54 protein-coding genes and 1 pseudogene (2 of these 55 cut by a window edge) are annotated in these 55,105 nt (G+C 66.2%); 32 read left to right on the top strand and 23 right to left on the bottom strand.

From position 1 onward, the window contains the following. Window positions 1-148, top strand: the end of a protein-coding gene (locus EOHIBHHM_RS08875) for a hypothetical protein (RefSeq protein ID WP_497256610.1). 281 nt of this gene lie to the left of the window's left edge; the window shows 148 of its 429 coding nt (coding positions 282-429); the start codon falls outside the window, past its left edge; the stop codon is at window positions 146-148. A 49-nt stretch (window positions 149-197) separates the two neighbouring features. Here the strand turns inward: EOHIBHHM_RS08875 and EOHIBHHM_RS08870 are convergent, their stop codons facing one another. Further along, window positions 198-830: an RNA 2'-phosphotransferase gene (locus EOHIBHHM_RS08870; protein WP_497256609.1), complete on the bottom strand. Its 633-nt coding sequence runs from the start codon at window positions 828-830 to the stop codon at window positions 198-200. 204 nt (window positions 831-1,034) lie between these two features. Here EOHIBHHM_RS08870 and EOHIBHHM_RS08865 point away from each other — a divergent pair, with 204 nt between their 5' ends. The 6 genes from EOHIBHHM_RS08865 (at window position 1,035) to EOHIBHHM_RS08840 (ending at window position 6,378) form a co-directional block, all read left to right on the top strand. Next, the gene (locus EOHIBHHM_RS08865; RefSeq protein WP_497256607.1) at window positions 1,035-2,354 is read left to right on the top strand and encodes a metallophosphoesterase; all 1,320 of its coding nucleotides are present in this window, start codon (window positions 1,035-1,037) and stop codon (window positions 2,352-2,354) included. Window positions 2,355-2,452: 98 nt separating this feature from the next. Then, window positions 2,453-3,736 (top strand): TIGR00341 family protein, encoded by a 1,284-nt coding sequence (locus tag EOHIBHHM_RS08860; RefSeq protein WP_497256606.1) that lies wholly within the window; start codon window positions 2,453-2,455, stop codon window positions 3,734-3,736. 151 nt (window positions 3,737-3,887) lie between these two features. Continuing rightward, a complete protein-coding gene (locus EOHIBHHM_RS08855) occupies window positions 3,888-4,505 on the top strand; it encodes an HdeD family acid-resistance protein (protein WP_497256604.1) in 618 nt (205 codons plus the stop codon). Window positions 4,506-4,544: 39 nt separating this feature from the next. Next, window positions 4,545-5,150, top strand: coding sequence for a hypothetical protein (locus EOHIBHHM_RS08850; protein WP_497256602.1), 606 nt, complete (start codon window positions 4,545-4,547; stop codon window positions 5,148-5,150). Further along, entirely contained in the window at window positions 5,147-5,815 is a 669-nt protein-coding gene (locus EOHIBHHM_RS08845) for a DUF2238 domain-containing protein (RefSeq protein WP_497256600.1), read from the top strand. The genes EOHIBHHM_RS08850 and EOHIBHHM_RS08845 overlap by 4 nt, the downstream gene beginning before the upstream one ends. Beyond that, a complete protein-coding gene (locus EOHIBHHM_RS08840; RefSeq protein WP_497256598.1) occupies window positions 5,812-6,378 on the top strand; it encodes a DUF308 domain-containing protein in 567 nt (188 codons plus the stop codon). Before EOHIBHHM_RS08845 ends, EOHIBHHM_RS08840 begins: the two co-directional genes overlap by 4 nt. A gap of 48 nt (window positions 6,379-6,426) precedes the next feature. Here the strand turns inward: EOHIBHHM_RS08840 and EOHIBHHM_RS08835 are convergent. The 3 genes and pseudogenes from EOHIBHHM_RS08835 to EOHIBHHM_RS08825 all read right to left on the bottom strand — a co-directional run bounded on the left by EOHIBHHM_RS08835 (window position 6,427) and on the right by EOHIBHHM_RS08825 (window position 9,789). Further along, a pseudogene (locus EOHIBHHM_RS08835) lies at window positions 6,427-7,723 on the bottom strand (RNA-guided endonuclease InsQ/TnpB family protein). A gap of 152 nt (window positions 7,724-7,875) precedes the next feature. After that, window positions 7,876-8,946, bottom strand: a complete 1,071-nt coding sequence (locus tag EOHIBHHM_RS08830) for a Gfo/Idh/MocA family protein (protein ID WP_497256596.1) — start codon at window positions 8,944-8,946, stop codon at window positions 7,876-7,878. A gap of 312 nt (window positions 8,947-9,258) precedes the next feature. Then, window positions 9,259-9,789: an SHOCT domain-containing protein gene (locus EOHIBHHM_RS08825; RefSeq protein ID WP_497256594.1), complete on the bottom strand. Its 531-nt coding sequence runs from the start codon at window positions 9,787-9,789 to the stop codon at window positions 9,259-9,261. 70 nt (window positions 9,790-9,859) lie between these two features. Here EOHIBHHM_RS08825 and EOHIBHHM_RS08820 point away from each other — a divergent pair, with 70 nt between their 5' ends. Continuing rightward, window positions 9,860-10,105 (top strand): hypothetical protein, encoded by a 246-nt coding sequence (locus tag EOHIBHHM_RS08820; protein WP_497256592.1) that lies wholly within the window; start codon window positions 9,860-9,862, stop codon window positions 10,103-10,105. 64 nt (window positions 10,106-10,169) lie between these two features. On the opposite strand, the gene EOHIBHHM_RS08815 is transcribed toward EOHIBHHM_RS08820, so the two are convergent. After that, window positions 10,170-11,228 (bottom strand): halocyanin domain-containing protein, encoded by a 1,059-nt coding sequence (locus EOHIBHHM_RS08815; protein ID WP_497256591.1) that lies wholly within the window; start codon window positions 11,226-11,228, stop codon window positions 10,170-10,172. Window positions 11,229-11,249: 21 nt separating this feature from the next. After that, window positions 11,250-12,398, bottom strand: a complete 1,149-nt coding sequence (locus EOHIBHHM_RS08810) for a multicopper oxidase domain-containing protein (RefSeq protein WP_497256589.1) — start codon at window positions 12,396-12,398, stop codon at window positions 11,250-11,252. 323 nt (window positions 12,399-12,721) lie between these two features. Here EOHIBHHM_RS08810 and EOHIBHHM_RS08805 point away from each other — a divergent pair, with 323 nt between their 5' ends. Further along, window positions 12,722-13,537, top strand: a complete 816-nt coding sequence (locus EOHIBHHM_RS08805; protein WP_497256587.1) for a hypothetical protein — start codon at window positions 12,722-12,724, stop codon at window positions 13,535-13,537. 68 nt (window positions 13,538-13,605) lie between these two features. On the opposite strand, the gene EOHIBHHM_RS08800 is transcribed toward EOHIBHHM_RS08805, so the two are convergent. The 4 genes from EOHIBHHM_RS08800 to EOHIBHHM_RS08785 all read right to left on the bottom strand — a co-directional run bounded on the left by EOHIBHHM_RS08800 (window position 13,606) and on the right by EOHIBHHM_RS08785 (window position 17,755). Beyond that, window positions 13,606-13,938, bottom strand: coding sequence for a hypothetical protein (locus tag EOHIBHHM_RS08800; RefSeq protein WP_497256585.1), 333 nt, complete (start codon window positions 13,936-13,938; stop codon window positions 13,606-13,608). Between the two features lie 329 nt (window positions 13,939-14,267). Further along, complete coding sequence (locus tag EOHIBHHM_RS08795) at window positions 14,268-14,630, bottom strand: hypothetical protein (RefSeq protein WP_497256583.1); 363 nt, start codon at window positions 14,628-14,630, stop codon at window positions 14,268-14,270. Between the two features lie 139 nt (window positions 14,631-14,769). Further along, the gene (locus EOHIBHHM_RS08790) at window positions 14,770-16,173 is read right to left on the bottom strand and encodes a GntP family permease (RefSeq protein ID WP_497256959.1); all 1,404 of its coding nucleotides are present in this window, start codon (window positions 16,171-16,173) and stop codon (window positions 14,770-14,772) included. Between the two features lie 238 nt (window positions 16,174-16,411). Further along, a complete protein-coding gene (locus EOHIBHHM_RS08785; RefSeq protein ID WP_497256581.1) occupies window positions 16,412-17,755 on the bottom strand; it encodes a cytochrome P450 in 1,344 nt (447 codons plus the stop codon). Between the two features lie 155 nt (window positions 17,756-17,910). Here EOHIBHHM_RS08785 and EOHIBHHM_RS08780 point away from each other — a divergent pair, with 155 nt between their 5' ends. Together EOHIBHHM_RS08780 and EOHIBHHM_RS08775 are read left to right on the top strand one after the other, a co-directional pair. Further along, window positions 17,911-18,594 (top strand): helix-turn-helix domain-containing protein, encoded by a 684-nt coding sequence (locus EOHIBHHM_RS08780; RefSeq protein WP_497256579.1) that lies wholly within the window; start codon window positions 17,911-17,913, stop codon window positions 18,592-18,594. 335 nt (window positions 18,595-18,929) lie between these two features. After that, window positions 18,930-20,054: an MFS transporter gene (locus tag EOHIBHHM_RS08775; RefSeq protein WP_497256957.1), complete on the top strand. Its 1,125-nt coding sequence runs from the start codon at window positions 18,930-18,932 to the stop codon at window positions 20,052-20,054. 80 nt (window positions 20,055-20,134) lie between these two features. Here the strand turns inward: EOHIBHHM_RS08775 and EOHIBHHM_RS08770 are convergent, their stop codons facing one another. From EOHIBHHM_RS08770 to EOHIBHHM_RS08735, 8 genes are all read right to left on the bottom strand, one after another. After that, window positions 20,135-20,635: a 3-isopropylmalate dehydratase small subunit gene (locus tag EOHIBHHM_RS08770; protein WP_497256577.1), complete on the bottom strand. Its 501-nt coding sequence runs from the start codon at window positions 20,633-20,635 to the stop codon at window positions 20,135-20,137. Continuing rightward, a complete protein-coding gene (locus tag EOHIBHHM_RS08765; RefSeq protein ID WP_497256575.1) occupies window positions 20,632-21,945 on the bottom strand; it encodes a 3-isopropylmalate dehydratase large subunit in 1,314 nt (437 codons plus the stop codon). The genes EOHIBHHM_RS08770 and EOHIBHHM_RS08765 overlap by 4 nt, the downstream gene beginning before the upstream one ends. Continuing rightward, window positions 21,942-22,925, bottom strand: coding sequence for a hydroxymethylglutaryl-CoA lyase (locus EOHIBHHM_RS08760; RefSeq protein WP_497256573.1), 984 nt, complete (start codon window positions 22,923-22,925; stop codon window positions 21,942-21,944). Before EOHIBHHM_RS08760 ends, EOHIBHHM_RS08765 begins: the two co-directional genes overlap by 4 nt. Beyond that, the gene (locus EOHIBHHM_RS08755; protein WP_497256571.1) at window positions 22,922-24,127 is read right to left on the bottom strand and encodes a CaiB/BaiF CoA transferase family protein; all 1,206 of its coding nucleotides are present in this window, start codon (window positions 24,125-24,127) and stop codon (window positions 22,922-22,924) included. Before EOHIBHHM_RS08755 ends, EOHIBHHM_RS08760 begins: the two co-directional genes overlap by 4 nt. Before the next feature lie 95 nt (window positions 24,128-24,222). Beyond that, entirely contained in the window at window positions 24,223-25,635 is a 1,413-nt protein-coding gene (locus EOHIBHHM_RS08750) for a dihydroorotase (protein ID WP_497256569.1), read from the bottom strand. Then, on the bottom strand, window positions 25,632-26,291 hold the full coding sequence (locus EOHIBHHM_RS08745) for an isochorismatase family protein (protein WP_497256567.1): 660 nt from the start codon (window positions 26,289-26,291) through the stop codon (window positions 25,632-25,634). The genes EOHIBHHM_RS08750 and EOHIBHHM_RS08745 overlap by 4 nt, the downstream gene beginning before the upstream one ends. 115 nt (window positions 26,292-26,406) lie before the next feature. Beyond that, window positions 26,407-27,414 carry an LLM class flavin-dependent oxidoreductase gene (locus tag EOHIBHHM_RS08740; protein WP_497256565.1) on the bottom strand — a complete coding sequence of 336 codons (1,008 nt, stop codon included), beginning with the start codon at window positions 27,412-27,414 and terminating at the stop codon, window positions 26,407-26,409. Beyond that, window positions 27,411-27,776 carry a nuclear transport factor 2 family protein gene (locus EOHIBHHM_RS08735; RefSeq protein ID WP_497256563.1) on the bottom strand — a complete coding sequence of 122 codons (366 nt, stop codon included), beginning with the start codon at window positions 27,774-27,776 and terminating at the stop codon, window positions 27,411-27,413. Before EOHIBHHM_RS08735 ends, EOHIBHHM_RS08740 begins: the two co-directional genes overlap by 4 nt. A 157-nt stretch (window positions 27,777-27,933) precedes the next feature. Between EOHIBHHM_RS08735 and EOHIBHHM_RS08730 the strand changes: the two genes are divergently transcribed. The 10 genes from EOHIBHHM_RS08730 to EOHIBHHM_RS08685 all read left to right on the top strand — a co-directional run bounded on the left by EOHIBHHM_RS08730 (window position 27,934) and on the right by EOHIBHHM_RS08685 (window position 39,071). After that, window positions 27,934-29,367, top strand: coding sequence for an FAD-dependent oxidoreductase (locus tag EOHIBHHM_RS08730; protein WP_497256561.1), 1,434 nt, complete (start codon window positions 27,934-27,936; stop codon window positions 29,365-29,367). Between the two features lie 127 nt (window positions 29,368-29,494). Then, complete coding sequence (locus EOHIBHHM_RS08725) at window positions 29,495-30,805, top strand: ABC transporter substrate-binding protein (protein WP_497256559.1); 1,311 nt, start codon at window positions 29,495-29,497, stop codon at window positions 30,803-30,805. 93 nt (window positions 30,806-30,898) lie between these two features. Beyond that, entirely contained in the window at window positions 30,899-31,864 is a 966-nt protein-coding gene (locus EOHIBHHM_RS08720) for a branched-chain amino acid ABC transporter permease (RefSeq protein ID WP_497256557.1), read from the top strand. Beyond that, window positions 31,861-32,928 carry a branched-chain amino acid ABC transporter permease gene (locus EOHIBHHM_RS08715; protein ID WP_497256555.1) on the top strand — a complete coding sequence of 356 codons (1,068 nt, stop codon included), beginning with the start codon at window positions 31,861-31,863 and terminating at the stop codon, window positions 32,926-32,928. Before EOHIBHHM_RS08720 ends, EOHIBHHM_RS08715 begins: the two co-directional genes overlap by 4 nt. Further along, on the top strand, window positions 32,928-33,731 hold the full coding sequence (locus tag EOHIBHHM_RS08710) for an ABC transporter ATP-binding protein (RefSeq protein WP_497256553.1): 804 nt from the start codon (window positions 32,928-32,930) through the stop codon (window positions 33,729-33,731). Before EOHIBHHM_RS08715 ends, EOHIBHHM_RS08710 begins: the two co-directional genes overlap by 1 nt. Beyond that, a complete protein-coding gene (locus EOHIBHHM_RS08705) occupies window positions 33,724-34,428 on the top strand; it encodes an ABC transporter ATP-binding protein (protein WP_497256551.1) in 705 nt (234 codons plus the stop codon). Before EOHIBHHM_RS08710 ends, EOHIBHHM_RS08705 begins: the two co-directional genes overlap by 8 nt. A 1-nt stretch (window position 34,429) precedes the next feature. Continuing rightward, the gene (locus EOHIBHHM_RS08700) at window positions 34,430-35,758 is read left to right on the top strand and encodes an MmgE/PrpD family protein (protein WP_497256549.1); all 1,329 of its coding nucleotides are present in this window, start codon (window positions 34,430-34,432) and stop codon (window positions 35,756-35,758) included. A gap of 32 nt (window positions 35,759-35,790) precedes the next feature. After that, the gene (locus EOHIBHHM_RS08695) at window positions 35,791-37,179 is read left to right on the top strand and encodes an MmgE/PrpD family protein (RefSeq protein WP_497256547.1); all 1,389 of its coding nucleotides are present in this window, start codon (window positions 35,791-35,793) and stop codon (window positions 37,177-37,179) included. A gap of 69 nt (window positions 37,180-37,248) precedes the next feature. Beyond that, window positions 37,249-38,019, top strand: coding sequence for an IclR family transcriptional regulator (locus EOHIBHHM_RS08690; protein ID WP_497256545.1), 771 nt, complete (start codon window positions 37,249-37,251; stop codon window positions 38,017-38,019). Window positions 38,020-38,597: 578 nt separating this feature from the next. Beyond that, window positions 38,598-39,071, top strand: a complete 474-nt coding sequence (locus EOHIBHHM_RS08685; RefSeq protein ID WP_497256543.1) for an FKBP-type peptidyl-prolyl cis-trans isomerase — start codon at window positions 38,598-38,600, stop codon at window positions 39,069-39,071. 24 nt (window positions 39,072-39,095) lie between these two features. On the opposite strand, the gene EOHIBHHM_RS08680 is transcribed toward EOHIBHHM_RS08685, so the two are convergent. After that, window positions 39,096-39,245: a hypothetical protein gene (locus EOHIBHHM_RS08680; protein ID WP_497256541.1), complete on the bottom strand. Its 150-nt coding sequence runs from the start codon at window positions 39,243-39,245 to the stop codon at window positions 39,096-39,098. Window positions 39,246-39,351: 106 nt separating this feature from the next. Between EOHIBHHM_RS08680 and EOHIBHHM_RS08675 the strand changes: the two genes are divergently transcribed. Continuing rightward, window positions 39,352-40,743 carry a PQQ-dependent sugar dehydrogenase gene (locus EOHIBHHM_RS08675; RefSeq protein WP_497256540.1) on the top strand — a complete coding sequence of 464 codons (1,392 nt, stop codon included), beginning with the start codon at window positions 39,352-39,354 and terminating at the stop codon, window positions 40,741-40,743. Window positions 40,744-40,965: 222 nt separating this feature from the next. On the opposite strand, the gene EOHIBHHM_RS08670 is transcribed toward EOHIBHHM_RS08675, so the two are convergent. After that, window positions 40,966-41,340 (bottom strand): CBS domain-containing protein, encoded by a 375-nt coding sequence (locus EOHIBHHM_RS08670; protein ID WP_497256538.1) that lies wholly within the window; start codon window positions 41,338-41,340, stop codon window positions 40,966-40,968. Window positions 41,341-41,544: 204 nt separating this feature from the next. Between EOHIBHHM_RS08670 and EOHIBHHM_RS08665 the strand changes: the two genes are divergently transcribed. The 3 genes from EOHIBHHM_RS08665 (at window position 41,545) to EOHIBHHM_RS08655 (ending at window position 43,484) form a co-directional block, all read left to right on the top strand. Further along, window positions 41,545-42,792, top strand: coding sequence for a digeranylgeranylglycerophospholipid reductase (locus EOHIBHHM_RS08665; RefSeq protein WP_497256536.1), 1,248 nt, complete (start codon window positions 41,545-41,547; stop codon window positions 42,790-42,792). 46 nt (window positions 42,793-42,838) lie between these two features. Further along, the gene (locus EOHIBHHM_RS08660) at window positions 42,839-43,186 is read left to right on the top strand and encodes a DUF7964 domain-containing protein (RefSeq protein ID WP_497256534.1); all 348 of its coding nucleotides are present in this window, start codon (window positions 42,839-42,841) and stop codon (window positions 43,184-43,186) included. A gap of 154 nt (window positions 43,187-43,340) precedes the next feature. After that, the gene (locus EOHIBHHM_RS08655) at window positions 43,341-43,484 is read left to right on the top strand and encodes a hypothetical protein (RefSeq protein WP_497256532.1); all 144 of its coding nucleotides are present in this window, start codon (window positions 43,341-43,343) and stop codon (window positions 43,482-43,484) included. A gap of 219 nt (window positions 43,485-43,703) precedes the next feature. On the opposite strand, the gene EOHIBHHM_RS08650 is transcribed toward EOHIBHHM_RS08655, so the two are convergent. After that, a complete protein-coding gene (locus tag EOHIBHHM_RS08650) occupies window positions 43,704-44,285 on the bottom strand; it encodes a conditioned medium-induced protein 4 (protein ID WP_497256530.1) in 582 nt (193 codons plus the stop codon). A gap of 272 nt (window positions 44,286-44,557) precedes the next feature. On the opposite strand from EOHIBHHM_RS08650, the gene EOHIBHHM_RS08645 reads away from it, so the two are divergent. The 4 genes from EOHIBHHM_RS08645 (at window position 44,558) to EOHIBHHM_RS08630 (ending at window position 49,655) form a co-directional block, all read left to right on the top strand. Further along, window positions 44,558-48,415, top strand: coding sequence for a PAS domain S-box protein (locus EOHIBHHM_RS08645; protein WP_497256528.1), 3,858 nt, complete (start codon window positions 44,558-44,560; stop codon window positions 48,413-48,415). A gap of 205 nt (window positions 48,416-48,620) precedes the next feature. Then, entirely contained in the window at window positions 48,621-48,998 is a 378-nt protein-coding gene (locus EOHIBHHM_RS08640) for a DUF7344 domain-containing protein (protein ID WP_497256526.1), read from the top strand. Beyond that, entirely contained in the window at window positions 48,988-49,329 is a 342-nt protein-coding gene (locus EOHIBHHM_RS08635; RefSeq protein ID WP_497256524.1) for a DUF7344 domain-containing protein, read from the top strand. The genes EOHIBHHM_RS08640 and EOHIBHHM_RS08635 overlap by 11 nt, the downstream gene beginning before the upstream one ends. 98 nt (window positions 49,330-49,427) lie before the next feature. Beyond that, window positions 49,428-49,655: a DUF7563 family protein gene (locus EOHIBHHM_RS08630; protein WP_497256522.1), complete on the top strand. Its 228-nt coding sequence runs from the start codon at window positions 49,428-49,430 to the stop codon at window positions 49,653-49,655. A 20-nt stretch (window positions 49,656-49,675) separates the two neighbouring features. Here EOHIBHHM_RS08630 and EOHIBHHM_RS08625 read toward each other — a convergent pair whose 3' ends face one another. Then, entirely contained in the window at window positions 49,676-50,824 is a 1,149-nt protein-coding gene (locus tag EOHIBHHM_RS08625) for a PrnB family protein (RefSeq protein ID WP_497256520.1), read from the bottom strand. Between the two features lie 187 nt (window positions 50,825-51,011). On the opposite strand from EOHIBHHM_RS08625, the gene EOHIBHHM_RS08620 reads away from it, so the two are divergent. Further along, window positions 51,012-51,431, top strand: coding sequence for a universal stress protein (locus EOHIBHHM_RS08620; protein WP_497256518.1), 420 nt, complete (start codon window positions 51,012-51,014; stop codon window positions 51,429-51,431). Between the two features lie 30 nt (window positions 51,432-51,461). Here the strand turns inward: EOHIBHHM_RS08620 and phaC are convergent, their stop codons facing one another. Then, window positions 51,462-53,081: a class III poly(R)-hydroxyalkanoic acid synthase subunit PhaC gene (gene phaC, locus EOHIBHHM_RS08615; protein ID WP_497256516.1), complete on the bottom strand. Its 1,620-nt coding sequence runs from the start codon at window positions 53,079-53,081 to the stop codon at window positions 51,462-51,464. Between the two features lie 189 nt (window positions 53,082-53,270). Here phaC and EOHIBHHM_RS08610 point away from each other — a divergent pair, with 189 nt between their 5' ends. Together EOHIBHHM_RS08610 and EOHIBHHM_RS08605 are read left to right on the top strand one after the other, a co-directional pair. Beyond that, entirely contained in the window at window positions 53,271-55,001 is a 1,731-nt protein-coding gene (locus EOHIBHHM_RS08610) for a hypothetical protein (RefSeq protein ID WP_497256514.1), read from the top strand. 48 nt (window positions 55,002-55,049) lie between these two features. Beyond that, window positions 55,050-55,105, top strand: partial view of a polysaccharide deacetylase family protein gene (locus EOHIBHHM_RS08605; protein ID WP_497256512.1) — the 5' end (the start) only. It continues 1,243 nt past the right edge of the window; the window shows 56 of its 1,299 coding nt (coding positions 1-56); its start codon is at window positions 55,050-55,052; its stop codon lies beyond the right edge, outside the window.

Raw genomic sequence — 55,105 nt, 5'->3', positions numbered from 1 at the left:
GACGTTCCGCGCCGCGACGGAGAACGTCGACGTCGAGGCGGTCGTCGAGACGCTGGTCGAGTTGGACGAGGAGTCGCCGGGCCCGGAACTCCAGGGAGCCATCGACGACTACGTCGAACACAGCAGCGAACAGCCGACCGAATCCTGATCGAACAGCCGGGGTGACGACCGCCGAGCGGGCAACCGCGTCGCTCGACTCACCCGGAGCGGGACTCGACCGAGAGGAACTCCGGCGGAACGCGGTCGACGGTGTAGGTGTCGGTCCCTCGCTCGTCGACGTCGAATCCCTCGGCGACCATCGCGGCCGCGTCGACGGCGAGGACGATCGGATCGTCGTCGTGCCGTCTCCCCACGGTACGCGCTTCTTCCCGCGTTGTCGAGAGATGGACCTGCTGTCGGCCCATCGGCCGGAGTCCCGACTCCCGGATCGACTCGAGGTTTCGGCGCGCCGTCCCGTGGTACAGCTGCGAGGGGACCGCCGACTCGGTCGGGTCGAGCGTCACGTCGATCGAGTGACCGTAGGCCGCTCGGATGCGACCCGACCGCCGTTCGAACCGCTCCTTCGGGTCGGTGGCGACGACGGCGTCGACGTGCTCGCGCTCGGCCCACGGATACTTCCTCGTGACGGCGTCGACGAGCGCGTCGTACTCGACCCAGCCGTGGTCGTCGGGCGAGAGACCGGCGTCGTCGGGGAAGTGACGGAGCGCACCGCTGGCGAACTTCGAGAGGCGGACGCGCCGGTCGTCGTCGAGGACGTCCGCGCCCGTAGCGTCGCACTGCGGGCACGTCTCGGCGGCGAAGTAGCCGTGGTCGTCACAGACCCTGATCACACCGACGGGAAGTGGCGGGAGCGACTACTGTCTTGTGGGCCGTCTCTCTGCTGGGGATCGATGCCCGCACTGGGGCGAACCGATCGACGACCTCGAGCACAGCGAAGAGCGAGATGTAGCGTGAGTCGAGTTCACGTGCTTCCGTCGGCGTCCACCGAGTGACGACAGAGAGATGTTACTGTGTGACGATATCTCTCGTCGACGATGGCCACTCAGTACTACTTCATCAGCGACCTCCATATCGGAGGTGATGACCATCTCTGCCAGTGTGACTTCGAGGACGAACTGATCGAGTTTCTAGCTCGACTGGAACGGGAGGATGGCGATACGGAACTGATTGTCCCGGGAGACATCTTCGGACTGTGGGAACTGACCGAGGTCGACGGTCCGGAGAAACTCGCCTATCTGACCGAGCAGTTTCCGGCCCTCTTCGAGCAGTTCCACACGACCGGCGCGCGGATCCACATCACGTTCATCCCGGGCAACCACGACTACGAACTCGCCTGCTACCCCGAGTTCGTCGACTTTCTCGCCGACTACAACGTCGACCTACACCAAGAGCTCCACCTCGAACGAGCGGTCGGTGACGACACGATCTGGATCGAGCACGGGATGCAGCACGATTCGAACAATCGGATGCCCAGCTTCGGAGATCCGCACGCGAACCCGCTGGGGTACTTCGTGAACCGCCACGTCACGAGCACGGCAGGCCGACTCTCCGGACGGGGTCGATACAGTTGGCTCAAAGACATCCAGTCTGTCGCTCCGATGGAAGAGATCCCGCGCTGGATCTTTTCGAAGTACTTCTACCGCGAGATGAGTCCACTCCTCAGATACGCCATCGTCCCGTTCCTTCTCTTATTCAACTTCAGTATCCTCTACACGCTCGTGTTGGTGGCAAGGCAGTTAGGAATCTTCCAGCTTCCGGTGTTAGACGACATCCTGTTCCGATTCGGAATCATCGGGGACGTGGTCGGAACGGTCATCACCGTCAACGTGGTCATCATCGTCCTTCTCGCGATCATCTCCATCCCGCTGTATCTCTTCGCCCGAGACGGCCGTCGGGTAGCCGAACGGTTCGGGTTGTTGCAGGAGGTCGGACGGAGAGAGGCAGTCGTTCCGTACCTGAACGCGGCGACCGAAGTCTTCGCCACCGTTCCATCCGTGACTGTGTTCGTCTACGGTCACACGCACCGCGTCTCGCTGACGGAGTTAGACGGACGCTACGTAGTGAACACCGGGACGTGGCTGAAGCAACTGTCCCGTGTCGAACCGCCGTTCACGCTTCTTCCGCCGGTGTACCGCCCGTCGTATCGACTGAGCTACTTTCGGGTCTTCGCAGAGGACGGCCACACGATCATCGAGTACGACGAAGTCTCGAAGGAAGCCACTCCCGAACTCACGCTCTTAGAACGTCTCTTCACTGCCCGTCGGAAGCCTCGAGAGGAGATCCCGAGACGAACCGTCGTCGACCGCCCCGCCTCGTCGGGGTCCACCGCCGACCCGGAGTCGAAGGCGGACTAACGCTTCTGTGCCGCTTTGCCGTGTCAGCTACTGACTCCCCTGACTGTCCGGAGAAAGTCGAATCCTCGTTATCTATTCCGACAGCGAACTAGAACGACATGCGACTCGTACAGGTGCTCATACCGAACGGGAGCCGAGAGCCAGTACTCGCCGCACTCGACGGCGAGGGGATCGACTACGCAGTCTGGGAGGAGACGGGACGTGGCGATTTCGAGGCGTTAGTCTCGTTCCCCGTGCCGCCGGGTGGCGTCGAACCGATCTTAGGGAAACTGTACGAATCCGGGATCAGAGACGATGCGTACACGATCGTCATGGCAACCGAGACCGTCGTCTCGAGTCGCATCGACGAGCTCAAGGAGCGCTACTCGGACGCACGAATCTCTCGAGAGGAACTGCTCGCACGCGCCGAAGACCTCGCGCCGCGCAACTCGACCTTCTTCGCGTTCATCGTCCTCAGTACCGTCATCGCAGCGGCCGGGTTACTCCTCGACTCCGCCGCCACGATCATCGGTGCGATGGTCATCGCGCCGCTGATGGGACCGGCCATCTCGGCCAGTGTCGGGACGGTCCTCGACGAACGGCCACTCGCCAGGCGTGGTGTCGTCCTTCAGGTGACGGGGTTACTCGCAGCGATCGCTGTCGGTGCCGCCGTCGGATGGTTGTTGAAGGAGTCCGTCCTTCTCCCACCTGGACTCGACATCCGGGAGATCAGTCAGGTGGCCGAACGGATCTCGCCGAACTTCCTGTCGCTGTTTCTGGCGTTAGGCTCCGGAGTCGCCGGGGCGATCAGTCTGATTCGGAACACTGGGTCGACGCTGGTCGGCGTCGCGATCGCCGTCGCTCTCGTCCCGCCGGCAGCGACGTCGGGGCTCGGCATCGCGTGGGGGCTGCCGCTCGTCGCCATCCCGGCAGCGGTTCTCGTCTTGGTGAACCTCCTCGCGATCAACCTCTCGGCGTTGGTGATGTTCTGGCTGTCCGGCTACCGACCGTTCGACACCTCACAGACCGGCAAGGCCCGCGAGTCGGTCATCTCCCGGGTCGGTACCATCGCGGTGGGAATCGCTGCCCTCTCGATCGTCCTGATTGCCGTCACACTCGTTTCGTTCCAGACTGGCGTATTCGAGCAGCAGGTGTCCTCCGAGACCGAGCTCCTGGTCGGCGAGGTCGATGGAGAGATCACGTTCGTCTCCGCGTCGACCGACTACGACGGCGTCTCGATGCTACTGGGAGAGCCCGCAACCGTGGATGTACTGGTCAGTCGCTCGAACAGCGCGGCGACACCCCCCGATCTCGCGACGCAGATAGACGACCACCTCACCGCTGCGACCGGTCGCGACGTCGTCGTCCGAGTCGGGGTCATCGAGGCCCAACAGTCCAGTTGAGTCGATATCTCTCGTCGTTCCACACGACCTTCCCCGCCATATCACCCACCTAACCGCAGATAATCTGTAGGTTCGTACAATTGTTAGTCGAAGACATCCGACGATTTGCTAGAAATGGCTTAATCCCGAATGTGACGATACTGTAGCTGTGATGGCTTCGACTACAAACTATCCGGACTCGGCCACTGAGATCGGGTTCACCAACACCCTTCGGGACAACTGGCGGCCGCTACTGTACGCTGGACTGCTACTCGCCGCCGCTGGATTGATCGCGGCCCTCGCACCGTTCCTCACCGGGATCTCGATCACGATGCTCGTCGGAGTACTGCTCGTTGTCGGCGGGTTGTTCCACTTCGTCGGTGCGTTCAAAGGGAGGGGGTGGACGGGATTCGTCTGGCAGCTGTTACTCGGTGTGATCGGCGTCGCCGCCGGTGCGATCGTTCTCCTGAATCCGGTGTTCGGGCTGCTCACGTTGACGCTCGCCGTCATCGGATATCTCGTCGCCTCCGGCGTCGTCGAGATCGTGATGGGGCTTCGCCTCCGCGGGGAGAAGAACTGGCTCTGGAGCGTCGCGAGTGGGGTCCTCGGTGTCGCTCTCGGGGCGATGCTGTGGGCCGGGTTCCCGAGTACCGCGATCTGGGCGGTCGGGGTCCTGTTCGGGATCAACCTCCTGTTTACGGGGACGTCGATGGTCGCGCTCGCACTCGGCGGCCGTAGCCTCTCCGAGACGGAAGACGGTAGCCAAGTCACCGGAGTCGGCGGTGTCTGAACGGCCCACCGTTCGGATCGACACTGCTCGGAGGAGTCGATGACCACGACCGAGACGAACGCGTGGTTCGTGACCGACTCTCGTCTCAACGCGACCGTCGCGTGGGCGCTCGTCGCCGTCGTCGCTGCGACCGCCGTTGCGGCGTTCTTCCGAGCCAACGTCGTCGACGTCGCACTCGCGCTCACCGTCGTCGTCGTGGCCACCGTCCCCGCGGTCGTGAGCGGGTCGTGGACGCGGACGATGCCGTGGCCGATGGTGTTCGTCGCCTCGATTCCGCTGCTCGTTCGGGTGACCGACCCGACGTTCCTCTTCGAGGTCGTCGTCGGTCTCTCGGTCGCGACGCTCGCGATGCTCGTCGTCACCGCACTCCAGTTGGTGACGCCGATCCGGATGACACCAAACTTCGCGGTGGGGATGGTCGTGATGGCGACGTTGGGGCTCGTCGGGTTCTGGGCCGTCGGTTCCGCGCTGTCGAGCCGCTATCTGGGAACGGCGTTCTTCGAGACGAACCAGGCACTCATGTACGCCTTCGCTGCGGCAGCGACTGCGGGTGTCCTCGCGGGACTCTCCTTCCAATGGTACTTCACCAGATATCTCGCGACCGACCACGTGAGACAGTCGCCCGACGAGCGGGAGGCCGTATGAGACTCGACCGACGTCTTCACGTGTCGAAACGGCGAAAGCTCCGCTTCGTTCACGGACTGCAAGCGGTCATCGTCCTCATCTTCGGGCTCGGTCTCTGGTTCGGGAACGTGGGCGTCGTAGTCAACGCCGGTGTCGGACTGATTGCGACGTTCGTTCCGACGTATCTCGAACGGAACCACCGAATCGTGATGGACGCCGGCCTCGTACTGTGGATCACGGCTGCGATGTTCTTCCACGCGTTGGGAACACTGCCACTCCCTGGACTGGAGTTTCTCAGCCCGTACCAGGCGGTCTGGTGGTGGGACCATCTCACCCACACGTTCTCGGCGTCGCTGGTCGCCGGTATCGCTTACGCGACGCTTCGGGCGGTCGAGGTCCACTCCGACGAGATCACGCTCTCGCCGGCGTTCAGATTCGCGTGTCTCCTCCTGTTCACCATGGCGTTCGGGGTCGTCTGGGAGCTTCTGGAGTTCGCAATCGGCGAAGCGGCCCGACTGTTTGGTACCGCAGGAGTGCTCACTCAGTACGGGCTGGACGACACAGTGCTCGACCTGATGTACGACACCGTTGGCGGACTGCTGGTGGCGATATTCGGAACGGTCCACCTTACGGGTCTCTCTGATCAACTGGCCGCCCGGCTGGATGCGAGGTCGACGAAGCGATGAGTACGCTCACCGACGACCGACCGTCGACGTCGTCGGCCCCGGACGACCAGTCGAACGATGAAGTCGAGGCGACAGTCGGTGTCGTCGCTATCGCCGTCGGCGTCGTCGCCGTTGCGATGCCGCTTCTCGTCGGAGCGCTCGTAAGCGTTTGGCTCGGGTTGCTCCTCGTCGTCCTCGGAGTCGTCCGTCTGGAGGCGCTGAAGTCGCGCTCGTCGGTCGACGTCCACCTCCTCGCTTCCGAAGCACTTCGTGCGACGGGGTACGTGACAGTCGGAATCGTACTCGTCGTCTTCCCACTGGAACCGACTCGGCTCTCGTATCTGCTGGCGATTCCGCTGCTACTCGACGCGGTCGGTCGGCTCGTCGGTGCCGTCCGCGGGACAGTAGACACGCGTTCGGTACTCCTCGGCGTCGGCCTCGTCGGTCTCGTCGCCCTGCTCGTCGTCCCGTGGCCCGGTACTGCCGCCTGGGTGCTCGGTCTCCTGTTCGGCCTCGGATTGATCCTCGTCGGAGTGTCGGCGATCAGCCGACTCTGGTGGCGGTCTTCGGGCGCGAGAGGGTGAGAGGACGGCGGTGCGAGCAAGCGACGTCGACCACCGCGTGTGCAGATGTCAGTAACCCACGAGTGAACTCGTGGGCTTATCAGTGGACTCCCCTTCTACCTCTGTAATGGAGGAGGCGGTGTAATCGCCATTCGGGGTCAGCGTCCCTGACGTCAGCGCACACTGACAAGGTGCGCCTCCACTCGAAGACGTCTGCCCCGAGTGGAGTTTCTTCAACAGCTTACGAGCGATGTTCTTGCTCGCGTTGTAATCCGCGTTCAGTTCGTACTCGCACTTTTGACACACGAACTGGTGCTTCGACCGCCGATTCGACTCGTGGGTAAACCCACACGACGAACACCGACGAGACGTGTACGCAGGACTCACTTGCTCAACCTCGATGCCGAACATCTCGGCTTTGTATTCGACGTACTGGTAGAGGCGTCGGAATGCCCACGCATGGAATCGCTTTGCACCAGCCATCCGCTTACGAATATCGGTCAGATTCTCGAACGCCATATGTGTGCATCCGTGGTCGCGGGCTTCTTCGAGCATCTGGTTTGAAGCGCGGTGTAGTTCGTCCTGCATCCAGCGGTGTTCGCGATCATCCATCGACTGAATCGACAAGTGTGCCGACCGCGTGCCCGTCTGTTGCATCGACCCGCGAGTCTTCTCAAACTCTCGGCGTCGATGGTTCATCTCGTCGGCATTCCCGATGAACACGCCCGTCGAAGTTACAGCGAGCGAGCCGTCCACGTTCAGGTCAACACCAAGGACTGTTCTGTGCTTGGCGTCGGAAGAATCAGTGGTGGACTGTTCATCGCTTTCAGTTCGGCGCATCCGTGTGTGGAGGTAGAACGACTCTGTGGAGCGGTCGTACTGCAACGTAGACATACGGAACTCGTAGTCCTCGTTCAACAGGTACTCACCAATCGGTGTTCCCTCTGGCTCGGTGGGAATTATGTAGTCACACTCGACGCGACCGTTTACTGTCGAGAGCGAAACATGGTCACGGTGGAATGTCGCAGAGCGTTTGTCGTAGACGACGCTCCATGCATCGAAGTGCGGTTGACTCGTGTTGTCGCCCTTCTTGAGACGAGCGACACCGCTTTTCGTGGCCTCGATTGCACGTCGAATCCCTTTCTGGACGAGGTTCGCGGTCAACTTCGTCTCGTTGCGGAGTTGCTCGTAGAGGGCGTTCTCGGCTCTCTGTTTCGAGGTCACGCAGTAGTCGTTCGGATGTCTCCACGCCCACTCTGCGGTTGTGTTCGCACAGTGGAGAAACTTGGTTTTTGGTCTGATGAAGGTCGTCGCACCGCTCGTTAGGCACGTCGAGTTTGACTTTAACGGTGCGAATCACCTCCATCGATAATTCACATATTAGACTAGTTATTTATAATAATTCGGATTGGGAGTGGGGGAGTCGGTCTGCTATCGTCGTGGTTGGGGAGCGTATGGTCGGATTCCTCCCACCCGTAAACGGGTGGGCTTCCTCCTTGCATTCATGTGAAAGAACCGCTACTTCAGTCTCACGTCGTCGGGGTCGACGGCGACGAACGACCCGTCGTCGCGGGCGGACTCGTAGGCCGCCTCGGTGACGGCGGTCACGCGGAGGCCGTCGAGGGCGGTCGCGGCCGGTTCCGCGCCCGTCCGGATCGCTTCGAGGAACGCGTCGACCTTCGTCTCCCGGCCCTTGCGCGTGAGTCGCGGCCGGTACTCGCCGCTCTCCTCGTCGATCTCGGCGTACTCGCTCGGTTCCCAGTCCTTGCTGTCGAGCGTGACGGCTCCTTTCTCGTCCCACATGCGGACGTGTTCACGCATGCAGGGCGTCTCGCCGGAGAGCGAGAACGACGCGGTCGCCCCGTTGGTGAAGCGGATGGTGACGTTCGCGCGGCCGTCGACGCGTTGCTCGTCGTCGACGAAGTGCATACTCGCCGAGACCGCCTCGGGAGTCAACTGCGTGCTCCACAGCACGCCGTCGAGCAGGTGGCTCCCGGTGTCGTAGAGATAGCCGCCGCCGGAGAGATCGGGGTTCTGCCGCCAGGCGCCGTCGAACCGGTCGACCCAGTCCTGACAGACTTCGGCGGTGATCCAGCGCGGGTCGCGGTCGTCCTCGGCCCACAGCTCTCGCGCCTCGACGAACGCCGGGTAGAAGTGTCGCTGGTAGCCGACCATCAACACCTCGTCGCGCTCGCGGTCGCGGTCGACGAGATCACGCGCGTCGTCGAGGTCCGTCGTGAGCGGCTTGTCACAGAGGACGTGGAGGTCGTGCTCGAACGCCGTGAGGATCTGGTCGTAGTGGAGGGTGTGCGGCGTCCCGATGAGGACGGCGTCGAGCGTCTCGGCGTCGAGCATCGTCTCGTAGTCGGTGTACTGCGACGCCGTCTCGACGCCGAGTTCGTCGCCCGCCTCCTCGAGCACCTCCTCGTCGATGTCGACGACGGCGACGACGGTGGCGTCGTCGTGTTCGACGAACTCGCCGCCGACGGTCGTCCCGATGAAGCCACCGCCGACGACGCCGACCCGGAGGGGGTCGACCGCGTTCGTCTCGTCGGTCGTCTCTTCGTGGTCTACCGCAGTGTCGGCCATACCGATGCCGACTCTCGGGCGGTCGAAAAGCGCTGTGCTTCTGTGTAGGAGTTGCCGACGCGGACTGGAGCACTCGAGGCGAGCGTTTCGGAAGACCTGGCGTAGACGGCGACGCCACGGGACGACAGTGGGTGGGAGCGTCAGTGGGAGTGTCAGCGGGGGCGTCGGCAGCGTCCACGCCGGGGTGACGCCGGCCTCGACGACCGGGTCGACGGGCCGAGGGGTCCCCACACCGACACACCGGGGGAGCGAAGGTGAGCGTATTGGTACGAGAGACGAAAACGCCCCGGAACACGACGCTCGACCGATCACTCACCGCGAGCGCTCCTCTTCGAGCGTCGCTCGCCGCTCGCGGTCGGCACGCGCCTCGTCGAGCGAGTCGGTGGCGACGAGCCGGTCGACTTTTCGCTCGAACGCCGCTTCGGTGAGTTCGCCTTCGACGTAGCGCCGCTGGAGGTCGTCGAGCGCCCGCTCGGCCCGTTCCTCGTCAGACGGCTGGGGTGGCGCGAGGAAGTCGGCGAAGACGACCGAGTCGAGCGGCGAGTAGTTCCGTTCGACGCGGTCGACGAGTGCGTGGGCGCGCTGGCTCCGCGGGACGGAGAGTCGACGGAGGACGGCGACGGTCAGTCCGACGCCCGACAGCGTCGCGACGGTGAGCAGGACTGCGAGTGCGACGAAGAAGGGGAGCGCGAGTTCGACGAGCGGACCGACGACCGGCCCGCCGCTCGCGAGCGCGGCGTAGACGACGACACCCAGATAGCCGACGAGCGCCGTGAGCAGACCGACGGAGAGGAGCAGTCCGACCAGCGAGGTGACGAGGAGGTGGCGTTTGACCCAACCCATGACGGGAGCTAACGCGTCCGAGGGGGGTATATCTCACGCCGAGCGGGTACTGCACCGACCCGAACCTACAATGCAGTCTGACGGATATATGGGGACGATGCGGAACAGTCGGACCCCACTCAGCGCGAGTGCCGAGGAGGCGCTCGACCTGCTCCGCCCCGAGATCAAAGCTACCAGCGCAGGGCTGTCGCAGTCGGCCGCAGAGTCGCTGCTCGAGAGCGACGAGTTCACCGGCGACGACGCCGCGGCGGTCCTCACCGAACTGCTGCAGAAAGGCTATCTCTACGAGGTGGACGGACTCCTTCGGTTGCCGTGAACCGCTGTCCGCGGCGAGCGTTTCGTCGACAGCAGTGAGGAGAGAGCCCCGAACGGCGACGCGGTCAGAGGTCGGGACGGGGTCCCCGTCGCTTCGCCTTCTCGCGCGTCCCGAACCCGAACAGTGCAACGAGACCGCCGACGAGTCCGACTCCGCCGCCGAGCGTGAGCGTGGTCGCCAGTCCGTCGTCCTCGTCGGCAGACTGCGGATCGCCGACGACGACCGCTCCCTTCATCCCCATCGCCCGGTGCGGAACGCAGGCGTACTTCCGGACGCCTGTCGACTCGAGCGTCTGTTCGAACGTGTGACCCGCTGCACCGGTCAGTTCGCTCTCGAAGCTCCCGTCCTTGGCGACGACGTTGTGCGACCCTCCTTCACCGGACCACTTCCAGACGACGGTCGTCCCGGGATCGACGTGGACGGCCGGCGGGTCGAACGCGACACTTCCGTGGTTTCCATCCGCACCGACGGTGATCGTCACTTCGGTCTCGCCGGTCCTGTCTACGGTCCGCTCGTAGTTGCCGACGTCGTCGAACCAGCCGTCGTAGTCGGGACCACCGGCTGCACTCTCTCCCGCGGCGTTCTCGCCCTCTCCGACGCCAACGTCGACGTCGACGTCGCCGACGACGACCGCCCCCTTCATCCCCATCGACTTGTGGGGGACGCAGGCGTACTTCAAGACACCCGTCGACTCGACGGTGTGCTCGAACGTGTGGCCGGCTTCGCCGGTCATCTCGCTCTCGAAGCCACCGTCTTCGGCGACGACGTTGTGCGTCCCGCCCTTCCCCGACCACTCCCAGACGACAGTCGTTCCAGGATCGACGCGGACGGCGGCCGGGCCGAACCCGAAGTTGCCACCGTTGGCCGACGTGCCGACGGTGATCGTCACCTCTGCGTTACCGGTCTCGTCGACGACTCCCTCGTAGTTGTCGACGTTTCCGAACCACCCCGCGAGGTCCGACTCACCGGACGACTGTGCCGCGGTACCTCCCGCCGACCCGAGTGCGAGACAGGCCGTCGTCGCACTCACAGCACCCCGTAACACCGTCCGCCGCGTCACGTCCGGTTCACGTACCGCTGACGTCGCATCGCGTTCGCGTATCGTGGCTGAGATGGATGACATAGGTTGCGTCCTCGTGGTCGGTTAGCCCTCGTAGCCGGCGTACTGCATCAGCTGGTCGAAGATGTCGGTGTTCATCGCCTCCTTGTAGACGACACCCGAGAGCATCCCGCCGGGGTAGGAGTTCCCGTTCATCACGTGGCTGACCTTGTGACAGTGCATGAGGTAGATGCCGGGTTGGGCGTCGGCGGTGAACTCGATGGTGTGACGCTCTGCGGGGGCGACGTTGGTCACGTCCATCTCGTGGCGGGCCGCCTCGGGGATCACCCCGCCGTCCTTCTCCACGCGCTGGAAGCGGTGGTTGTGGATGTGCATCGGGTGGCTCATGTAGCCGCCGTTGACGTAGTGGACGCGGACGGTATCCCCCTGTTCGACGACGATGGGCGATCCGTCTTCGGGGTGGAGCGTCCGTGGCGCGGACTTCCCGTTGACGGTGAAGACGTCGGGGTCGCGACTCCGTGGGCTGTAGGAGGCGTCCTCACCGGCCATCATGCGGTTGAGCCGGGAGTCCCACTCCTTGACCGTCATGAAGTACTCCTTGTCGGCCTCCTCGTACCCCTTCGGGTCGACGCGGAAGATGCCGTACATCCCCATGTCGATGTGACGGTGCGTCTGGAAGTGACAGTGATAGAAGTGCGTCCCCGGGACGTTCGCCGGGACGGTGTAGGTGTGTTTCTCACCGGGTTCGACCGTGATCCCCGTCGTGGTGGGAACCCCGTCGTCCTTCCACGCCTTCTGGACGCCGTGGAAGTGGACGGTGTGCGGCCGTCTCCCGTCGGTGTTGTCGAGCGTCACCTCCATGTCGTCGCCCTCGGTGGTGCGGATGATCGGACCGGGGACGCTCGGGTCGTGGTTGTCGGCCTGAAACGCCCAGACACGAGGGAGTTTCACGGGACCGCCCATCGACTCCAGCGGGTGCGCCTCGTGAACTGCGGGTTGGGTCTTCAGCGTCAGTTTCCCGCCCTGCTCGTCAACGTCGACGACCTCGGGTGGACTGGTCGTCGGGAACGACGACTGCTGCATGCTGGCGACGGCCGACTGTCCGGCCTTCGGGTTCGTCTGACTGGTCGGTGCTTGACAGCCGGCGAGCGTCGTCACGCCCACACTGCCGGTCGCTGCGAGGAACTCGCGTCGTGAGATACCCGTTCCGGGTGCGCCGATGCGGTCACTCATAGTACAGTTGACCCTTCAGAAGCCACCCAAAAAGGTGGGGAAGCCAGTTCCAACGACGTGAGAATCGACTCCCGAACGCCGGAACGTTAATTATCTCGAACTCCAAGTTCTGTGACGCACGTCGTCGTCCGGAGAGCGAGCGACGGCCGAACGGCCGTTAGTTCGATGTCGGTGGGAGCACTCGGTCTACACACTGTCTTGAGCCACCACCGACGCCGAGAGAGACGTCCGAACGTTCTCGCCGCTACCGACGACTCAGCACCCCGCTCAGCCGGTGCGCTCCGGCACCGCGCCGTACTCACCTCCGTCGCTCACAACCGACAATGGTAGACGACAGTTCACCGACATCGTCGCGACGTGACCGAACGACACGCCGAAGACTCCTCACCGGACTGGGAGCCGCGATCACCGCCGGACTCGCAGGATGCGTCGGCGGTGGCGAGACGACCCGCTCGACCGAGCAGGTCTCTGGCCGCCTCTCGCGGCGGTACGCGGTCGACGTCGACGGCGGGAGAGCGGCGTTCCAGGTCGACATCCCCAAGTCGGCGTACGCCGCCGCCCGCGACCGCGACCGGTCGTTCGCCCGCGCGGTCGACGCCGCCCGCGACAACGACGCACTCGAACGGGTGGGGCGACAGATCGCCGACGAGTACGCGAGCGACGCCGACCGACTCCTGGCCGCGCAGGCGGTCGTCGCCGACATCGAGTACGCGACGGACCGTGCGACGACCGGTCAGCGGGAGTACATCCGGTATCCGGCCGAGACGATCGCCGAGAACACGGGCGACTGTGAGGACCTCGCGCTCGTGCTCGCCGGGGTGCTGTCGAGCGACGCGCTCGGCTTCCGCACCGGGTTCGTGATCCCGGAAGGACACTGCGCGGTACTCGTCGACCACGAAGACGTCCCCGAGTCGCTTCTCGTCTCCGACCCCCTGACGGTGACCGTCGGGGACAGAGAGTACGTCTACCTCGAATCCGTCGAAGATCGCTCCCCCGGGTCGTGGGCCCGCGACTACGGGGAACGACCGCTGCTCGTCGCCTACCGCGATCGCTGGTATCCGCTCGACGCCGGCGCGCTCGTCGACCACTCGCTCGAGACCGTCGCCGGTGGCGCCGGATCCACCTCTCAGTTCTTTTGAGAGTCTCCCGAGCGTCTCGGCGACGCGGAGACCGGATGCTCCGACGGTGTCGTCACCGCCTCTGCCACTCACCGTAGTTCGGCGTGCTCCGTCGACCGATCGCGGTTCTGCTGTGGCTCGTCGTCCGTCCGTTCGTCGTCTCCCCGCTCGCCGGTCAACTCCTTTCGGACGATGTATCTCGTGAGACGGTACAGGACGTAGCTGAAGACGCCGAACGCCACCAGTTCGATCAGGTAGAGTTCGGCCGCCTCGACGAGCGTCACCTGTTCGAGCACGACGCTCCGGGTCGCCGACAGGACGGCGTAGGCGACGAAGAGCGTCAGCGCCGGCATCGTGACGAGGAGCACGCCGACGGCGAGCAGCCACAGTCTGTCGACGTCGGGACCGGTGTCGGTCGTCATCTCATCCCTCCCGGCGGGTCGGCTGTCTCGACGGGAACCGGAGGGGGGCCCGCCGTCGACTGTCGCTCTCGGTGGGACTCCATACTCAGCCTTGCAGACGATAGCGTATAAATCGTTCTCTCAGATGACGGTACGACAAATATGACAGAGTATATTGTCGAATCGAGATGATCGGTGCGTCGCCGGTCGTCGAACGCGACCGTCGACTTGGAAAAGTCGTCGCGCACAGTCGACAGTGCGGGGGCTTTCGAGGTGTGCCCGATTCCAAAGACGGTGGTCTCGGTTCTACGGGAGACCACGAAAAATACCGAGTGAGAAAACGAGTATTACTAACTACTCTGGTCGTCAGAGTCCGAGTCGCCGACGTTGATCTTCAGACTCTCGCCGCTCTCTTGGCTCTGCTCTTGCTGTTCGCTGCCGAACAGTCGCTGTCGGAGGTTGCCGGCGAGCGACTCGACTTGATTGCGCACCGTGGCGACCTCCTCCTCGAACTCCTCGACCGAGCGTTCGACGTAGTAGACTCGCTGCAGCGGGATGCGGCGGACGATGTCCTGGCCGTCCTGTTCGTCGGTCTTGAGGATCCAGTGGTCCTGGAAGTACGCGATGTGTTCGTTGTCGACCTGCTTCTCGACGGTCTCCCCGTCGGGATCTTCGTAGACGATCGTCGCCTGGCCGAGTTCTTCGTCCGTCATAGCGACACCGTCGCCCGCGAGGTAGGTATGTGCTGTGGCCGTGTGGAGTGCGAGCAGTTGCAACAGTCGAGTCGGGCGAGAGCCGCGTCGGTCACGAACGGGCGCAGAAGGAGTGAAGGAGTTCGGATCGAGCGTGTTCCTACAGCGGGAACAGCGTCGAGAGCACGAGCACCGACACGAGGCCGGTGACCGAGATGATCGTCGTCACGACGGTCCACGTCTGGAGCGTCTCGGCCTGCGTGAGGCCGCCGATCTCCTTGACGAGCCAGAACCCCGAGTCGGGGTACCACGAGCAGATGTTGCCGCCCGCGCCGATCGCCATCACGAGGTACGCCGTGTGGACGTCCAGCTGGCCGGTCAGCGGGGCCATGATGCCGGCGGCGGTGAGCATCGCGGCCGTCGCCGACCCCTGTGCGATGCGGACGATGGCGGCGATGAGCCACGCCGTGACGAGCAGACCGATGCCGATGCCCTCGAGGCCGTTGGCGAGGTACGACCCGATCCCCGAGGCGGCCAGCAGCGCGCCGAACGCGCCACCCATCGCGGTGATGGCGGCGATGTTGCCACCGCTCTTCAGCGCCTCGGTGAGTTCACTCTCCCACTCGGAGCGTGCGAGGTCGGTCCACCGGAGGTAGATGAGCGCCGCGGCGATGGCCGCGACGGTCAGCGCGACGTTCTTGTCGCCGAGGAACGCGACGGCGGGTTCGAGGGTCGCGAGTGCGCCCGAGAGAGCAGGGAGCGCCTGCTGCAGCGGGCCGATGGCCGTCGACGCCCCGACCAGGACGACGGCGATGAGGATGGGCGCGATCGACTCCAGCACGCCGGGGAGTGCACTCGAGTCGCGCTCGGCGCGCTCTTCGAGCTCCTCGGTCGTCGTCCCCATCGTGTCCCGCAGCGGGATGTCGATGCGGTTGTTGATCCAGCGGCCGTAGACGAGTCCGCCCATCGTCGCCGAGGGAAGTGCGACGGCTGCGCCGACGAGCATCGTCGTGCCGAGGTCGGCACCGATCTCGCTGGCGACGGCCAGCGGGCCGGGCGTCGGCGGGACGAACACGTGCGTCGTCGCCGCACCCGCGCCGACGACGACGATGTAGAGCGCGTAGTTGTCGCCGATCCGGGCGCGCATCGACCGCGCCAGCGGTGCCAGGAGGTAGAAGACGCTGTCGAAGAACACCGGGATCGCGAGGACGGTCGAACTCCCCCACAGCGCCACGTCGGAGTTCTCCCGCCCGAGGAGCGACTGGAACGCGCGGACGACGCGCTGGGCCGCCCCGCTCTCGAGCATCGACTTGCCGATGATGGCGGCCATCAGGATCGGGATCCCGATGCCGGCCATCCCGTTGCCGAACGCGGTCGCCGTCTCGGTCGCCGCCTGACTGAACGCGAAGTCGGGGACGAACACGGCGTTGACGAGGCCCACAGAGAACGCCGCAACCGTCAACCCGACGAACGCCGGGAGGTCCCAGATGACGAGTAACAGTACCACCAACGCAAGTCCGACCGCGAACGTCACGAGCGGACTGTGTGCAAATTCGATTGCCATGTGTGCCGCGTTCGCATTTCTGTACTCCATTGAAAATAATTTCTAACGACAATGGGTAACATAAACGTTCGAGATATAGACTAAACGATTGTCGTATTATTTCAGCAACCATTACTGGACCGGTGGTCGGCGTTCCCGTCGACGATGGGACAGTCGGGAGCGGCGACCGGCAGTGCGTGCGGAGAGGGAGAAGGGAGTCGGCAGAACAGCTGGAGCGACGACCGGCGCCGGTGTCCAGTCAGCGACGGTGAACGGTCGTCAGCACCTCGTCTTTCGGCCGGGCGGTCACGGCCGCCGAGAGGTTCAGCTCCGTGTCCGGCGTGAGTTCGAGGTGGAACCGCTGGTAGATCGTCGCCAACAGGAGGCGCGCTTCGAGCATGGCGAAGCGGTCGCCGATACAGCGCCGCGGTCCCGCCGCGAAGGGGAAGTACGCCAGTTTCGGCAGCGACTTCTCGAACTCCGGGGTCCAGCGGGTGGGTTCGAACGCCAGCGGGTCGTCGTACCACCGCGAGTCGCGGTGGACGACCCACTGGTGCATCCGGATCGTCGCGCCCGGCGGGATCTCGTAGCCGCCGACGACGTCCGGTTTGACCGGTTCGCGGACGATGCCGGGGACGGGCGGGTAGAGACGCATCGACTCCTTGACCACCTGTTCGGTGTAGGTCAGTTCCGAGAGATCGGCCATCGTCGGCGTCTCGCCGTCGAGCACCTCGTCGAGTTCGGCGACGAGTCGTCGCTCGGCCTCGGGGTGACGGGCGAGCGCGTAGGCCGTGAACGTCAGCGAGAGGGCGGTCGTCTCGTGGCCGGCCAGCAGCAGCGTCACCACCTCGTCGCGGATCTGCTCCGTCGAGAGGCCTTCGCCCGTCTCGTCGGTCACGTTCAACAGCATCGAGATCACGTCGCGCTCGCCGGGGTCGTCGCGACGGTGCTCGATCATCTCGTAGACGACGTCGTCGAGTCGCTCGCGGGCGCGGCCGATCTGCCGCCGCGAGGGCGTGGGAACTCCCTCCGGCAGGACGTAGTTCGAGAGGTTGTCGGACGCCTGCATGAACTCTTCCAGCGCGAGCGCCACGTCGTCGACGTACCCTTCGATGTCGACGCCGAACAGTGCCCGAGCGACGATGTGGAGCGTCACCTCCATCATGTCCTCGTGGAACGGGCGCGTCTCGCCGTCGGCCCACGTCGACAGCAGGTCCTCGACACAGTCGGTCATCATCCCGGCGTACTCCTGGATGCGCTCCGGGCCGAACGCGGGTTGGATGAGGTGGCGGTTGCGACGCCAGATCGCCCCCTCGCTGTTCAGGATGCCGTTACCGGTGATGGGGGAGAGCGTCCGCTGGAACGCCTCACCCTTGATGTAGTTCTGGTTGTTCTGGACGAGGACGTGCTCGATGTGTTCGGGGTGATTCAACTGGTAGACCGGTCCGTCGATCTCGGTCCACCCGACGATGTCGCCGTACTCTCGGGCGTTCTGCGTCATGAACTCGAAGGGGCGACGCACGAACGCGAGATAGTTGCCGACGACCGGGAGACCGTCCGGGCCGGGTGGCATCTCCGCTGCGGTGGGCGTGTCGCTACTCATCGATGCTCGGTTCGGCCCCGACTTCCCTCTACCTGTTTGCGAGCATCCTAGGTGTATTCAAGTAGCATCGGCGACGACGTTCGGGACGGACCGGCCGCGAGACAGCGACGACGGGGAGGTCTGACTGTCGGCCGGTCGAACACGGGAGACTACCGATGCGCTACGCGACAGTGACACTCCGCTGGACCGACGGACAGCTCCACCCGGTCGACGACGTCTTCGCGCGGGAAGACGCGATCGCGGTCGAGGCGATCCACTACGTGAGTCCGGGTCCCGAGGGACAGTACGTCGAACTGCTCGAACTGCGCGGCGACCTCGAGCGAGCGGCGACGGTGCTCGAGGACGCGCCGGACGTGCTCACCTTCGACATCACGGGGTCGGAGGGCCGCGGCGTCGCGTACGTCCAGTGTCGGACCGCCGGACTGGTGAGCGACCTGCTCGCGACGCTCCACGACCACGAGATCGTCGTCGACTGGCCCGTCCACTACCGAGAGGACGCCACGGCGCGCGGTCTCCGACTGACGGTGCTCGGAACCGACCGAGCGATCCAACAGGCGGTGGCCGACCTCCCGCCGACGCTCGATCTCACCCTCGACCGGATCGGCGAGTACGAACCGGACACGGGACGGCTCTCGGGGCTCCTCACCGACCGCCAACTCGAGGTGCTCGACGTCGCGGTCCGGGCGGGCTACTACGAGATCCCCCGCCGGACGACCCACCGCGAACTCGCGGCGGAACTCGATCTCGCGACCGGGACGGTCAGCGAACATCTCCAACGGATCGAGTCGAAACTGGTTTCGGCGCATCTCGGTGGTCGAACGCCGACTCCACACGACTGAGATACAGAAATAGTTGGATAGCCATTCGACCATTCGTACTAGTGTGCGCTTGTTGATATAGAAAACGAGATAGTTCCTTCGGCTATTTTATTTTCGACGGTTAAAATCGCACATATCCACTATATATACTTTAATTCGCCTAATTTACTATAGAATTAACACTCAATACAAATGGGAAACGCGTTTTTTATTTACTGCTGTTCAAATAGATCTATCGATCAGTCAGGAGAGTTCTCGTCCACAATCGAAATTCACTGGTACCACCCCTGCGTACGGTGACTGTGACCAGAGCGTCGGCGGCGAGTGAGCGACTGTTCGCTGGCTATCCCGGGCGGATGTTGGCGACCCTCTCGCTGTCGTGGGGGGTGCTCCAACTGGGACGGAACCTCCTGTCGCCGTTGCTGCCGACGATCATCGCGGATCTCGGCATCACGGACGCGACCGCCGGCGTCACGCTGGCGGTGTTTCAGGGCGTCTACGCGCTCACGCAGTACCCCGGCGGTGAGTTCTCCGACCGCTGGACGCGCACGACGCTCATCGTCCCCGGTCTCGTGGTTCTCGTACTGGGGTTCGCGACGTTCGGCCTCGTGGGCGGTCTGGCGGGGTTCCTCGTCGCCGCCGCCGTCACCGGTCTCGGGAAGGGGTTGTTCGCCATCCCCTCGCGCGCGCTCCTCTCGGATCTCTACGTGGAGCGCCGCGGCCGCGCGCTGGGGTTGTACGCCGCCGGCACCGACTTCGGCGGGTTGCTCGCGTCGGGAGTCGCGATCCTCACGCTCACCTACGCGACGTGGCGCACGCCGTTCGTCCCGGTGGCGCTCGTCCTCGCCGGGCTGGCCGTCCTCTTCGCCCACTGGTCGACGGAGGGGTACGCGGTCGGTACGCCGTCGCTCAACGTGAGCGGGACCGTCGGCCGCCTCGTCGCCACCCCCGCCCAGCGGCGGACGCTCGTCGCCTTCGCGCTGTTCTACTTCATGGTCGGCGGGTTCGTCAACTTCTTCCCGACGTTCCTCATCGAGACCAAGGGGTTCTCACACCGCCTCGCCAGCGCGGCGTTCGCCATCGTCTTCGCCGTCGGCATCGCGGTCAAGCCGGTCGCAGGCGGTGTGAGCGACCGGTTCGGCCGTGAGTCGATCGCCGTCGGCGGGCTCCTCGTCGCGGCCGTCGCCCTCGGCGTCCTCGCCGTCGCCGACGCCCGACTTCTCGTCTACGGCAGCATCCTCGTCCTCGCGTTGGGCTACAAGATGGAGTTCCCGCTGGCCGATACGATCGTCCTCGACAACGCCCCCGACGGCGACATGGGCGCGGATCTCGGCGCAGCACGCGCTCTCTTCCTCGGGGCGAACGCACTGGGACCGGCGTACGTCGGCATCGTCGCCACCTACGCCGACTACGTCGTCGCGTTCGCCGGCCTCGCGGCCTGTCTTCTCGTCGCCGCCGGATTGCTCTTCTGGGAGCGATGAGTCCGTTCGGCGTCGAAAACGGAGAGCGACCGGTCGGCGAGAAGTGGGTGCCTCTGTGCTGTCGCTGCCCGCGACGACCGCTACTCCTGCAGTTTCGCCTTCGTGTAGGCTTTCAGCCCGCCGCGTTCGACGAGCGTCTGGAGGAACTCGGGGAGCGCCTCCGCGTCGTACCGTTCGCCCGTCGTGTGGTTGTAGACGACGCCCGCGTCGATGTCCATGCTCACCTCGTCGCCGTCGTCGATGGCGTCCGCGCCCGGACAGATGAGCACCGGGAGCCCGAGGTTGATGGCGTTCCGGAAGAAGATCCGCGCGAACGACTGAGCGACGACGCCCGAGACGCCCGCGCCGACCAGCGAGAGCGGCGAGTGCTCCCGCGAGGAACCGCTGCCGAAGTTCTCGCCGGCGACGACGAAATCACCCCTCTCGACGCTGCCCGCGAACGCCGGTCGGAGATCCTCGAAGGCGTGCGTCGCCAGTTCGTCGGGGTCCGAGGAGACGATGAACCGCGACGGGGTGATCTGGTCGGTGTCGACGTCGTCGCCGAACACCCACGCCCGTCCGGGGTCGCTGGGGTCGCTCACGACAGCACCTCCGCGAACACCGTGTCGTCGTAGCGGTCGGTCCGAACCCGACGCGGGTCGGTGATCTCGCCGTACAGCGCGCTCGCGCCGACCGTCGCCGGACTCGCGAGGTACACCCGCGACTGCATCGACCCCTCGCGGCCGGGGAAGTTGCGGTTCGCCGTCGCGAGACAGACGTCATCGTCGCCGAGCACGCCCTGGTGGTAGCCCGCACACGGGCCACAGCCTGCACTCTGGATGACCGCCCCGGCGTCGGTGAGCGTCTGGAACACGCCCGTCCCGAGCATGTGCTGGTAGACGGACTTCGAGGCCGGGACGACGACCATCCGGACGTTCGGCGCGAGTTCCTCGCCGGCGAGGATGTCGGCGACGAGTTTGATGTCCTCGTACCGTCCGTTGGTGCAGGTGCCCACGAACAGTTGGTCGATCTCGGTCCCCTCGACCTCGTCGACGTCGACGGCGTTCTCGGGGTTCGACGGCTTCGACACCTGCGGGGCGAGCTCTTCGGCGCGGTAGGTGTGGACCGCGTCGTACGCGGCGTCGTCGTCCGACCGGAGGCTCCCGTCGAGGTCGACGTCGGCTCCGGTCTGCCGCTCGAGGTAGTCGGCGGTCCGGTCGTCGGGGGCGACGAACCCCGCCTTCCCGCCCATCTCGATGGCCATGTTCGACAGGACGAGTCGCTCGTGGATCGGCAGCGACTCGACGGTGTTCCCAGCGTACTCGGCGGCTTTGTACGTACAGCCGTCGAAGCCGACGTCACCGATGAACCGGAGGATGAGGTCCTTCGCGTAGACGCCGTCTTGGAGGTCGCCGTCGACTTCGAACCGCAGCGTCTCGGGGACGCGGAACCACAGCTCGCCCGTCGCGAGCGCCGTCCCGAGGTCGGTCGACCCGACGCCGGTGCCGAACGCCCCGATGCCGCCGTACGTCGTCGAGTGGGAGTCCGCACCGATGACGAGGTCGCCCGGACGGACGAACCCCTCCTCCACGAGGACGGCGTGACAGATGCCGTCGCCGACGTCGAACTGGTGTGCGCCGTGTTCGGCGGCGAACTCCCGGACCGCGTTGTGGTTGTTCGCCGCCTGTACCCCGTCGGCGGGGGCGTGGTGGTCGATCGTGAAGACGGTTCTGTCGGGCGCGAACAGCGTTGCGTCCTCGCCCGTGACCTCGTCGAACGTCTGGAACGCGAGCGGTCCCGTGATGTCGTGGGCCATGGCGACGTCGATCTCCGCTTCGACGTAGTCGCCGGCGCGGGCGTCGGTGCCGGACTTCTCCGACAGCAGCTTCTCGGCCAGCGTCTTGCCGCTCATGCGCGCTCGCCTCCGCTCGCGTCACTCGCGTCGCCGTCTGCGGCGACCGTCTCCAACACGCGCTCGACGGTGCCGCCCATGAGGACGTGGCTCGTCGCGCCGAGACCCAACTGCTCAGACACGTCGTGAGCGGCGGCTTCGATCCGCTCGAAGTCGACGCCGTGGTCGACGCCCATCCGAGTGAGCATCTGGACGAGGTCCTCCGTCGGCGTGTTGCCGACGCCCGACATCCCGCCGGGGAGGACGACGCCGCCGCCGAGTCCACAGACGGAGGCGTCGAAGCGGTCGACGCCGACGGCCATCGCGGCCAGCGTGTTCGCGAGGCTCATCCCGTTCGTGTCGTGGAGATGCAGTCCCATGTCGAGGTCCGGATGTGCCTCGAAGGCGGCACTGAATCGTTGCGAGATCTCGACGGGGTTCGCCAGCCCCATCGTCGTCGCCAGCGTCACCTCGTCGACGCCGGAGTCGACGACGCTGTCGACGACGGCGAGCGTCTCCGCCGGGTCGATACGACCCTCGTAGGGGCAGTAGAAGCTCGTCCCCATCCCCGCCTCGACCTCGATGCCGTGGTCGTGCGCGAGGTCGACGACGTCGTCCATCTCCGCGAGTACCTCCTCGCGCGTGCGGTTCTGGTTCTTCTCGGTGTACGTCTCGCTCACCGTCACGAGCGCGTTCACCTTGTCCACTTCGGCTTCGACGGCGCGCTCCATCCCGACGAGGTTCGGGACGAGCGCCCGGTACGTGACGTCGTCGCGACGTTCGATCTTCTGAGCCACTTCGTCCGCGTCCCGCAGCGTCGGCACCGCCTTCGGATGTGTGAACGACGAGATCTCGATCTCGTCGACGCCCGTCGCCGAGAGCCGGTCGACGATCTCGACCTTCTCCTCGGTCGGGACGAACTCGTCGAGTCGCTGGAATCCGTCGCGGGGGAGCATCTCGACCACGTGGACCCGCTCCGGGAGGTCGTCGAGCAGGCTCATATCGCTCCCTCCGACTCGAGGTCGTCGAGCAGTTCGTCGTCGTAGCCGAGTCGCTCGCGGAAGACTTCGTCGTTGTGCTCGCCGAGCGACGGACCGAGATGGTCGACCCGTCCGGGCGTCTCCGAGAACTTCGGGAAGACGTTCTGTACCGTCGCCTCGCCGAGCTCCTCGTCGTCGACGGAGATGAACGCGTCGCGGGCGGCGTAGTGCTCGTCGTTGAGGATGTCCTCGACGTTGTACACCGGCGCGATGGTGGCGTCTGCTTCTTCGAACGCGGCGAGCACCTCCTCGCGCGTGTGCTCGTCCATCCACTCCTGGATGATGGCGTCGAGCTCCTCGACGTGCTCTAGTCGCTTCTCGTTCGTCTCGAACCGCGGGTCGTCTTTCAGCTCCGGGCGGTCGATGGCGTCGAAGGTGCGCATCGCGAGCGGTTGGGCGCTCGCGGAGATGGCGACCCAGCGGTCGTCGCCCGTCCGGTAGACGTTCCGCGGGGCCGAGGACGTCGAGCGGTTGCCCGACCGCGACTCGATCTCGCCGAGCTGGTCGTATCTGAGCGGCTGGGGACCGAGTAGGCCGAAGATGGGTTCGATGAGACTCGTGTCGATGTACTGGCCGCCGCCGCCGTTGACGTCGCGGTGATAGAGCGCGAACATCACCGCGAACGTCGAGAACAGCGCCGCGACGTTGTCGGCGAGACCCGTCGGTGGTAGCAGCGGCGGCGAGTCGGGAAAGCCGTTGAGGTAGGCGAAGCCGGACATCGCCTCGGCGAGCGTGCCGAAGCCGGGACGCTGAGAGTACGGGCCGTCCTGTCCGAAGCCGGACATCCGGAGCATCACGAGGTCGGGGTTGACGTCGGAGAGATGGTCCCAGCCGAGGCCCCAGCGTTCGAGCGTGCCCGGCCGGAAGTTCTCGACGAGGAGGTCGGCCTCGCTCACGAGATCCTCGAACACGGCCCCCCCGGAGTCGGTCGAGATGTCGAGCGTGATCGACTGTTTGTTCCGGGAGAGATACTTGTGCCAGAGGCCGACGCCCTCTTTCTGCGGGCCGAAGTTTCGGATGTGGTCGCCGAACTCCGGATGCTCGATCTTGATCACTGTCGCCCCGAAGTCGGCGAGGAACCGCCCGACCGTCGGGCCGGAGATCATCGATCCCGCTTCGAGGACGACGATACCTGCGAGTGGTCCGTCGTTGTCGTCTGTCATGTGTGTTGTCTTGGTGTCGTCTGCGTGTTCGTGTGTGCTGCGTGTTCGTGTGGTTGTGTCTCCGCCTGTTCGGCCGTCGCTTTCGGTCGGGATAGTCAGACGGGGCGGTCGACGTGCGTCCCGTGACCTCTCGTCCCGACGACGTCGCCGTCGTCGTACGCGAGTCGTCCTTTCACGACCGTCTGCGTGGGCCACCCGGTGACCTCCCGACCCTCGTACGGCGAGTACCCCGAGACGCTGTGTAAGCGTTCCGGCGTCACCGTCTCCGTCTTCTCGAGGTCGACGACGACGAGGTCGGCGTCGCTTCCGACTCTGACGGTCCCCTTCTTCGGGTAGAGGTTGAACGCCTTCGCGGCGTTGGTGCTCGTCACCTCGACGGCGCGTTCCAGCGAGAGCCGGCCCTCGTTGACCCCCTCCGAGAGGACCAGCGGGAGCATCACCGGCGTCGACGGGAAGCCGAGCAGGCTGTCGCGAATCCCCTCGCCGAACTTGTTCTCCGCGAGATTCGCGCAGTGGTCGGTGCCGACCGTCGAGATGGTGCCGTCGGCGAGACGCTCCCAGAGCGTCTCTTGGTCCGCCTTCGAGCGGACCGGCGGGTTGACCTTCATCCGCTCGTCGCACTCCTCGGTGGTGAGCGTCAGATAGTGGATGCAGGTCTCGCCCCACGTTCGGTAGCCGGCGTCGTGGAGCGCGGCGAGTTCGTCGGCAGTTTGGCCGGCGGAGATGTGGACGGCATAGAACCGGTCGTCGTAGCCGTGGACCTTTGCCAGCGACGCGCCAGCGACCATGCTCTGGGTCTCGGCGTAGCCGGGGAACTCCTCGACCATCACCTCGTAGCCCTCGTCTTCGTCGATTTCGTCGCCTGCATCGTCGGATTCGGAGGTAACGTAGACGTTGCCACCGGCGAGCGAGTTAGTGATCTCGACGTTCTCGGAGTGGTAGCCGAGCGTCGTCGGCACGTCCTGCTCGGCGAGTGTCCGGACGAACGCGTCGCCGAAGTCGTCGTGCATGTCGCAGTCGACGCCGAACTTCTCGCGGGCGGCGTTCTTGTAGTTCACGTACCACTTGAACGACGTGATGCCGAACTCCTCGACGACGGTGGGGATCTCCTCGACGTGCTCCATCGAGAGGAGTCCGAGCGAGAAGAAGTAGTCGTGGTAGTAGTTGGGTTCGGCCTGCGCGAAGTAGTCCGGCATGATGTCGGTGTACGCCCCGGCGCGACGGAAGTAGTTCCCGATCGTGGTGACGCCGCCGACGAGGTCGGACTTCGACTCCGACTCGGCGTCCGCCTCCAGGCCGCGATAGATCCCGTGGTGGGTGTGGGGGTCGATCGCGCCCGGGAGGACGTGTCTGCCCGCCGCGTCGATCTCGGTCTCGCCCGAGAGCGTCCCCGGTGCGGCGATCGCAGCGATCGTCTCGCCGTCGGCGGCGACGTCGGCTTCGAACGTCCCGTGCTCGGGCGTGACGACCGTCCCGCCGGAGACGACGAGGTCGTAGTCGCGACTCATAGCGTCTCGACCCACTCCGTCACTTCCTCGGTTTCGAGCACCTCGGCGTACTTCATCCACAGGTCCAGCAGGCCGACCTTGTGGGAGGCTTCGATGCGGTCGAAGATGCACTCCTGCGGTAACACTACGCTGAACCCGTTCTGTTTCGCGTCGACAGCAGTGGCACGAACACAGCCGCTCGTCGAGTTGCCGACGACGATCACCGAGTCGTGGCCGCCGCGGACGAGCCGCGAGAGCAGGTCAGTCCCGTAGAACGCCGACGCGTACGACTTGTCGACGACGGCGTCGCCCTCTTCGGGCGCGACGGCGTCGACGATGTCGAGGTCGGGGTGGTCCGGGTCGTCGTAACTCGACGGGACGACGCGGGTGTACGTCACCGGCAGTTCCTGCTCGCGCGCGAACTCGAGGAACGGTTCGATGTACTCGATGGCGTCCCACGCGATCTCGCCCATCGCGGTGCGATGCTCCTCGATGGCCTCGAGGATCGGGACGTCGTCGCCGACGATGAGCCGCTGCATGTCGATGACGAGCACCATCGGGTTCTCGCCCATGCCGCGTGACTCCCACGACGACGCGCCCTCCTTGTCGTAACCAGCCTTCGTGATGACCTGCCGGTCCCGTTCGGACAGCAGGTCCTCCCAAATACGCTCTGTCATACAGGTTTCGTTTGTGGTGCGGTGCCAACCAGCATAAAAGTACGGCTCTCCCGTCGGTCGTTCGTGTTGCGGTGAGAACATCTTCGCACCCCGCGGTGCGAACGTCTCCGACGCCCTACGGCGCGAACACCGCGAGCGTCCGCTCGACCCACTCGCGGTCGACGCCCGACGGCGCGCGAACGACGGGGAGGTCGACGCCCATCGCCCGGAGTTCGTCTAGTCGGCCACGAACCTCGTCGGGCGTGCCGACGAGTGCGACGAGATCGAGGAACTCGTCGGAGAGTTCGTCGACGGCGGCGTCCGTCGTCGGTGCCGCCCGTACTGCCTCGACCTCTCCTCCGAGTCCGGCGTGTTGGGCGGCTCGCCCGTAGTAACCCGGTACGTCGCGCAGGTAGTAGGCGACGTGGCGGGCGGCCTGCTCGCGCGCGACGACCGCGTCCTCGTGGACCGAGGTGAGGACGTACATCGCCACGTCGACGTCGTCGACGTCGCGGCCCGCGCGCTCGGCGCCGGTCTCGAGCCACTCCGTCGCCTCCTCGAACTGCGGGCGCGGATAGAGGTTCGGGAGCCAACCGTCGGCGACCTGTCCGGTGAGCCGGACGTTTCCGGGACCGAGCGCGCCGTTGTAGATCGGGATCTCGTCCCGGACCGGCTCGAAAGCGTCCCAGAAACTCGTCCGCTCGGGGCTGTAGAACTCCCCGTCGAAGCGCTCGGCCTCGCCGCGGAGATACCGACGGACGAGTTCGACGTACTCGTGCATGCGCGCGAGCGGGCGCTCGAACGGCGCGCCGTGGAACGTCTCGACGACGCCCGGGTGTGCGACGCCGAGACCGAGGATCGCCCGTCCCTCGGAGTGGTCGTCGAGCGTCGCCGCCGCGGCCGCGAGCGCCGCAGGAGTTCTGGAGAAGACGTTGACGATACCCGTCGCGAGGCCGATCTCCTCGGTGTGGACCGCCCAGCGTTCGAGTTTGCCGAACGCGGTCTTCCCCTGCCCCTCCGCCGCCCACGCCGACTCGTACCCCAACTCCTCGGCGCGGACGACGAGCGACGGGTCGTCTCTGAGCGCGAAGAGCACGGCAGTACGGTCGGACGACGCGTCGTTCCGCCGAGGTCGGGCGGTCATACGACCCCGTCGACCGCGAGGTCGTTCCAGACGTCGAGCCGACGGATCTTCCCGTCTTCGACCTCGTAGACGTCGACGTAGCGGACGTCGCGGAACTCGTCGCCGTCGTTGTCGACGCCGTACAGCGTGCCGATACTCACGACGGTCTCGCCCGACTCGATCCAGCGGTCGAACTCCTTGCCGGCCCACTCGTAGCGCGGTTCGAGAAACTCGAGGAACTCCGTCGCGGCGGTCGGTCCCCGGAACGTCGCACCCGGCAGCGTGACGATCGCGTCGTCGTGGAACAGTTCGGCGACAGTGTCGCGTCGGTCGTCACCCATGCGGTCGAAGAACTCCTCGACGACTGCTCGTGGCGAGTCCATACGACAGACGTGTGCCGAGACACCATAGCTCTCACTCTCCGAGGGGTCGGTGGTCGGAGTTACTTCGGCGAGCGGAACCACCCCGATGGCGGTCGCAGTTCCTCCCGACGACGACCGCGAACGGTAGCTTTACGAGAGAGAGTCCCTAGCACGAGCCATGGACGAACTAGCGCGGCGGACGCCGAGCGATAGCGCCTCCGAGATCGTGCCCGCAAGCGACGTCGAGTGGGATATCGACACCGACGTCCTCGTCGCCGGCGGCGGCGGAACAGGACTGGTCGCCGCACTCGCGGCCAGCGAGAACCCCGACCTGCGGGTGACGATTCTGGAGAAGTCCCCCGAGTGCGGTGGCAACACGTCGCTGTCGACCGGGATGGTCCCCGCTGCGGGGACGCGCCTCCAGCGTGAGGCGGGTATCCACGAGACGCCGGCGGACATGGCGCGGGACATCCTCGAGAAGAACGGCTACGAGGCCGACGAGGAGCGCGTCCAATACCTCTGTGAGGAGAGCGCGAACCTGATCCACTGGCTCGTCGACGACTGGGAGATCACGCTCCACCTCGTCGACGACTTCAAGTACCCGAAACACTCGGAGTACCGGATGCACGCCCCCGACGGACGAAACGGGGAGAACCTCGTCGCCGAACTGGTCGAGCGGGTCGAGGCGACGCCGAACGTCGAACTGCTGCGGAACGCTCCGGTGAAGAAACTGGTCGCCGAGGCGGGAACGGTTCGCGGCGTCGTCGCGGGCATCGACCGCGAGGAGGCGATCGAGGCGAAGAAGGTCGTCCTCGCGACCGACGGCTTCGCGGGCAACCGCGAGATGGTCACCGACTACTGCGAAGCGGACGTCGAGCGCGCGCTCTACTTCGGTGCCGACGGCAACACCGGCGACGGCGTCCGGTTGGGTGCGGAACTCGGCGGCGAGTTGGCGTGCATGGACGCCTATCAGGGCCACGCGACCGTCGCCAGCCAGACGGGGATGCTGTCGACGTACGCCGTCGTGATGAACGGCGGGATCCTCGTCAACGCCGAGGGCGAGCGGTTCGGCGACGAGTCGGCGGGCTACAGCGAGTTCGCCATCGACGTGCTGAAACAGCCCGGCGGAATCGGCTTCGAACTGTTCGACGAACGCATCTTCGAGACGTTACGAGGGGAGTTCGACGACTTCGACGAGGCCGCGAAACACGGAACGTACCACTCTGCGGAGACGGTCGAGGAACTGTGCGAGCAACTCGGCTGTGACGGAGAGTCGGCGGCAACTGCGGTCGCCGCGTACAACGAGGCTGCCCGTACGGGCGAACCCGACGAGGTCGGCCGCACAGACGGGACGGCCCCGCTCGAACCGCCGTTCTACGGCACGAAGGTCACCGGGTCGCTGTTCCACACGCAGGGGGGCCTCGTCGTCGACGACGACGCGCGCGTGCTCCGAACCGACGGGAGCGTCGTCGAGAACCTCTACGCCGGCGGCGGAACCGCCTGTGGCATCAGCGGTCACGGCGCGGGCGGCTACCTCTCGGGCAACGGACTGACGACGGCGCTCGGCTACGGACGACTCGCGGGCATCCACGCCCGCGAGTCGCTCTCGTAGTGTAAGCCAGCGAGTGCGACAGACACGTTTTCACCACTCGCCGTCGCGGTGAACTGTTCTCGAAACATGACACGATACATACAGTGGTATTTATTAGTGAGAGTTCCAAACCCAGAGAGTGATTGCCATGGGTAAGACTCACGAGTCCTCGGCTAGCAACAGGCGACGGTTTCTCAAAGCGACGGGCGCGAGCGTCGCGGCACTGACGCTCGCGGGCTGTGCGAGCGACGACACCGGGTCCGGCGGCGGGGGTGGCAACGGTTCCGACGGCGGCTCCGGCGGGACGCAGGGGTCGACCGCCGGGTCGAGCGACTCCTCGGTCGAAGAGGTCGTCATCGGGTCGAATCATCCGCTCTCCGGCAGTCTCGCGGCCACCGGCGTCGGGATGAGCAACGCCATCAAACTCGCCGCTTCCCGGAAGAACGAGGAGGGCGGCATCGAGTCGCTCGGCGGCGCACAGGTGACGGTCGTCGAGGGCGACAACCAGGGGAAACAGGAGCTCGGCGGACAGGTGACCGAGGAACTCATCTCGGAGGGCGCGAACGTGCTCACGGGCTGTTACTCCTCGCCGGTGACGACGGCGGCGACGCAGGTCGCCGAACGGCAGAGCGTCCCGTTCGTCATCTCCATCGCGGCGGCGGACAACATCCTCGAGGGCCGCGGGTTCGACTACATCTACCGCCCGCAGCCGCCGGCCCGGCGGATCGGCAGCGACTACTCCGAACTCGTGCCGAGCGTCATCCGCGACAACGGCGGCACCGTCGACACCGCCGGCCTATTCTACGTCAACAACAGCTACGGACAGGCGATCCGCGACAGCCTCCGGGAGACGCTCCCCCAGCAGGACGTCGAGATCGTCGAGGAGACCGCCATCGAACTCGGCGCGTCGAACGCGAACACACAGGTGTCGCGACTCCGGAGCGCCGACCCCGACACCATCATCGCGACCACCTACGTCGCCGGCGGCGTCCTCCTCGCGCAGGCGCTGCAGGACCAGAGCTACCGGCCGTCGCATCTGACGGCGTGTGCGTCGGCGACGTTCACGGACGACGACTCCGTCGCCGACATCGGCGAGTTCGCCAACGGCGTACTGGACAACAACTACGCGCTGAACCCGACCATCGACAAGACTGCGGAGGTCCGCTCGCAGTTCACCGAGAACTACGAACAGGAGTTCTCCGCGTCCGTCGGGATGGCCTACACCGCCGGCGAGGTGATCATCCAGGCGATCGAGGAGGCCGGCAGTGCCGACACCGAGGACATCAACAACGCGCTGAAGCAGCTCCAGTACAACGACCACATCTCCGCGATGGGCACGATCGAGTTCAACGACGCCGGCGAGAACGTCAACGCGCTGGCACCGGTCAACCAGGTGCAGGACCTCTCGGTCAAGGTGGTCTACCCCGAGGAGTACGCCGAGGCGTCGCCGCAGGTCTGAGCCGACCCCCGTACCGTCCCGTCAACGAAACGCACGATCCAAGCGGAACCCTTTATGCGTGATGGCAACAATCACCGAGTGTAAGCCACCCACATGCCACCGATAGACACATCGGTCGAGCCGCTCCTGTTACAGGGAGGCGGACTCGACCGGTTCACCCAGCCGTTCGTACAGTTCTTGACCGACCTCGCGGGCTTGGACGCCGTCCTGTTGCAGCTGCTCACGTTCGGCCTCCTGCTCGGCGGGGTGTACGCACTCACCGCGCTGGGGCTGACGATGATCTTCGGCGTGATGGACGTCATCAACTTCGCCCACGGCGTGTTCCTCGTCGTCGGGATGTACACCGTCTGGCTGGTCGCCGAGTCGTTCGGTATCAGCCCGTTCGTCGGGATCCCGATCGCGGCGCTCGTCCTGTTCGCCGTCGGCGTCCTCGTCCACGTGTTGACCGTCGAGCCGATCATCGAGGCCCCACAGCAGAACCAACTCATCGCGACGCTCGGCGTGCTGTTCATCGTTCAGTCGGCCATCGAGATCGTCTTCACGCCCGATCCCCAGCAGATCGACCTGTCGCTCGGGTCGCTGCAGGTGGGCGGCGTGTTCATCCCGCTCGGTCAACTGTACGCGCTCGTCATCGCGCTCGGGACGATGCTCGGCGTCCGAGCGTTCCTCAACCGGACCGACCTCGGCCGGCGGATCCGAGGGACCGCCGACAACCGTGACGGGGCGCGGTACGTCGGCATCAACGTCAAGCGCATCAACTACCTCACGTTCGGCATCGGTGCGGCGCTCGCCGGCGTCGCCGGCGCGTCGATCGCCCTGTTCCAGCGGTTCGACCCCTTCACGGGCGAGACCTACCTGATCAACGCCTTCGTCATCGTCATCCTCGGCGGCCTCGGCTCGTTCCCGGGGGCGTTCGTCGGCGGGCTCATCGTCGGCATGATACAGGTGTTCGGCGGCTACTACCTCCCCGGGACGACCGCCCAGATCGTCATCTTCCTGCTGTTCATCGCGACGTTGCTGGTCAAACCCGAGGGGCTGTTCGGAGGTGCGGAGGCGTGAGCACCATCGAGTCGGTCCGCGAGAGCTACCGCGACTTCGACGACCAGTCGTACGCGCCGCTCGTGAAGGGGGTCGCGCTGTTCGGCTTCCTCGCTGCGCTCCCGTACATCATCGAGATCGACGTCGCCGGGATGGAGCTGGCGGCGACGTTGAGTCTGAAGGTGCTCATCCTCACGCTCATCTACGCCTACACGGCACAGGCGTGGAACATCATGTCCGGCTACACCGGTCAGTTCTCCTTCGGACACGCCGCGTTCTTCGGCATCGGCGCGTACGCGACGCAGAAACTGCTGGCCGACCTCGCGCTCAACCCGTGGATCGGAATGCTCGTCGCCGGCGGCGTCGCCGCCCTCTACGGCCTGCTCATCGGCTTTCTCACCTTCCGGTTCAAGCTGAAGGGTCACTACTTCGCATTGGCGACGCTCGCGTTCGCCGAACTGCTGCGGTTCGTCGTCACCAACATGTCGGAGCTACAGGGCGCGAACGGCTACTTCAAACCGTTCCCGCAGGACTACGGCGCGGAGTACGGACTGCTCGCCTTCCAGTTCCAGAGCGATCTGCCGTACTACTTCCTCATCCTCGGGTTCCTGCTCGTCGTCACGGTCGTCTCGTGGCTCATCAAGAACTCGTGGGTGGGGCTGTACTTCTTCGCCATCCGCGAGGACGAACCCGCCGCCGCCAGCGTGGGCGTCCCCGCCTTCCGGTACAAGCTGCTCGGCGTCGCCGTGAGTGCGTTCTTCACGGCGCTCGGCGGGGCGTACTGGTCGATGTACTTCAACACCATCCGGCCGGACACCGTGTTCGCGCTGTTCAAGAACGTCGAACTCCTACTGCCCGCCGTCGTCGGCGGGCCGGGGACGCTCGTCGGCCCCATCGTCGGGTCGTTCATCGTCACGCCGGTCAGCGAGATCGCGCGGACGACGTTCACGAACATCAACGGGCTGGACCGAATCATCTACGGCGCGTTCCTCGTCGTCATCGTCATCTACTCGCCGCGCGGCGTGGTGAGTTGGCCGAGTCGAGCGCGCGCACTCTGGAACCGCATCCGAGAGGTGAGAGACTGATGTCAGACTCACAACCGACACCGACGACTGACGAGACAGAGACGACCGCACAGACCCGACCGACCGACCGCGACGGCGAGACGATCCTCTCGGTACAGGACGTCGGCAAGCGCTTCTCCGGCCTGCAGGCGCTCGACGGCGTGGACCTGGAGGTCAAACGCGGCGAGATCATCGGCCTCATCGGGCCGAACGGCGCAGGAAAGACGACGCTGTTCAACTGTATCAGCGGGACGTTCCCACCGACGTCGGGGACGGTGCTGCTCGAAGGCGAGCGGATCTCCGGTCTGCCGGCCCACAAAGTCGCCCGCCGGGGACTCGCTCGGACGTTCCAGATCACCCGCCCGCTCGAGGAGTTGACCGTCGTCGAGAACGCGATGGTCGGCGCACACATTCACACTCGCCGGCGGCACGAGGCGCGGGAAATCGCGATGGAGCAGCTGGAGTTCGTCGGCCTCGCCGACCGCGCCGGCGAGGAGGCGGGCGAACTCACGATCGGCGCACAGAAGCGACTCGAACTAGCGCGGTCGATCGCGACGAAGCCGAAGATCCTCCTGCTCGACGAGATCATGGCGGGGCTCACCCCGTCGGAGTCGGAGCAGATGCTCGGCCTGTTCCGGCGACTGCGCGAGCGGGGGACCAGCCTACTCATCATCGAACACGACATGAAAGCGATCATGAACATCTCGGACTACGTGAAGGTGCTCGACCAAGGGAGCGGAATCGGCTTCGGAACGCCTGAAGCGGTCGTCTCGAACGACCGCGTCGTCGAGGCGTACATCGGGGGGTTCGACGTCGATGCTTGAACTCAGCGGCGTCCGCGCGGGCTACGACGAGATCGAGGTGCTCCACGGCGTCGACATGACCGTCGAGGAGGGCGAGATCGTCGCGCTCATCGGATCGAACGGCGCGGGGAAGACGACGACGATGCGCACCATCTGCGGCATCCTCTCGCCGAGTCGGGGCACCATCACCTACCGCGGCGAGGAGATACAGTCGAAGCCACCGCACGGCATCGTCGAACGCGGGATCGTGCAGGTGCCCGAGAACAGGGATCTGTTCACCAACATGACCGTCGTCGACAACCTGCGCTTGGGTGCCCAGACGCCCGATGCGAAGGCGAAGCGCGAGGAGACGATGGAGGAGATGCTCGCGCTGTTTCCCCGGCTCGCCGAACGGCAGAACCAACGCGCGGGGACGATGTCCGGCGGCGAACAGCAGATGCTGACGCTGGCGCGGGCGTTGATGGGCGACCCCGACCTGCTCATCCTCGACGAGCCCTCGATCGGACTCGCACCCCACCTCGTGCAGGAGGTGTTCGACGTCGTCGAGGAGGTCCACGAGCAGGGAGTGACCGTGCTCATGGTCGAGCAGAACGTCCAACAGACGCTCAGGTTGGCGGACCGCGGCTACGTGATGGAGAACGGGCAGATCACCATGTCTGCACCGGGGACCGAACTGCTCGAAGACGAGGGCGTCGTCGAGGCCTACCTCGGGGTGTGAGATGCGAGAAGAACGGCTCGCCGCGTTCGTCTCGACGCTCGACGAGGCGTCGATCCCCGACGACGTCGCCGACCGCGCGAGCCTGGCCGTCGCCGACACCGTCGGGGCGATTCTGGGTGGCACCTCCGATCCGACGATCACCGCGTTGACCGCCGAGTGGGCCGCTCGGAGCGGCGGGACGGCGACGATCTTCGGCACCGCTGCCCAGCGGACGACGCCGTACCAGGCGGCGTTCCTCAACGCCGCGGCGGGGACGGTGCTCGAACTCGACGAGGGTCACCGGTTCGCGGCGGGCCATCCAGCGATTCACGTCCTTCCCGCGTTGCTGGCGGACGGTGAGAGCGAGTTCCGGAGCGGTCGCGAACTGCTCGTCTCGTTCGTCGCCGGCTACGAGGCGGCGGTCCGCGTCGCGCGGCTGGTCGTCCCGTTGGCAGCGGGGTACCATCCGCACGGCGTCTGGGGGACGGTCGGTACCGCCGCGGGCGTCGCTCGGTTCCGCGGGTTCGACACCGAGACGACGCTGCAGGCGATGCGGATCGCCGCCGACTACGCCCAACACACCCGGTTCGAAGCGGCGACGGAGGGCGCGACCGTCCGGCACGGCTACGCCGGGATGAGCAACCTCGCCGGTCTCGTCGCGGCCGACCAGGCGCAGGCCGGGTTCACCGGTCTCGACGACGGCGTCGCCCGTCACCTCGAACCGCTGGCGGGCGAGACGCTCGACCGCGAGGCGCTCTCGGCAGCGCTGGGCGACCGCTGGGAACTCGACCGCGGCTACTTCAAACGGCACGCCGCCTGCCGCTACACCCATCCCGCCCTCGACGCGCTCGAACGACTCCGCGCCGACCGCGAGTTCGACGCCGCGGACGTCGACGCCGTCGCCGTCGAGACGTATCCGGCCGCGGCGACGCTCTCGAACCCGGAGCCGACGAACGCGCTGCAGGCGAAGTTCTCTCTCCCCTTCGCCGTCGGCACCGCGCTCACGACGGGGACGAGCGGGAAGGACGCCTTCACCGACGAGGCGCTGACGGACGACGCTCTCGGACTCGCCCGGCGCGTGTCGGTGTCCGTCGCCGACGACGTCGCCGACCGCGCCCCCGAGGAGCGCGGCGCACGCGTCACCGTGACGCTCGCCGACGGCGAGACGCTCACGAGCGAGGTGCGCGCCGCCCGCGGGGGAGAGCACGACCCGTTCACCGAACGGGAGCTCAGAGCCAAGTTCGACCGCCTCGTCGGCCCAGTCGTCGGCGCGTCGCAGGTCGGCGACCTCTGGACTGCCGCCCGCGAACCGGCCGCACCGCGCGTCCTGTGTGCGCTGACGCGGGCGTAACGAACTGCAACCACTCTCTCACACTCACAGCCATGATTCCACAGACACCAGTCCGCGACTGGGAACGACACGTGTACGACTTTCTGACCACCGACGTCCCGCCGACTGTCCGCGACCACGGCCGTCGCGTCGTGACCGACGTCCTCTCGGCGACGGTCGCCGGGGCTGTCGCCCCGCAGCACGACCAGGTGTTCCGGGAGGCGGCGCTCGCCGACGGGGCGGCGTCCGTCCTCGGCACCGACCGTCGCGTCGATCCGTCGCAGGCCGCGCTGTTGAACGCGACGGCGGCGATCACACAGGAGATGGAGGAGGGACACGACCGCGGCGGCCACGTCGGCGCGAGCGTCGTCGCCGGCGCGGTCGGCGTCGCGGAGGCCAACGACGTCGCCGGCGAGACGTTCGTCGACGCCTGCGTCCGCTCGTACGAACTCTGCGTCCGACTGGAGTACGCCATCTTCGCGATGAAGGCGCGCATCAACGAGGCCGTCCCGTGGCTCGTCCGCGACCCACACTCGACGTGGACGACGGTCGGTCCCGCACTGACGGCGGCGGTCTGTCTCGGCCTCGACGCCGACGGCCTCCGCGAGACGTTCCGGACGGCCGCGAACCTCGCCGTCGTGTCGATGCACGACCCCTACGCCGAGGGGGCGCCCGCACGGAACTTCACCGCCGGGTTCTCCGCGCAGGCAGGGGTCAGCGCCGCGACGTGTGCCGCCGCCGGACTCCGAGGCTCCGCGGCGGCGATCGAACGCGTCTACGACCCGTTCCAGGACCTGCTCGACGACGGCGAGTTCGAGGCGCTGTTCGCGTCGCTCGGCGACGACTGGTGGATCACCGAGGCCTACCACAAGCAGTACCCGTCCTGTCGATACACGCACGCGCCGCTCGACGCGCTCCGGGAGGCCGGCGTCGACGACCTCTCGCCGGGCGACGTCGACCGCATCGACGTCACCACCTACCGCAACGCTGTCGACATGAGCCACACGCGACCGGCGACGACGACGGCGGCGAAGTTCTCGACGCCCTACGTGCTCGCTCGATGGGTCGCCGAAGGGGGGTTGACGCTCGCGCACTTCCTCACGGACGCGCTCGACGACGAACCCGTCCAGGCGCTGACCGAGCGCGTCCACCTCCGCGTCGACGACGACTACGAGGCCGCGTTCCCCGAGTCGTGGGGTGCGAGCGTCGAGGTGCGGACCGTCGACGGCGAGACGCGTACCGGCAGTAGGCGTTATCCCAGCGGCGACCACCGCGACCCGCTCCCGGCGGCGACCTTCGAGGAACGGACGCGTGCGCTGCTCGCCGTCGGATTGGGGGCCGACCCGACGAGCGACCGGGTCGACGAGGCGCTGAGAGCGCTCGACGCCGTCGACGAGGTGCCCGTGACCGAGACCGTCCGCGCACTCCGAATTCAGCGATAGAGAACAGGTGTTCGGTGCAGCTGAACCAACTTACGAACAATTATTAACGACCGCCCGTTACCTCGTCTCATGACAGCGGACGACCCGTCTGATGGGGCACTGATCGGTGCGACGAAAACGTCGTTCGGGATCGTCGAACACCTGCGGGAGAACGGCACAGCGGGGGTCTCGGAGGTCGCCGACGCTCTCGGCACCTCCAAGAGCACCGCGCACAACCACCTCCAGACGCTCGCACGCCTCGGGTACGTCGTCCAGACCGACGACGGCTACGATCTGAGTCTCAAGTTCCTCGACCTCGGGGACCACGCGCGGAAGCGACACGCGCTGTACCACGCCTCGATCAGCGAGATGGACGACCTCGTGGAGGCGGTCGGCGAACGCGGACAGGTGATGGTCGAGGAGAGCGGCCGCGGCGTCTATATCTACCAGGTGAAGACCGAACAGGGCGTCCAGACCGACTCGCACATCGGAACCACCGTCGACCTCCACACGACGGCGGTCGGCAAATCGTATCTGGCGTTCTGCGACGACGAGACTCGGACGAGACTGCTGGACGAACGGCTCTCGGAACTCACCTCGAACACGATCAGCGATCGCGAGACCCTCGTCGAGGAACTCGACACCATCCGTGAGCGGGGACACGCGTTCAACGACGAGGAGCGCATCACGGGGATGCGCGCCGTCGGAGCGCCGATCCTCTCCGACGACGACTCGGTGCTGGGTGCCATCAGCGTCTCCGGTCCGACGACGCGGTTCAAAGGCGAGTGGTACAGACAAGAGGTCCCCGAGATGGTGAAACAGGCCGCCCGGATCATCGGTATCCGGGCGACGTACTCGTAGTTCGGCTCTGCAGAACGAGCGTTCGGATCGGTGTGGACAGGGCGTTACATCGATAGGTGTGTAAGCCCCTCGAGGCTGAATGATGGGATCTCTTCCAGTTCGACGGAAGTAATTAGACTTCCTCGGTGCGTGTGGTCTCGGTTTGATCGTCCGGCTAGTTGCGTATTTCGGTCGATCTGCTCTTTGACTCCGGGTTCATAGATCAGCGGTCTCTCGGTGAACAGATCTCTCACTGAATCGACGAACCAGCGCTATATCGGGAGAAAATTTAGGAGATATAAAATATAGTTAGTCGCATTCCAGATTCGACACAGCGATGAGAGAGTGTGAGTCGACAGTTCCCGGCCGAGCTCTGTCGAAGCTCGACAGATTCGAGGTTCCCGACGCCGTGGCGTGGGCCGTCTGCGAGAGTGTCGAATTTGGATATATCGAATTTTTTATCCCCTTACTTTGTGATCCACACTATTCAATTTATTCCGTTTACAGATGAGAGACACGTCGGCGACGCCCTGTCACCGACGCCCAGACGAGGAGCGTCGATGACGACGCTTATCCGCCTCTCGACCGGAGCGTCGTCTATGTCCATCGAACCCGGTGACACGGTCACCGTCGAGTACGTCGGCCGTCTCGAGGACGGACACGTCTTCAACACGTCCCGGTACGAAGTCGCGGCGGAACACGGACTGGTCGAAGCGCAGGGGGCGACGCGAGAGGAGTACGCGCCGCTGACGTTCGCCGTCGGGACGGACGCCGTCATCGCGGGGCTGGACGAGGCGCTCGTCGGGATGGCGGCGGGCGAGACGGCGTCCGTGACGGTTCCCCCGGAGAAGGCCTACGGGGAGTTCGACGCCGAGCGCGTCCGACGCTACGACGCCGAGACGTTCGAGGCGATGGTCGGTCAGGAACCCGAGGTCGGCCTCCACGTCAACGCGGAGAACGGACTCCACGGCGACGTGACCGCCCTCCGCGACGGGGAGGTCGAGGTCGACTTCAACCACGAACTCGCGGGTAAGACGCTCGTCTTGGAGATCGAGGTCGTCGACGTCCGGTGAAAGTCCCAGTCGACGGCGGCCGACTCACAGGTCGCCGCGACACTCCGGACAGCGGGTCGTCACCGACAGCCCCATCGTCCCCGTCTGTCGACGACCGAGCGACGCCCCGCAGTGGGGACAGGTAGGACCGTCGTCCCGCATGTCGTCCGTCCGGTGGGTGGAGGTGTGTGTCATCACCTGTGTGACACGCCCCCAAGGGGCTTAAGCGCTCTTGCCGAACGAGCGGCGCGAGTGCGGGACGACACACACGTATTTCCGTCTCACGGCCGTGTCTCCGTCCATGAGACGCGGGTCGACCCGACGACGGCTGCTGTCTCGCGGTATCGCCGGTGTGCTCGCGGCGCTCGCCGGCTGTAGTCAGACACCCACGTCGTCGACGCGGACGAACGGACCGTCGCCGGCGACGGCGTCCTCGGAGTCGACGACGACTCCGGACGCGGTCGCACTAGAGACGGTCGCGACCGGCTTCGACGCGCCGGTCGCCGTCGCGTTCGTCCCCGGCGAAGATCGGGCGTACGTCGCAGACCAGGTCGGCGAGATCGCCGTCCTCGAGTCGGGGAGCCGCCGCGACGACCCGCTCGTGGACCTGCGGGACTCGATCGAGTTCGGCGGCGAGCGGGGGCTGCTGGGGCTGGCACTCCACCCCGACTTCGCCGAGAACCGGCGACTCTACGTGCGGTACAGCGCGCCGCGACGAGCGGGGACGCCGTCGAACTACAGTCACACGTTCGTCCTCGCGGAGTTTCGGGCCACGGCGGACGGACGACGAGTGGATCGGGAGACCGAGCGGACGATACTGGAGATCCCGGAACCACAGGGGAACCACAACGCGGGCGACGTCGCGTTCGGACCGGACGGCTACCTCTACGTCGCCGTCGGCGACGGCGGTGCTGGCGGCGACCAGGGAACCGGCCACGTCGACGACTGGTACGACGGCGTCGACGGCGGCAACGGACAGGACGTAACCGAGAACCTCCTCGGGAGTATCCTCCGCATCGACGTCGACCAACGAGCCGATGGAAGACCGTACGGCATCCCCGACGACAACCCGCTCGTCGGTCGTGACGGCCTCGACGAACACTACGCCTGGGGATTTCGGAACCCGTGGCGGTTCTCGTTCGACGGGGCGGAGCTGTTCGTCGGCGACGTCGGACAGAACCGATACGAGGAGATCGACCTCGTCGAGGCGGGCGGCAACTACGGGTGGAACGTCAAGGAGGCCTCCCACTGCTACGGAGCCGACGAGTGTTCGGACGGGACGCCCGACGACGTCCGTGGCGGGGAACCGCTCGTCGACCCCATCGTCGAGTACCCTCACTCCGGCGACGGAGTGAGCGGGATCTCCGTCATCGGCGGCTACGTCGCCCGCGGACCCGCGTTGCCGGCGCTGGAGGGGGCGTACCTGTTCGGCGACCTGCAGACGAACGGGCGGCTGTTCGCGGCGCGACGACCGGACGGCGGTGACGGTAGTGACGGCAGTGACGGTGGTGGCAACGACGGTGATGGCGACGGACAGTGGGCCGCGACGGTGGTCGATATCGTCGACCGAGACCGTGGAAAACTCGGCCAGCTGCTCTCGTTCGGCCACGACGACGACGGCGACGTGTACGCGCTGGGCGTCGGGAGCGACGGGGGCGGCGTCTATCGGCTCGTCGCGCCGACCGAGGGATGAGGCGAACGTCGGCGTCGCTCGCCGCTGCCGCGGACACAAGGCACTTACCGAAGGCGGTCGACGCTTCGATGACAGCGGTTCACAAGTCCACTGGGGTTTCAGGCTGCCGACCGCTGTCCCCGCTCGCACCAGGCTGCCACCCTGGTGTCTCTTTGTCTCCCCCGACGTCACGGTCCCCAGAGCGATCAGTCGCGGCGTCGGTCGACCGGTGACGTCGTGTTCTCAGGACAGTTGCGCGGCGACGTCGGTCGACGAGACCATCCCGACGTAGTCGTCGTCGACGACGGGGAGATGTTTGATACCGAGGGTGGTCATCATCGCGGCGACCTCCTCCATGAACAGATCGGGGGTGACGGTCTCGACGGGAGTCGTCATCACGTCGGCGACGCGGACCTCGTCGGGGTCGCGGCCCTCGGCGACGAGGTCGAGGACGTCGGTGCTGGTGACGATTGCCGCCTCGGTCGTCGGGACGAGGAGCGAACTGATCCCCTGTTCGCGCATCCGCGTCGCCGCCTCTCTGACCGTCGCATCCTTCGAAATCGTCGCGACGGGCGACGACATGATCTCCTCGACGCGCGTTCTGCTGTCTGCGTCCATACTGTGTCAGCGTCTCCCCAGCGACTTGGCTGTTCCCCCGACGTCGCCGGCGGTCCGTCCCGTATCGTGTCCTCTCAGAGAGGACGTAGTTCGCGTCTCGACGGCGCAGAATCCGCGCGACGAAACAGGGTGAATTATACATAACCCGTCCGACGGGTGAGGCAACGAAGCGAGACGGACCCACGTCCGTCTCACCTCCCTACCATGAGTGAGTCATACGATGTCGTCGTCGCCGGTGCGGGTCCCGCAGGTGCGCAGTGTGCGCGCGACCTCGCCACCCGCGGCCACGACGTAGTGCTTCTCGAGACGGAAGCAGAGGCAGAGTTCCCGCGAGCGAGCAACAAGTCGACGGCCGGTACGTTCCCGTCGACGATGACGACGTTCAACGTCCCCGACGAGGTGGTGATGCACTACACCGACGACGTCGTCATCGAGTCGCCCAACGACTACTACAAGTACGGACAGACCGGTGCCGTCCTCGAGTTCGCGGACTTCAAGAACTGGCTCGTCGACGAAGGTCGCGCCGAGGGCGCGGAGGTCCGGTTCGACGCCCGCGTCAGCAAACCGCTGATGGAGGGCGGCGAGATCGTCGGCGTCGTCTACAACGGCGACGAGGAGATCCGCGCCGACATCGTCGTCGACGCGACGGGACCGAGCGCCCCGCTGGCGCGGAAGCTCGGCATCGTCGACCTCAAACGGGAGCACCAGGCGATCGGCATCGAGTACGAGTTCACCGGCGTCGACACCGACGCCGACGGCTACGCGGACGTCGCCGACGCGATGATGCTCCGTCTCGACCACGACATCGCGCCCGGCGGCTACTCGTGGATCTTCCACACCGGCGAGGACACCGCGAAGGTCGGCGTCTGTTACCTCCAGAACGGCGCCCACTCCGACAACGCCCGCGAGGGGTTCACCATCGACGACTATCTGGAGTACTGGCTCGACACCGACCCGCGCTTCGCCGAGGCCGAACGCATCGAGGGCAAACAGCACCGCGGGTCGGCGCACATCCAGATGCCCACCTCGCTGTCGACGGACAACTTCATGGCGGTCGGCGACACCGTCCCGACGCTCGATCCGCTCTGGGGCGAGGGGATCGACAAGTGTATGCGCTCCGGGCGGGCCGCCGCGGCCACCGCGGACAGCTGTCTCACCCACCGGAGCCGAGACACCAGCGCCGACAACATGGCGGTCTACGACCGACTGTGGCACCGGGACGTCGCCCCCGACATGCGCAAGCGACTCGTGATGACCGAACTGCTCTACCTCAGTTCGAACGACCGCTACGACGACCTCATCGCCGACCTGAACGACAGCGACGCCGAGATCGCCCAGAACGCCAACCGCGGCAACCTCCTCTCGATGCTCCACCTCCTGAAGCGCGAGGACGTGCCGGTGCTCGCTCGGTACGCCCGGATGCAGCTCGAACGCCGCTTCGACTTCCTCTAGAGACCGAACCGCAATCTTCCTCAGCCCCACTCCCGAACGACGAGTCGTGACGCTCCTCGACTCGCTTCCGGCCCGTCCGCTCACGCTCGACGAAGGCGAAGCACTCGCAGAGTCCGACACCGTCGCCCCGCTCACTGTACTGACCGCCGACGCCGACGAACACCCCCGCGGCGTCTACACGCTGTTCGTCACCAGCGACGGCGGGTCGCGGGCGTCGGTCCTCGGCTTCGACCCCGAGGCCGACGGGTGGACCGTCGTCGAGTCGTGGACCGAAACCGAGTGGACGCCCCGGAAACAGGAAGACGCGCTCGCGTCGTTCGTCGAGAGCCACTACGGCGACGTCGAACAGGAACGGATGAGCGCCGCCCGCGGAGCAGGCTCCGAATCCCCGTAGGACGGTCGACGCCGCGTTCGGGGTCGTGCGTGGTCAACGCGCCGAATCTATCGACGATCGATGCGTCCGACTATGTTGTATTCTCTATTCTCCTGTCGAAATAATGTATACATTGTCTTGTATTTGCAGAGACACTTACGCACAGAGACAAACGATGACACGAAAGTTCGAGTGTCCAGGCTGCGGCAACGTCTGGCTCAAGAAGTCGGGACTGCTCGGCGTGCGACGCGAGGGGTACGCGAAGGTGAGCGACCGCTCGGGGATGTGTGACCGCTGTCGCTACGTCGAAACCTTCTGAACGTCCGCTCACGCCGCCAGTCGTCGGTCCCCGCCGCCGACGTGACGCAGCCCGTAGTCGACGCCGGCGACGAGCAGCAGCACTCCGAGAAAGACGAACCACGCATCGAGTCAAACGCCGCGTGAACGGCACCTGCGAGGAGGGCGATGGAGAGCTGTCTGTTCGGGGACACGAATGGCGGACCGTTCGGTGATGCTAACGGTTCGCTCGGCGACGCGCTCAGTCCTTGATCTCGGCGAACAGCTCCCGGTCGGCCTCCAGCGACGCCGAGAGCTCCTCGTCGGTGTCGACGCCGAGCAGCGACTCGAACTCCAGCGGGTAGTGGTAGCTGTCGCGGCGGGCGTGCTGCCGAGCGTCGATCACCCGGCGGTACTCCCGCACCGTCTCCTCACTCGTGTCGAGCGCCGACGCGCAGGCGGCGTCGTCGCGCCCCGTTTCGACGAGTCGCAGGAGTTCGCGCAGGTCGAACGGCGCTGCCGAATCCTCCGGGCGGAACAGCTGCAGGTCGAGCCGAGCCTGTGTGACGGCGTCGGTGTCGACGCCGAGGTGGTCGGCGACGTCGGCGTCGTCGCGCCCGGCGTAGAACCCTCTCACGACGGTCACGAGCGCCGCGTCGTCGAGCGACGAGCGGAAGTCGAACCGCTGGCGCATCTCGGCGACCAGGTCGGCGAGCGTCTCCTCGATCTCGCGGTCGCTGGGGACGTCACCGACTCGCGTCGCCGTCTCCTGTCTGTCGGTGAAGGTGGTCACGGGGCTCAGCTTCAGGAATATCTCTCGGAGTTCGTCTGTCTTGGTCGTCATCGGTGGAGCAGATCGCAGGCGGCGGTGCTCGGGGAACGCGGGCCGAAATACGGCGGTCGGTAGAGACGGTGTCGACGAGGCGATCTGGCCTCTCGACACCGGGTGCGCTCCCGAAAGCGGGCGCTCGGCAGCGAAGTGGTGACCGGAGATAGGTCGCCGGAGGAGATAAGCCACTCGCCCCATCGTTCGAGGAGATTTATAATAAATGCAGAATGTTTTCTGATTTATACTTTCCATAGCTATATCTATCGTCATACCTGTGTCTGACACGAATGGAGGGGAGAAGCGATCGGAGCGAGACAGAGGGTTCACGGGCTCTCGCGGGCGAGTTCGCCGCGTCGTCGCTCGGTTCCGACGAGGCGGCGTTCGCACAGACGCTGGTCGAGCGGCTCGCTGCGGGGGTCATCACCGTCGACGAGTCGGAGACGATCGTCTACGCGAACCGAGCGGGGGCGTCGCTGGCCGGCTACAGCCCCGAGGAACTCGTCGGCGAGTCGGCCCGGACGCTCGTCCCGGAGCGACTTCTCGAGTGGTACTCCCGATCGTTCGAGCGCTGGGTGGAGCACGACCGACCGGTCGACGACACCACGTTCGAGCGGTACGTCCGACACAGAGACGGACACGACGTTCCGGTGACGGTCAGCTTCTGCCAACAGACGCAGGACGGAGAACGACTGTTCACCCTCGTTCTCCGCAACAGGACGGCCCGTTCCGAGCAGGCGTCGGCAGCCGAGAGACCGGACCACCAGTTCCGGGCGTTGTTCGAGGCCGTCGAGGAGTACGCCGTCTACCGGCTCGACCCGGACGGCCACATCCAGACGTGGAACCGGGGTGCCACGGCGATGACCGGGTACGAGGAAGACGAGATCCGCGACCGTCACCTCTCGGTGTTCTATCCGGCGACCGCAGTCGAAGCGGGGATCCCCGACGAGACGCTGGCGACGGCGAGGAGAGACGGGAGCATCGAAGTCGAGGGGTGGCGGGTCCGCAAGGACGGCACGCGCTTCTGGGCGGACGTCACGATGACGGCGATCCGTGACGACGACGGCGAACTCAGCGGCTACGCGAAGATCGTCCAGGATCGGACGGCGGAGCGTCGAGACGAGAGTCGGCGACAGCTGCTGGCCGACGTCAGCCGCGGTCTCGCCAAGTCGGAGACGGTCGACGGCGGTCTCCGGACCGCGCTGACGACGCTCTGTACGCTGGCACCGGTCGACTACGGCGAGGCGTGGATACCGAACGACTCGGAGACGGGCCTCGAGTGCGCCGCCGTCGTCGATCCGGACGATCGCGTCGACACGACCGCTCGGTCGTGGCCGCCCGACGACCGGAGACGACTCGACGCGTTGGCCGAACGGGTGACACGACGGGGTGAGGCGGCGTGGTCGTTCGATCTTCGGGGGCCGTCGGCCTCGTCGACCGGCGCGTTGCAGTCCGGAGACGACTGGAGTGCACTCGGCGTCCCCATCGAGGCCGACGGATCCGTCGTCGCCGTCCTCGTGCTCGCCCGCTCGGGAGAACACGACCGGAGCGATCGGGGCGACCGGGACGACCGGGACGATCACCTCCGAGAGACGATCGAGGTCGCCGTGAGCAACCTCGGTCCGATGATCGCCCGCAAGCGGGTCGAGGCCGACCTCGAACGCGAACGGGCGTTTCTGGACCAACTGCTGGAGACGAGTCCGGTCGGTATCGTCGTCGCGGAACCCGACGGAACCATCACGCGCGTGAACGACCACGTCGAACGGCTGTTCGGACTCACCGCCTCGGAGACGGTCGGGCGAGGGTACGACCGACTGGGGCGGAAGATCTACGACGAGAACGGCGACCGTCTCACCGTCGAGGAGTTCCCCATCACGCGGGTGTTCGAACGGAACGAACCGGTGTTCGACTACGAGTTCGGCATCGCTCGGTTCGACGGCGAGAACCGGTGGCTGTCGGCCAGCAGCGCGCCCGTCCGGACGACCGACGGCGACGTCGAGCAGGTCGTCGCGGTGGTACGCGACGTGACGGAGGAGAAGCGACACGAACGGGAGCTCCAGCGTCGACTCACCCAACAGCAGGTGATCACCGAACTCGGGCAGGTGGCGCTGGAGACGACCGACGTCGACGGACTGTTCGAGGAGACCGTCCACGCGCTCCGTGACACCCTCGACGTCGACGGCTGTACCGTGTTCCGTCACGATCGGGACCGCGACGACCTGTCGGTTCGGGCGGACGCCGGCCGAGTCTCCGTCGTCGACCCGACCGCGGCCGTCGCGGCGGCGCGGGACTCACAGATCGGTCACACGCTCCACACCGGCGACCCGCTCGTCGTCGACGACGTCGACGCCGAGACGCGTGTTCGGACCGTCCTGCCGGGCGACCGCGACGTCGTCGCCGGGATCACGGCCCGTATCGGGTCCGAGCAGCGACCGTGGGGCGTGCTCGTCGCCACCGCCACCGACCCGGAGACGTTCTCGACGCACGACCGCAACTTCGTCCAGAGCGCCGCGACGTTGCTCACCGCCGCAGTCGAGCGAGAGCAGGCGGACCGGAAGGTGCGAGCGTTTCGCGAGGCGGTCGAACAGGCGGGTCACTCCATCTACCTCACCGACGTCGACGGAACCATCGAGTACGTCAATCCGGCGTTCGAGCGACTCACCGGCTACGACGCGAGCGAGGTGATCGGCGAGAACCCGCGTCTGCTCCAGTCGGGCGTCCACGAGGAGTCGTTCTACGCCGACCTCTGGGAGACGATCCTCGACGGCGAGGTGTGGCACGGGGAGGTGACGAACGAACGGAAGTCGGGCGAGCGGTTCACCGTCAACCAGACGATCGCCCCCGTCACCGACGACGCCGGCGACGTCGAGCGGTTCGTCGCGGTGAACGCGGACATCACCGACCAGAAAGAGCGCGAACGGACGCTCGAGCGGCAGCGTCGGTCGCTCGAACGGGTCCGGCAGGTCACGGAGAGCCTCCGACCGCTCAACCGGGCGCTCGCACGCGCCTCGACCCGCGACGAGATCGAGCGGACCGTCTGCGAGCAGTTGACGGCGTCCGAGGCGTACCAGTTCGCCTGGTACGGCAGCTACAATCCGGCAGTCCACCGCGTCACGCCGAACGTCTGGTGTGAGGAGATCCTCCCGGGCGTCGACGGACTCGACGAGATCGACGTCGAGAGGTGGGACCCGCTCGCCCGGGCGGTCGAGACAGGGGACGTCCACGCGGAGACGACGCTCGACACCGAGGACGGACTGCCGCCCTGGACGACGGTTTTCCCCGAGACGGAGACGGCGTACGAAGCGGCCGCGGCGGTCCCCATCGTCTTCGACGGCACCGTCTACGGCGTCGCCGGCGTCTACTCGACGCGGCCGAACGCGTTCGACGAGTACGAGCGGGCGCTGCTCGGCGAACTCGGCGAACACGTCGGTCACGCACTCGACGCCGCACGGAACAAACAGCTGTTGCACACCGACACGGCCGTCGAACTCGAGTTCCGGACGCGGTCACCCGAAGACGTCTACACGGCCGTCTCCGAGGAACTCGGCTGTCGGCTCACGCTCGAATCGATGGTGCCCGCGGCGAAAAACCGGTTCGTCGGTTACATCGCCGTCGAGGGAGCGGCACCCGAGACGGTCCGAGATCGACTCGTCGAGTCGCCGACGGTCCACACCGCACGCGTCGTCCACGAGCAGGGGACGACCGGCACCGTCGAGTGCATCGTCGACAGTTCGCCCGTGACGACGCTCATCAACCACGGGGCGACGATCAGATCGGCGGTCGTCGAAGACGGCGTCGAGACGATCCGAGCGGAGGTGGCACCCGAGTCGGACGTCCACGAGATCACCGACGCGATGCAGGCGCGCTACTCGGACACGTCGTTCGTCGCCAAACGGACCATCGATCGGCCGGTACGCGAGTTGGCGGCCGAACAGCAGGAGCTCGGCGAGACGCTGACCGACCGACAACGCGAAGTGCTCGAACTCGCGTATCACGGCGGCTTCTTCGAGTCGCCACGGGAGTCGACGGGCGAGGAACTGGCCGAGTCGCTCGGCATCAGTTCGCCCACCTTCTACGTCCACATCCGAAACGCCTCCCGAAAGCTTCTGGAGCAACTGCTCGACGACCGCGACCACTCCGACCGCTGAGCTACGGCGGTTCGGAGCGGACGCTGGTCGGTTCCGACCGGTGACGACTCGGACCCGTCTGCGGCGGCCGTCGTCTCCGAACGTTCGCGTCAGTCTCTCTGCGCCTTCGACTAGTCGTGTCGTCGCCGAACGATTGTATCAGACTCTAGTCACTAGCTGACTAGAGTGGCAGTTTTCGGGGGTGAGAGGGAAACAGCCAACTGAAATGACATCGGCGCACGCACGTCGGTCTGCCCAGTCCAGCCAGGAACTCCCGAAGGACCTCGCGTTCGCACTGCTGAGCGACCAACGACGTCGGTACGTGCTACACGCACTTCTCCGGGAAGAGGGGGTGGCGACGATGCGCGAGTTACGCGACCGGCTCGTCGCGTGGGAGGAGGACGTCGACGGTGCCGAGATCACGGCGGAACTGCGCGAGGTACATCTGCCGAAGTTCGAGGCGGCGGGCGTGGTGGCGTACTACACCGCCTCCGACGTCGTGGAGCTGCTCGAACCGGCCACCGACCTCGTCCCCTACCTGGAACTCGCCGCGACCGACGACTTCGAGGCCGACGCCGCCGACCTCCAGTCGAATGCGGAGTGACGCGACTGCCAACCCGAAGCGACGGTCGGCCCGGTGCCGACGGCTCGTCGTCGACCTCCTGTACGAACATACGACGCTGACGGTGGCGGATCTCGCCGACGAGATCGCCGCCCGCGAACACGACACGTCGCTCGACGACGTCGAACCGACGGCCGTGGCCGACGTCTACTTCGAACTCTGTGAGACGCATCTCCCGGCGCTGGCCCGCGCGTCGGTGATCAGCTACGACCCGGACCGGGAACTCGTCTCGCGACCGGGGTACGGCACCGACGTCTCGGAGACCGCCACCGACGTTCGGCTGTCGTCGGCCGACGAGTCGGAGTCGGCGTGACGCCCGTCGACGGCAGCGACAGTTCGCATCTCGGTAGTATCTAGCCATCTAGGGCGCGTCTTTGTCACCGGTGACTTCCTCTGTTCGGGCGTCCCTCGATGGAGTCTCCCGAGCGTGGCCCGGTGGGACGCGCCCGAGTCTCACCGTCGGCTCGGCGACGACTCCGGAGGTGGCAGCCTATGAAGCACTGCAACAACTGCGGCAGTCCAGTGACCGTCCGTTTCGCACAGGTGTTCGGGACGAACAACGACGTCGTGTACGCGTGTCCGAGCTGTGCCCCTTACGAACAGCTCACGTCGGGTGCCGCTGGTCATCAACCAGCTTGACCACTTTTTTGAATCGTCGCTCAGAGCAGCGCGCGGTGGGTGTCCTGCGTGAACATCTCCAGGTACGCACCGTACGGCGTCCCCCCCGTCCCCGTCGTCTCCCCCAGCGGCACCGTGAGATACTGCTCGACGATGTCGGTGTGACAGTCGCGGAAGGCGACCAACCGGTCGAGACAGTCGTTGTACCCCCGTCTGAGTGAGCCGTCGGCGGCGGCGGCGACGTACTCTCGGATGCTGGGACCGTCGTCGACGGCTTCGACGAACGCACGGTGAGCGGGCGGCATGTCCTTCCGGAGGGTTCGGAGGTGACTGACGAGCGGGTTGTCGCCGTGGTCGACGCCGAGTGCGGCGTCGAGCGCCGGCAGCAGTGACGACTGTGCGCCGGACGCACCGCGATACGACTGCGGTCCCGCCAGTTCGGGGACGCCCTCGTACGTCACCTCGGTGAGCGGCTTCAGATAGTGACGGAACGTCCGCCCGTAGTTCTCGGGTGCGTTGCGTTCGGGCATCCGAGCGAGGATGCCTTCGAGTTCCGCCAGCGCCGCCTCCATCCGGTCGAGCGCCTCGCGGACGCGGCCTGCGTCGTCGTCACGGACGCCCGCCTGCGCCTCGCCGATGGCACCGAGCGCGGGACCGGCGGTGCTCTCGATGGCGACGTGGACGGCGACGAACCACCGCTCGTCTCGCAGGTTCACGAAGTTCGTCAGCGTCTCGACGTTGGGCGGGGTGAACGGTTTGCTGTCGTCGAGGCGGGTCCAGTTGTAGAGGACGTAGCCGTCGTACGACAGCACCGGCGTCCGACCGAGGCGGGCCGTCGACTCGTAGAGCGGGACGGCGACGCCGCTAGGGATCGAGTCGACCGACGGTCCGTCGAGTTTGTGGACGTAGGCGTTCGCGAGAAAGCCCGAGACCGTGTAGAGACGGAGCAGCTCTCCGTGGCTCAGTTCGTCGAAGAGCTCGTCCGGCGGGGCCGGCAGTTCGCGGAGCGTCGGTCGCAGCGTGTCCTCCTCCAGTCGCCGGGGGAGACTGGCGGCCAGGTCGTCGAGCGTCTGCAGCGAGAGGTGGGCGTCGGGGCCGAACGAGGCACGGGGGTCGGCGTCGGGGACGAACCCGCGCGTCGGGCTGACGTCGAACCGCTCGTAGTCGAGTGTGGAGACGGACGCGTCCATACGACACACCACGCGGCGCGAGCGAGATAATTTAGGTGTGTTTCGAGCCGAACAATGTCGAACAGCACTGGGGTCGACGCGGTAGATGTGGACACGAGTCGCCAGAATCGGTGGTGGGGACGGCCGGCGGCGGTCCGAGTTCGGACCCCCAGAAATACGTATCACAGTCGCCGTCGTCTCTGCGAGCATGACCGCCATTCTTCTCGCCACCGACGGCAGCACGTACGCGAAGGCGGCCGCCAGACGAGCGATCGATCTCGCCGCCGAGCGGGGGCAACCGCTCTACGTGCTGGCCGTCGTCGACAGCCGGAAGTTCGACGAACCCGCGCTCAGCACCGAAGAGCTCGCCACTATCGAAGCCGAGGACCACGGCCACCAGTCGGTCGGAGCGGTCGTCGAGTTGGCGACGGCCGCCGGTGTCGACGTCGACCACGACATCCGCCACGGCGTTCCACACGAGACGATACTACAGTGTGCCAGCCAACTCGGCGCCGACTGTATCGTCGTCGGCGCACACGGCGAACACGAGGACCACCTCGGCGGCGTCGGTCGGCAGGTCGCCGACGAAGCCGACTGCGAGGTCGTCGTCGTCGACGCGACCGACTGAGCGACCGGTCGGGGTCAGGTGACGTCGGAGTCAGGCGACGAGTCGCGCCGCCTGCGAGATCCACTCGCGAGCCATCTGCTCGGTGACGTCGGCGACCCGAGCGACCGTCACGGCGTCCGCCGCTGCGAGGTCGGCTACGCGTTCGATACCGCCCGCACGGAGTCGCCGCTCGTACGTCGGCCCGATACCGCTCACCTCCTGTAGCGTGTGACCTGCGGCGACGTCGCGGTCCTCGATCGACTCTTCGACCTCCCGACGGATCGCGTCGCTCACACCCGTGACGAGCGTCGACTCGACAGTGTCGTCGTGCTCGACGACGACTCGAATCCCGTCCGCCTCGGGTTCGAGTCGAATCGCGACGTCGAGCACCGCCTCGACGAATCGCCGGACTGCCGTCGCGTTCCGCTCGACGACGTCCCGTGTGATCGTCCCGTCGGCGTCCGCGACGCTGACCGCCACCTCGTCGACGTCGCCGACGGTCACGTCCGTCTCGACGTCGACGCCGAGCAGTCGCTCGACCCCCTCGCCGAGGACGTCCGCAGACGAGGGCGACGGCGACTGCTCGTGGAACCACTCGGCGACCTCCGGCCAGAGGTCACGGTGGGCCGCGGCCGACACCGAGAGCCCGATGTGCCCGGTCGGATACTCGACGGTCGTCACGTCGTCGCTGGCGACGGCGTCGTTGAACGGCGTCGAGGCGGTCGGCGGGACGAGATGATCGTAGCTGCCGACGATCTGGAGGACGGGTGCCTCGATTCGGGTCAGATCGACGTGTCGACCGTCGAGTTCGAGTTCGTTCTTCGAGAGCAGGTTGCGCTGGTAGATCGACTCGACGAACTCGCTGTAGGCGTCGCCGGCGACGTCGATCCCGTCGGCGAGCCACCGCTCCATCCGCCCGAAGTTCGCGACGAAGTCCTCGTTCTCGAGGTGGTCGTACAGCGAGACGTACTTCGAGACCCCGTTGGCGACCGGGTCCATCGCGGCGAAGCCGGCCGCGAGGAACTCCGCGGGGACGTTGCCGAACGCCTCCGGGATCGTGTGCGGGTCGAAGTACGCCTCGTCGCCCCAGCGTTCGAGGAGACCGCCGGTCCCGTCGAAGTGGAGCCCGGTCGCCAACAGGCCGAGAGCGTTCACCTTCTCCGGATAGAGCGCGGTGTACATCGCCGCCATCGTCCCGCCCATACAGTAGCCGAGCAGGTTGATCGAGTCCTGCTCGGACCGATCGCGGACGGCGTCCACGCAGTTGTCGAGATAGCGGGTGACGTAGTCCGCGAGCGTGAGCGACGCGTCGAGTCGAGAGGGTTCGCCCCAGTCGACGAGATAGACGTCGTGACCGGCCTCCAGCAGACGGCGAACGACGCTTCGGTTCGGCTGGAGGTCGAGCACGTACGGTCGGTTGATGAGTGCGTAGACGACGAGGAGCGGGACGGAGCTCTGGGCGTCGGTCAAAGGTTCGTACCGATGGAGCGTGAGCTTGTTCTCCCGATAGACGACCTCGCTCGGCGTCTCCCCGACCGAGGCCGACCCGAGTCGGCCGAGTCGATCGTCGGCGACGGCTGCCCTGTGCGTCAGCTCCGTCGCGGCGTCGAGCGTCGAGCGCCAGAGAGCGAACGGCCACGTCAGCGGGGTGGGAGGGTTGGCTGAAGGCATGTGGAGTGGTCTCGCTGAAGAAGACGTGGGACGAGACCATCGTTGTGACGGCGAGGTCGCGCCGCCCGTCGCTCCACCGATCCGTACTCGTGGGACCGGCACGAACTCGCCCCCGACAGTCGGACTTCGAAGACGGTCGGCGGAACCCGCACGGTTCGTTATGCCGTCGTACAGCCTACGTATCGGACGATGATACGGGAGCTGCGGCCGGTCCTCGTCGCCTGTCTCCTCGTGGCTGCCCTCCTCGTGGGGACGGTCTCCGCCAGCGTCGGCGGTGACGTCGTCCGCCAACAGGTGGCTCCGGAAGAGCCGTCGCCGGAAGACGTCGAACGCGCCCACGAACGACTCCAACAGGCGAACCGAGGGTATCAGACGGCGCTCGCCACCGTCGACGCGGCAGACGACGCAGGCGTGGACACACGGCCCTTCGACGACCGACTCGGAGACGCACACGCGGCGCTGACGGCGGGCGTCGAAGCCGTCCAGCAGACCCCGCCGAACACCGACCGTGCCATCGAGGCAGCGGCACGCGCGGAACTCCTCTCGCTCGCCGTCCAGACCGACGCCGAGGCGGCGGCGAGACGCGCGGCCGCCGAAACGGCGATCGCCGCCGAGACCGCCCGCCTCGAACGCGAGGAGGTCGACACGTCGTCGGCGACGGCCGTCTGGTTCCGCCGTGCGAGAGCGGATCTCGCCGACGCCCGGTTCGAGGCCGTCGAGCGAGACCTGCGCTTCGCTCGGTACGCCGCACAGCGGGTCCACTACGAGACCTACCTCGCGAACCTCTCCGCGCAGGGGGTCGAACTCGATGCGGTCGAATCAGAGCTAACTAGCTTCTCGGAGTCGCTCGAAGAGGGCAGTCTCGAACCGAGCGACGCGACGCGGCTCCGACAGTCGTTCGTCCGCGCGGACGTCTGCGTCGGGCGACTCCACGAGGCAGCGCTCGCTATCGAGCGGGCGAACCGGACCTCGTCGGTGCTCGTGACGGCGGACGTCACCGCGGCCACGGGTGCCCGACAGCAGGGGTACGACGCGCTAGAGCGCGGCGAGTACGACGCCGCCTGCGAGTACGCAGACACTGCGACCGAGACGGCGGACGCGGAGACGCGTCGCGTCCGGGCGACGCTCGCCGACGACGTGGTCGCCAGAACGGTCGACGTCGTCTACGACGCCCTCCGTGGGTTCGTGGCAGCGTTCGACGGTCGGCCTTCGACGCCGAACACCGTCTACCCACCGACGCTGACGCTCGTCGGCGGTGAACCCGTCTCCGTGGCGTTCACCGCACCGACCCCGTCTGTGACGCCGCTGGACTTCGACGACGAGCGCGTCGACGTGCCGCCGCCGACGACCGGCGAGGAACAGCCACCGGACGACACGACGACCGCCGAGGAGCGGACCACGCCGCCGGCGACGAGCGAGCGGGGTGAGACGACGAGCGAGGACGCGGCGACCAGCGACGACGCGGCGACGAGCGACGACGCGGTGACCGGCGACGCCGAACCCACCCGGCCCGTCGAGCGCGTCGAAGCAGCGGACGACGGAGAGGCAGACGACGGAGAGGCCACCCGCGACACCGACGCGGTCGAAGCACAGGACGTCAGATTCGACATCCGCATCGACCGCGTCGAGGCGTGTGGGGCGACCTGCCGCGACGTCACCGGGACGCTCCGGAACGTCGGCACCGACGACGCGCACAACGTCGAAGCCGACATCGAACTCTCGGTCGGCGAGACGGTCGTCTGGACCGGCACCGAGTCGATCGGAACCCTCCCGGCCGGCGAGACGCGCCCCGTCTCCCAGCGGATCACGCTCGGGTTCGGTGAGGCGCTACAGGCGCGGTCCGACGGGAACGTCGACGTGGTCATCGTCGTCCGTTCGGACGAACACACCCAGACCGTCACCGACACGATCCCGATCTGACAACGTGTAAGGAATTAAATGAGAGCGAACCGTTAGGTCACACGCAACATGAAGGAGCTATCGACCCGGCGGACGTTTCTCGCCGCAGCAGGTGTAGTCGGAGT

The sequence above is a fragment of the Halogranum roseipondis genome, assembly GCF_059695585.1.
Note: the sequence above shows the minus strand (reverse complement) of the source record. Positions and strands in the feature narration are given on the sequence as shown.

Excerpts from the sequence above, each read along its gene's own strand:
- EOHIBHHM_RS08645 (WP_497256528.1), top strand. The coding sequence starts at position 44,558 with ATGGAGGGGAGAAGCGATCGGAGCGAGACAGAGGGTTCACGGGCTCTC.
- EOHIBHHM_RS08810 (WP_497256589.1), bottom strand. The coding sequence starts at position 12,398 with ATGAGTGACCGCATCGGCGCACCCGGAACGGGTATCTCACGACGCGAG.
- EOHIBHHM_RS08745 (WP_497256567.1), bottom strand. The coding sequence starts at position 26,291 with ATGACAGAGCGTATTTGGGAGGACCTGCTGTCCGAACGGGACCGGCAG.
- EOHIBHHM_RS08700 (WP_497256549.1), top strand. The coding sequence starts at position 34,430 with ATGCGAGAAGAACGGCTCGCCGCGTTCGTCTCGACGCTCGACGAGGCG.
- EOHIBHHM_RS08805 (WP_497256587.1), top strand. The coding sequence starts at position 12,722 with ATGGTAGACGACAGTTCACCGACATCGTCGCGACGTGACCGAACGACA.
- EOHIBHHM_RS08855 (WP_497256604.1), top strand. The coding sequence starts at position 3,888 with ATGGCTTCGACTACAAACTATCCGGACTCGGCCACTGAGATCGGGTTC.
- EOHIBHHM_RS08785 (WP_497256581.1), bottom strand. The coding sequence starts at position 17,755 with ATGAGTAGCGACACGCCCACCGCAGCGGAGATGCCACCCGGCCCGGAC.
- EOHIBHHM_RS08750 (WP_497256569.1), bottom strand. The coding sequence starts at position 25,635 with ATGAGTCGCGACTACGACCTCGTCGTCTCCGGCGGGACGGTCGTCACG.
- EOHIBHHM_RS08820 (WP_497256592.1), top strand. The coding sequence starts at position 9,860 with ATGCAGTCTGACGGATATATGGGGACGATGCGGAACAGTCGGACCCCA.
- EOHIBHHM_RS08730 (WP_497256561.1), top strand. The coding sequence starts at position 27,934 with ATGGACGAACTAGCGCGGCGGACGCCGAGCGATAGCGCCTCCGAGATC.
- EOHIBHHM_RS08795 (WP_497256583.1), bottom strand. The coding sequence starts at position 14,630 with ATGACGGACGAAGAACTCGGCCAGGCGACGATCGTCTACGAAGATCCC.
- EOHIBHHM_RS08825 (WP_497256594.1), bottom strand. The coding sequence starts at position 9,789 with ATGGGTTGGGTCAAACGCCACCTCCTCGTCACCTCGCTGGTCGGACTG.
- EOHIBHHM_RS08840 (WP_497256598.1), top strand. The coding sequence starts at position 5,812 with ATGAGTACGCTCACCGACGACCGACCGTCGACGTCGTCGGCCCCGGAC.
- EOHIBHHM_RS08830 (WP_497256596.1), bottom strand. The coding sequence starts at position 8,946 with ATGGCCGACACTGCGGTAGACCACGAAGAGACGACCGACGAGACGAAC.
- EOHIBHHM_RS08695 (WP_497256547.1), top strand. The coding sequence starts at position 35,791 with ATGATTCCACAGACACCAGTCCGCGACTGGGAACGACACGTGTACGAC.
- EOHIBHHM_RS08720 (WP_497256557.1), top strand. The coding sequence starts at position 30,899 with ATGCCACCGATAGACACATCGGTCGAGCCGCTCCTGTTACAGGGAGGC.
- EOHIBHHM_RS08845 (WP_497256600.1), top strand. The coding sequence starts at position 5,147 with ATGAGACTCGACCGACGTCTTCACGTGTCGAAACGGCGAAAGCTCCGC.
- EOHIBHHM_RS08775 (WP_497256957.1), top strand. The coding sequence starts at position 18,930 with ATGTTGGCGACCCTCTCGCTGTCGTGGGGGGTGCTCCAACTGGGACGG.
- EOHIBHHM_RS08680 (WP_497256541.1), bottom strand. The coding sequence starts at position 39,245 with ATGACACACACCTCCACCCACCGGACGGACGACATGCGGGACGACGGT.
- EOHIBHHM_RS08630 (WP_497256522.1), top strand. The coding sequence starts at position 49,428 with ATGGAGTCTCCCGAGCGTGGCCCGGTGGGACGCGCCCGAGTCTCACCG.
- EOHIBHHM_RS08740 (WP_497256565.1), bottom strand. The coding sequence starts at position 27,414 with ATGACCGCCCGACCTCGGCGGAACGACGCGTCGTCCGACCGTACTGCC.
- EOHIBHHM_RS08865 (WP_497256607.1), top strand. The coding sequence starts at position 1,035 with ATGGCCACTCAGTACTACTTCATCAGCGACCTCCATATCGGAGGTGAT.
- EOHIBHHM_RS08780 (WP_497256579.1), top strand. The coding sequence starts at position 17,911 with ATGCGCTACGCGACAGTGACACTCCGCTGGACCGACGGACAGCTCCAC.
- EOHIBHHM_RS08690 (WP_497256545.1), top strand. The coding sequence starts at position 37,249 with ATGACAGCGGACGACCCGTCTGATGGGGCACTGATCGGTGCGACGAAA.
- EOHIBHHM_RS08670 (WP_497256538.1), bottom strand. The coding sequence starts at position 41,340 with ATGGACGCAGACAGCAGAACGCGCGTCGAGGAGATCATGTCGTCGCCC.
- EOHIBHHM_RS08640 (WP_497256526.1), top strand. The coding sequence starts at position 48,621 with ATGACATCGGCGCACGCACGTCGGTCTGCCCAGTCCAGCCAGGAACTC.
- EOHIBHHM_RS08735 (WP_497256563.1), bottom strand. The coding sequence starts at position 27,776 with ATGGACTCGCCACGAGCAGTCGTCGAGGAGTTCTTCGACCGCATGGGT.
- EOHIBHHM_RS08800 (WP_497256585.1), bottom strand. The coding sequence starts at position 13,938 with ATGACGACCGACACCGGTCCCGACGTCGACAGACTGTGGCTGCTCGCC.
- EOHIBHHM_RS08850 (WP_497256602.1), top strand. The coding sequence starts at position 4,545 with ATGACCACGACCGAGACGAACGCGTGGTTCGTGACCGACTCTCGTCTC.
- EOHIBHHM_RS08725 (WP_497256559.1), top strand. The coding sequence starts at position 29,495 with ATGGGTAAGACTCACGAGTCCTCGGCTAGCAACAGGCGACGGTTTCTC.
- EOHIBHHM_RS08655 (WP_497256532.1), top strand. The coding sequence starts at position 43,341 with ATGACACGAAAGTTCGAGTGTCCAGGCTGCGGCAACGTCTGGCTCAAG.
- EOHIBHHM_RS08705 (WP_497256551.1), top strand. The coding sequence starts at position 33,724 with ATGCTTGAACTCAGCGGCGTCCGCGCGGGCTACGACGAGATCGAGGTG.
- EOHIBHHM_RS08685 (WP_497256543.1), top strand. The coding sequence starts at position 38,598 with ATGTCCATCGAACCCGGTGACACGGTCACCGTCGAGTACGTCGGCCGT.
- EOHIBHHM_RS08650 (WP_497256530.1), bottom strand. The coding sequence starts at position 44,285 with ATGACGACCAAGACAGACGAACTCCGAGAGATATTCCTGAAGCTGAGC.
- phaC (WP_497256516.1), bottom strand. The coding sequence starts at position 53,081 with ATGCCTTCAGCCAACCCTCCCACCCCGCTGACGTGGCCGTTCGCTCTC.
- EOHIBHHM_RS08665 (WP_497256536.1), top strand. The coding sequence starts at position 41,545 with ATGAGTGAGTCATACGATGTCGTCGTCGCCGGTGCGGGTCCCGCAGGT.
- EOHIBHHM_RS08635 (WP_497256524.1), top strand. The coding sequence starts at position 48,988 with ATGCGGAGTGACGCGACTGCCAACCCGAAGCGACGGTCGGCCCGGTGC.
- EOHIBHHM_RS08620 (WP_497256518.1), top strand. The coding sequence starts at position 51,012 with ATGACCGCCATTCTTCTCGCCACCGACGGCAGCACGTACGCGAAGGCG.
- EOHIBHHM_RS08625 (WP_497256520.1), bottom strand. The coding sequence starts at position 50,824 with ATGGACGCGTCCGTCTCCACACTCGACTACGAGCGGTTCGACGTCAGC.
- EOHIBHHM_RS08710 (WP_497256553.1), top strand. The coding sequence starts at position 32,928 with ATGTCAGACTCACAACCGACACCGACGACTGACGAGACAGAGACGACC.
- EOHIBHHM_RS08860 (WP_497256606.1), top strand. The coding sequence starts at position 2,453 with ATGCGACTCGTACAGGTGCTCATACCGAACGGGAGCCGAGAGCCAGTA.
- EOHIBHHM_RS08765 (WP_497256575.1), bottom strand. The coding sequence starts at position 21,945 with ATGAGCGGCAAGACGCTGGCCGAGAAGCTGCTGTCGGAGAAGTCCGGC.
- EOHIBHHM_RS08610 (WP_497256514.1), top strand. The coding sequence starts at position 53,271 with ATGATACGGGAGCTGCGGCCGGTCCTCGTCGCCTGTCTCCTCGTGGCT.
- EOHIBHHM_RS08755 (WP_497256571.1), bottom strand. The coding sequence starts at position 24,127 with ATGACAGACGACAACGACGGACCACTCGCAGGTATCGTCGTCCTCGAA.
- EOHIBHHM_RS08790 (WP_497256959.1), bottom strand. The coding sequence starts at position 16,173 with ATGGCAATCGAATTTGCACACAGTCCGCTCGTGACGTTCGCGGTCGGA.
- EOHIBHHM_RS08675 (WP_497256540.1), top strand. The coding sequence starts at position 39,352 with ATGAGACGCGGGTCGACCCGACGACGGCTGCTGTCTCGCGGTATCGCC.
- EOHIBHHM_RS08760 (WP_497256573.1), bottom strand. The coding sequence starts at position 22,925 with ATGAGCCTGCTCGACGACCTCCCGGAGCGGGTCCACGTGGTCGAGATG.
- EOHIBHHM_RS08815 (WP_497256591.1), bottom strand. The coding sequence starts at position 11,228 with ATGTCATCCATCTCAGCCACGATACGCGAACGCGATGCGACGTCAGCG.